This window comes from Lentzea sp. NPDC060358, from assembly GCF_042725365.1.
In the GTDB taxonomy this organism is placed as follows: Bacteria; Actinomycetota; Actinomycetes; order Mycobacteriales; family Pseudonocardiaceae; genus Lentzea.
The window spans coordinates 1-42,671 of sequence record NZ_JBHXCW010000044.1; the positions used below are offsets into that span (position 1 = coordinate 1).

Here is a 42,671-nt window from a genome sequence, read left to right on the forward strand (position 1 = left end):
GACTTGACCTGACCCCTCGGGCGCGGCCGGATGCATCAGCACTGCTCGTGACGGGACCACCCCACCGGGCGCGCTCGGTAAAAGCACAAGCCAAAGCCAAAGCCAAAGCCAAGACTGCTCGGCTTCGCCTTCGCTTGCTCTGCCTGGCTCGCGTCAGATCAAGGCCCTGATCGCTCGCTCGAAGCCGATCACGTGTTGTGCTGCCAGCTCTGACGCCTTCTTCTGGTCTCCCTCGACGATCGCCGTCAGCAGGGGCACGTGTTCGTCCACGTGGCCCGCCATTCCCTGCAGCCGTGGCAGGAACACGCACCAGATGCGCGTCGCCAGGTTGTCGTAGGAGATGAGCGTGTCCTGCAGGAACGGGTTGTGCACGCAGCTGTAGATCGCGCGGTGCACTCCCACGTCGTCGCGGAGCAGGTCGGTGTTGTCGCCCGGGCGGGTGGCCGTTTCCAGCTGGGAGCGCAGGTCGGTCAGGGCTTCGCGGTCTGCGGGGGTGGCGCGGTCGGCTGCTGCTGCCGCTGCCAGGGGTTCCAGGGTGCGGCGGACCTCCGAGATGTGGGAGAGGTCCGCGATGTTCACGTCCGTGGCGAACGTGCCCCGGCGCGGGTAGGCGACGACCAGGCGTTCTTGTTCCAGGCGTTTCAGGGCCTCGCGGATCGGGGTGCGGCCCACGCCCAGTTCCGTGCGCAGGCGGTCCTCGTTGATGGGCTCGCCCGGCCTGATCTCCAGCATCACCAGGCGGTCGCGCAGGACCGCGTAGGCCCGTTCGGTGAGGGAGGCGGGCTCGTCGTTGACCCGTTCGTTCATGTGTCCTACTGTACGGCACAGACTGATATACCAGTAGTCGACCAGGGAAGTCGCTGGAGGCGCCGCTCATGACCAGCCCGCCCGGAGCACATCTGCCCGAGCACCCGGATTTCCTCTGGGACGACCCCGAGCCGAAGGCGTCCTACGACGTCGTGGTGGTCGGGGGCGGGGGGCACGGGCTCGCCACCGCCTACTACCTCGCGAAGGTGCACGGGATCACGAACGTCGCGGTGCTCGAGAAGGGGTGGCTCGCGGGCGGGAACATGGCTCGCAACACCACGATCATCCGGTCCAACTACCTCTGGGACGAGAGTTCGGGGATCTACGAGCACTCGCTGAAGCTGTGGGAGGGGCTGGAGGAGGACCTCGGGTACCCGATCCTGTTCGACCAGCGCGGGGTGCTCAACCTCGCGCACAGCCTCCAGGACGTGCGCGACGGCGTGCGGCGGGTGAACGCCAACCGGCTCAACGGGATCGACGCCGAGTGGGTCGACGCCGACGGGGTCCGGGAGATCTGCCCGATCGTCAACACCTCGCCGGACGTGCGGTACCCGGTGCTGGGGGCGACCTACCAGCCCCGGGCCGGCATCGCCAAGCACGACTACGTGGCGTGGGGGTATGCGCGGGCCGCGCACGCGATGGGGGTCGACCTCATCCAGAACTGCGAGGTCACCGGGCTGGAGACGGCCGGCGGGCGGATCGCGGCCGTGCGGACTTCGCGGGGGCGGATCGCCGCCGGGAAGGTCGCGCTGTGCGCGGCCGGGCACAGTTCCGTGCTGGCGGAGATGGTCGGGCTGCGGCTGCCGCTCGCCTCGCACCCGTTGCAAGCCCTGGTGTCCGAGCTGCTGGAGCCCGTGCACCCGACCGTGGTGATGTCGAACGCGGTGCACGTGTACGTCTCCCAGGCGCACAAGGGAGAGCTCGTCATGGGCGCCGGGGTCGACAGCTACAACGGGTACGGGCAGCGCGGGTCGTTCCACGTCATCGAGCAGCAGATGGCGGCGGCACTGGAGCTGTTCCCCGTGTTCGCGCGGGCGCACCTGCTGCGGACCTGGGCGGGCATCGTCGACGTCAGCCCGGACGCGTCGCCGATCGTCGGGCTGACGCCCGTGGGCGGGCTGTACCTCAACTGCGGGTGGGGGACCGGCGGGTTCAAGGCCACGCCCGGTGTCGGCGACTGCTTCGCGCACACCGTCGCGCACGACAAGCCGCACCCGTTCGCGGAGCCGTTCACCCTCGAGCGCTTCACCACCGGCGCCCTCGTCGACGAGCACGGCGCCGCCGCCGTGGCCCACTAGGAGCTGACGATGCAACTCATCCCGTGCCCGTGGTGCGGCCCGCGCGAGGAGACCGAGTTCCACTACGGCGGGCAGGCCCACGTCGCCTACCCCGCGGACCCGTCGGCGCTCACCGACGAGGAGTGGGCGCGGTACGTGTTCTTCCGGGAGAACCCCAGCGGGCCGTTCGCCGAGCGCTGGAGCCACAGCGCCGGGTGCCGGCGGTGGTTCAACGCCGTCCGCGACACCCGCACCCACGACCTGCTCGCCGTCTACCGCGCCGGTGAGCCGATGCCCGAGGTGACCGCATGACGTTCCGCACGCCCACCGGTGGCGCGATCGACCGGAACACCCTGCTGCGTTTCACCTTCAACGGCACCGAGTACACCGGGCACCCCGGTGACACGCTCGCGTCGGCGCTGCTGGCCGCCGGGGTGCACGAGATCGGCAGCAGCGTGAAGCTCAGGCGGCCGCGCGGGATCGTCGCGGCGGGGTCGGAGGACCCCACCTCGCTGGTGCAGGTCGAGGCGCCCTTCTCCGAGCCGATGCTGCTCGCCACGACCGTCGAGCTCCACGACGGACTGGTCGCGCGCGGACTCGCGGGCCAGGGGAGGCTGGCCGCCGAGCCGGACCCCGCCCGCTACGACGCCAAGCACGAGCACTGCGACCTCCTGGTCGTCGGCGCCGGCCCCGCCGGTCTCATGGCCGCGGTGACGGCCGCGCGCAGCGGTGCCCGCGTCGTGCTCGTCGACGAGCAGAACCAGGCCGGGGGCGCGCTGCTCGGCGTGGACGAGTACCTGGACGAACGGCCGGCCGCCGAGTGGGTCGCGGACGTCGTCGCCGAGCTGAGGTCGACCCCCGGTGTGCTGGTGCTGGAGCGGACCACGGCGTTCGGCATGTACCAGGACGGCTTCGTGCTGGCGTTGCAGAAGCGCACCGACCACCTCGGGTTCGCCGCACCCGCTTCCGCCGCGAGGCACCGGGTCTGGCGGATCCGCACCCGGCAGACGGTGCTGGCGACCGGCGCCCACGAACGACCGGTGGTGTTCCCGGACAACGACCGGCCCGGCATCCTGCTCGCCTCGGCCGCCCGCACCTTCCTGCACCGGTACGGGGTGCTGCCCGGCTCGCGCGCGGTCGTGTTCACCACCAACGACAGCGCGTACTGCGCGGCGCTCGATCTCGCCGAGTCCGGTGTGGACATCGCACTGGTCGTGGACGCGCGTCCGGAGGTGCCCGCGCGGCTCGCCACCGAGTGCGCGGCGCGGGGGATCGAGGTCCGCGCCGGAGCGGTCGTCACCGGGACCGAGGGCACCGTGCGCATCTCGGCGGTGCGCGTCGGCGAGGAGACGATCGCCTGCGACGCGCTGCTGGTGTCCGGTGGCTGGAACCCGGTCGTCAGCCTCTTCAGCCAGGCCCGCGGAACCCTGCGCTACGACGCCGGGCTCGGCGCTTTCGTGCCGGGCGAGCAGCTCCCGGCCGTCCGGGTCGCGGGGGCGGCCACCGGCGAGCTCGACCTCGGCGGGTGCGCCCGGCAGGGACGGGAGGCCGCCGCCGCGGCGGGGTTCTCCTCCGGCGGCCAGGTCCCGCTGCCCGTCTCGGACTCGCGCTGCACGGCCCGGTCCGGCCTGGTGCTGTGGCGCGTGCCCGGGTCCGACGACACCAGCTTCGTGGACCTGCAACGGGACGCGACGGTCGCGGACGTGCTGCGGGCGACGGGTGCGGGCCTGCGGTCGCTGGAGCACGTCAAGCGCTACACGACCATCGGCACCGCCCACGACCAGGGCAAGACCTCCGGCATGATCGCGGCGGGCATCGTCGCGGAGGCGCTGGGCGTCGAGTTGGGCGAGCAGAAGCCCACCACGTTCCGCCCGCCCTACACGCCGGTGTCGTTCGCCGCGCTGGCCGGACGCAACCGGGGCGAGCTGCACGACCCGGTCCGCGTCACGGCGATCCACCCGTGGCACGTCGCGCACGGCGCGGTGTTCGAGGACGTCGGCCAGTGGAAGCGGCCCTGGTACTACCCGGAGCCGGGCGAGGACCTGCGGGCCGCCGTGCTGCGGGAGTGCCGGGCCGCGCGCGAGGGCGTCGGGGTGATGGACGGCTCGACGCTCGGCAAGATCGACGTGCAGGGCCGCGACGCCGCGAAGTTCCTGGACCTGCTTTACACGAACACGATGAGCACGCTGAAGGTCGGCCGGATCCGCTACGGCGTGATGTGCGGCGTGGACGGGATGGTGATCGACGACGGCACGGTGATCCGCGTCGGTGAGGAGCGCTACCTCGTCACCACGACCACCGGCAACGCCGCGAAGGTCCTCGACTGGATGGAGGAGTGGCTGCAGACGGAGTGGCCGCACCTCGACGTGCACTGCACGTCGGTCACCGAGCACTGGGCCACGATCCCGCTGGTGGGCCCGCGGTCGCGCGACGTGCTCGCGGCGGTGGCACCGGGACTGGACGTCCGCAACGAGGCGTTCGAGTTCATGACGTGGCGCGACGCCGAGGTCGCCGGGGTGCCCGCGCGGGTCTGCCGGATCAGCTTCTCCGGCGAGCTGGCCTACGAGATCAACGTGACCGCCTGGCACGGCATCGCCGTCTGGGAGGCGCTGATGGCGGCGGGGCAGGAGCACGGGATCACGCCGTACGGCACCGAGACCATGCACGTCCTCCGCGCCGAGAAGGGCTACCCGATCATCGGGCAGGAGACCGACGCGACCGTCACGCCGCAGGACCTCGGGATGTCGTGGGCCGTGTCGAAGAAGAAGCCCGACTTCATCGGCAAGCGCTCGTTCGCCCGCATCGAGAACAACCGCGCCGACCGCAAGCAGCTGGTCGGACTGCTGCCCGAGGACCCGTCGGTGCTCCTGCCGGAGGGCTCGCAGATCGTCGAGACCGACCGGCTGCCCGAACCCCCGGTGCGGATGCTCGGCCACGTCACGTCGAGCTACCCCAGCGCCGCGCTCGGCCGCACCTTCGCGCTGGCCCTCGTGCGGTCGGGGCGCGCGCGCATCGGCGAGACCCTCTACGTGCCGGTCGACGACGCGCTCGTGCCGGTCACCGTCACCGAGTCCGTGCTGTACGACCAGGAAGGTGCCCGCCGTGACGGCTGACCCGACCAGTCCGCTGGCCGCCTGGGCCGACCGGCTCGCGGCTCTCGCACCCGCGTTGTCCGTGGCGGAACGGCCCTTCCGCGCCCAGCTCACGGTCCGGGTGCCCGACCCCGAGGCCGTCGAGGCGGTGGGATCGGCGCTCGGTGCCCGGTTCCCCCTCGTCCCGTGCACGTTCACCACCGGTGCGGGGCCCTGGGGTGAGATCGAGGTGCTCTGGCTCGGACCGGACGAGTTCCTGGTGGTGGCTCCGCCCGGCACGCAGGTGGCGATCGAGGAGGTGGTGCGTGGCGCGCTCGGCTCCGCCCGGGGGTCCGTTGTGGACACTTCGGCTCAACGCACGTCGGTGGCCCTGGAGGGGCCGCGCGTCCGGGACGTGCTGGCCCACGGATGTTCCGTGGACCTGCACCCGTCTTCGGCTCCCCCCGGCACTTGCGTGCAGACACTCCTCGCGAGGACCGGTGTCGTCCTGCAGGTGAGCGGCGAGGACCGCGTGACCCTGCTCGTGCGGTCGTCGTTCGCCGGCTACCTCGCCGCCTGGCTCGCCGACGCGTGCACCGAGTACGCCGGAGGCTGACCCCGGCTATCGTCCTGGTCGACTCGATCAGGAGGGGGCCGGGTGCCCGGGTTCGCCGAAGGGGTGGAACGCCACCAGGTCGCCGTGTACCTCGGCGCCCTGGCGGCCGGTGCCGTCGCCGGCCGGGCGGCACCGGCGGGGGCATGGCTGGAACACGCCATCACCCCGGTGCTCGCGGTCCTGCTCTACGTGACGTTCCTCCAGGTCCCGGTGGCCGAACTGGGCCGCGCCCTGCGCGCGGGCAGGTTCCTCGCGGCCGCGCTGGTGCTGAACTTCGCGGTGGTGCCGCTCGTGGTGGCGGCGATGCTCGCGTTCCTGCCCGCCGACCAGGCCGTGCGGCTGGGCGTCCTGCTGGTGCTGCTCACCCCGTGCGTCGACTACGTGATCGTGTTCAGCGGCCTGGCGGGCGGCGACACCCGCCGCCTGCTCGCCGCGACACCGGTGCTGCTCCTCGCGCAGATGCTCCTGCTGCCCGCCTACCTGCTGCTGTTCGCGGACGTGGACCTGGCGGACCCGAGACCGTTCGCCGAGGCGTTCGTGGTGCTCATCGCGATCCCGCTCGCCCTGGCGTGGCTCACGCAGCGCTCCCGCCGGGTCGCCGCCACCGCCGGGACGACGATGGTGCCGCTGATGGCCGTGACGCTGTTCGCGGTGGTGGCGTCCCAGCTCCCGAAGGTCGACGACCTGGCCCGCGTCGCCGGCGCGGTGCCGTTCTACGTCGCCTTCCTGCTGGTCATGCCGTTCCTCGGGCTGGGCGTCGCGAAGGCGTTCCGGCTGGACGTGCCCGGCAGCCGCGCGCTCGTGTTCACCGGCGCCACCCGCAACTCGCTCGTCGTGCTGCCGCTCGCGCTGGCCCTGCCCGGTGACGCCGCCGCGGTCGTCGTGGCGCAGACGCTGGTCGAGGTGGTGGGGATGGTGGCGTACGTGCGGGTCGTGCCGCGGCTGGTGGCTAGCGGCGGCTGAGGACGAGGTACCGCTCGTCGTCGATCGGGCGCCCCCACAGGGCCTCGTCGTCGAGGCTGGTGACCACGGCCTCGTCGCGCACGCGCAGCACCAGGTCGCGTGTCTCGTCCGCCGTGAGGCCCGAACCGGTCGACCAGCGGCCCTCGACGAGCACCAGCACACCGTCCGGCCGCAGCAGCCGCACCCACCGCCCGACCGCCGCCGCGGGATCGGGCAGCGCCCACAGCACGTGCCGCGCCAGCACGACGTCGAACGATGCCTCCGCGTACGGAGGGCTGGCGGCGTCGCCCGTCGTGAGGGCGACGCGCACCCCGGCGGCACTCGCCTTGGCCGCGGCGGCCTCGACCATCCGCGGCGCGAAGTCCAGCCCGCTGACCTCGTGCCCGGCCGCGGCGAGCAGGACGGCGAGGCTGCCGGTCCCGCACCCGAGGTCGGCGACCGCCGAACCGGGCTTCGGCGGCAGAGGCAGGAGCACCGCGGCCCACGCGTCGCGCACCCGGCCGTCCCGCAGCCCGTGGTCCGGCTCGTCGTCGAACCCCTCCGCCCGCGCGTCCCAGAACCCCGCGGTCACGCCGTCCTCTTCAACCACCACAACCCCAGCACGGGCAGCACGAGCGGGATGAACCCGTACCCGATCCCGAAACTCGACCACACCGTCGCGTCCGGGAACGCCTCCGGCACCACGAGGCTGACCAGCCCGACCGACACCACCCCGGCGAGCTCCACCGCGCACGCGGCGAACGCCACCCGGCGCGCCTCCCGCGCGAGCGTGACCGTCGCGATCACGTACACGACCGCCGCGAACGCCGACAGCAGGTACGCCACCGGTGCCCGGTCGAAGCGCGTCACCAGCTGCACGGCCGAGCGCGAGGTCGCCGCGAGCGCGAAGATGCCGTAGACGGTGATCAGCATCCGGCCGGGGCCCTGCCGGATCGACGCCTCAGGCATGAGCGGCCCAGATCTGGCCGAGGCGCAGGACCATCACCGGGATGCTCGCGCACCCGAGGGCCAGCACGCCGCCGCTCCACCGGGAGCGCTCGCCCGCGGCCCACACGACCGCGACCGGGACGATCACCGCCGCCCCGATCAGGTACCCGGCGAACGACAGCCGGTCGATCTCCCGGGACGTGATCTGCCCCAGCCCGACGACGGCCTGGACGAACAGGCCGGTCTCGAGGACCGCGAGCAGGAGCAGCAGGCCGCGCTTGGCCGTCGTGAACGGCAGCAGCGGCTGGTTCAGCACGACCAGCACCACCGACCAGACGGCACCGGCCAGCGCGAGGGCGGTCAGCACCGCGGGCAAGACGTCGATCATCAGGCTCGTTTCCCGGGAAGCGGTCTACTCCCCGATGGTGTCACACGCCCGGTCCCGGCCACCTCCGCGGACCCGCCGCCCAATCTTGAGGTCGAGCAGAGGAAACGTGGAGGGAGCGCTGAGGAAGGCCCCGCATTCTTGTTCCATCGCCACCGCAACGGAGTGGCCGCCGAGACCGGGAGCAACGCAGATGACCAAGCACAACGCCGACCGCCGCCGCCGTTCCGCCTGGCGTCCGCTCGCCTTCGCCGCCGTCGGGACCGCGACGCTCGTGGCGATGGGCACCGGCGTGTGGGCGACGTTGTCCGCCACGGCGACCAACACGACGCCCGAGCAGGTGAGCTCCGGCACGCTGAAGCTGACGATGGCCAACAACGGCATCGGCTTCTCGCAGAACATCGCCAACATGGCCCCCGGCGACGTCGTCAACCGCTACGTCGACCTGACCAACGGCGGCTCGCTCGACGGCCAGGCCCTGACCCTCCAGGTCGCGGCGACCGGGTCGTCCGTGCTCATCACCGACGGCGCCACCTCCAAGGCCCTGCGGGTCTCGGTCTCCCAGTGCACCGGCGGCACCTGGAACCCCACCTCCGGCGTCTGCACCGGCGGCACCGCGAGCAGCGTCCTCTCCGCCACCCCGCTGTCCGGGCTGGGCAACGCGGTCTCGCTCGTGCCGGGCAGCCTCTCGGCCGGCGGCGTGACCCGCCTGCAGGTGTCGGTGCAGCTGCCCGACCAGAACGAGACCACGGTGAACGGCGCGCTGCCCGCCGGCACCGTCCAGGGCCAGACGGCGTCGCTCACCTACACCTTCGGCGAGACCCAGCGCACCGCGACCACCACCAACTCCTGACCGGCAGGGACGTAGAACCGCGATGACGACCTCGACTCGGCTCCCCGTTCGACCGGGTGTGGTGCTCGGTGTCGTCCTCGCGGCCTGCGCCCTGACCGGGACCGCGCACGCCGTCGCCGACGCCGACGCCGTCGCGGACACCCAGGTGGTGTCGGCGAAGTGGGCCGCCACCCTCGTCCGTTCGGACGGGACGGTCCTGACCGGAAGCGCCTGGGGCGCCACGTACTCCAACCTCAACACGAGCTACCTCTACGGCAGCGTCCGCAACACCGGCACGCTGCCGCTGACCGCCCAGACCTACGCGCTGTCGACCTCCGGGCTCGTGCTCGGGACCCCGGCCGCCACCGCGTGCGTGAACGGCACCTGGCAGCAGGCCACGAACACCTGCACCGGGACCCAGACGACGTTGTCCGGCGCGACGGCGCTGCCGATCGCGGTCGGGGCCGCCGTCTCCGTGCGGCTCACCCTGCCGCCCACGCTCCTCAGCGGCACGGTCTCGCTCTCCGTGTCCGTCTCCCGCTCTCAAGCCCGCACCCCGTGAACGGAAACCCCATGACGCTGACCACGAACGAGAAGCCCGCCGCGGCCCAGCGGTCCGCGCGCCAGGTCGTGTCCGGTGTGCTGCTCGCCGTGCTCGCCCTCACCGCGATCGCGGGTGCGGTGGTGGTCGTGCTGGCCAGGATCGGGTTCTCGCCGGTGCTCTCGCCGAGCATGGAGCCGGAGTTCGCGCCGGGCGACCTGCTCGTCACCCGCGCCGTGCCGGTGTCCGAGCTCCGGGTCGGCGACGTCGTGGTGCTGCCCCGCCCCGACGTGGCGGGGCAGCGGTACGCCCACCGCGTCATCGACCTGCAAACACGATCAGGTGAACCTGTGGTGCGGACGAAGGGCGACGCGAACGAGTCGGCGGACCCCCAGGCGTTGCGCATCACCTCACCCACCGTGCCGGTGGCCGTCGCGAACGTGCCGGTCGTGGGCCGGATCGCGCTGCTCGGCCGCGACACCGGCGTGCGGATCGCGCTCATCGTGGTGATCGGCGGCCTGGTGCTGGTCGGCGCCAAGCGGCTGTTCTACCGGGACGCCCGGTGACGGCCGCGCTGCCGGTCCGGGTGGACCGATCCACAATGGACCCGATGCCCAACGCCAAGATCCTCGTCGTCGAGGACACCCCGGAGATCAGCTACGTCGTCGAGCTGGCGCTCACCGACGCCCGGTTCGACGTCCGCGTCGCCGCCACCGGGGAGGAGGGCCTGGGCGCCGCCCGGCAGTGGGTGCCGGACGTCGTCGTGCTCGACCTCAACCTCCCCGACCTCGACGGCTTCGAGGTCTGCCGGCGGCTGCGCGAGTTCACCACGGCCTACGTCGTCATGCTGACCGGCCGCGCCGACGAGGTCGACAAGCTGGTCGGCCTCACCAGCGGCGCCGACGACTACATGACCAAGCCCTTCTCCCCGCGCGAGCTGATCGCGCGGGTGCAGGTGATGCTCCGGCGCCCGCGCGGCGGCCCGGCGGCGCCCGAGGTGCCGCACCAGCGCCGCACGCTCGGACCCGTCGAGGTCGACCTCGACACCCGCGAGGTGACGGTGCGCGGCGAACCCGTGCCGGTCACCCGCATCGAGTTCGAGCTCCTCGCCGCCATCAGCGAGAACCCGCGGCAGATCCGCACCCGAGACCAGCTGCGCACGCGGGCGTGGGGAGAGTCGTGGCTCGCCGACGACCACGCCGTCGACGTCCACCTGTCGAACCTGCGCCGCAAGCTCGCCACCGCGGGCGCCCCCGGCCTGATCAGCACCGTCCGCGGCGTCGGGTACCGGCTGAACTGGAAGAACCTGTGACCCGCCGGGTGCTCGTCGTCGACGACGAGCCGGACATCCGCGAGCTGGTGGCGTTGTCGCTGCTCGTCACGGGCTGGGACGTCGTCTGCGTGGAGTCCGGGGCGCAGGCGCTGCGGCTGTGCGCGGACGGGGTCGTCGACGCCGTGCTGCTGGACGTCGACATGCCCGGCATGGACGGCCGGGAGACCGCGCGGGCGTTGCGGGCCGACCCCGTCACCGCGACCGTCGAGGTCGTGTTCCTCACCGCCACGGTGGACATCACGGACCTGCTCCCGCTGGGGTCCGTGCTGGCGAAGCCGTTCGACCCCGCGCGCCTGGCCGACCAGGTCGAGGAGCTGCTGGTCAACCCCGGGGCGCCGCCCGCGGCAGTTCGAGCGTGAAGGTCGTGCCCGCGGGCGAGGTGTCCGTGACGGCGACCGTGCCGCCGTGCGCGGTCACGATCCCGCGGGTGATGGCCAGCCCGAGCCCGGCACCCCGCACACCACCCGACTCCAGGCGCACGAACGGTTGGAAGATGCGGTCGACCTGGTCCTGGGCGATGCCGGGACCCTCGTCCCGCACGTGCACGCGCGCCGTCAGCGGGCAGGCCTCGCGCACCACCTCGATCGTGGTGTCCTGACCGGACGCCTTCACCGCGTTCGCGAGCAGGTTCGTGAGCACCTGCACCAGCCGGTCCGAGTCACCGCGCACCTGCACGTCCGGCCCGCGCTCGGTGAGCCGGATCCCGGCCCGGCGCGCCGTCTCCGCGACCGAGCAGATCGCGTGCTCCACCACCGCGCCGAGGCCGACCTCCGCGAACCGCAGCGGCAGCGTGCCGCGGCGGCTGAGCGTGAGGTCCATCAGGTCGTTCGTCAGCCGCACCAGGCGGTCGGTGTTGCGCGCGGCGATCTCGACGAGCCGCTCCGCCTGCGCCGGCAAGGACCCGAACCGGCCCGACGCCAGCAGTTCCAGCGACCCGTGGACCGACGTCAGCGGCGTCCTGAGCTCGTGGCTCGCGATCGCGACCAGATCGCCGTTGGCACCCGCCTGGCACTCCAGTTCGACCCACGCCGCCAGGTCGCTCAGCAGCACCCGCTCCTCCGGGGTCAGCCGGCGCGGCCGTTCGTCGAGCACGCACAGGGTGCCGATGAGGTGCCCGGACGCCGCGGCGATCGGCTTTCCCGCGTAGAAGCGCACGTGCGGCGGCCCCAGCACCATCGGGTTGGCGGCGAACCGCGGGTCTTCGAGCGCGTCCGGCACCTCCATGACGTCCGGCTTCTCGATGGCGTGCGAGCAGAACGACACACTGCGCGGCGTCTGCTCCGCGTCGAGCCCGTCGCACGACTTGAACCACTGCCGGTCGAGGTCGACGATCGACACCAGGGCCATCGGCGCGCGCAGCAGCCGGCGCGCGTTGCGGGTGATCCGGTCGAACCGCTCCTCGGGGGGAGTGTCCAGCACACCGGTTCCGCGCACCGCTGCGACCCTGCTGATCTCGGCGTCCCACGCGTCGCTGATCACGGTCCGAGTATCAGCACTCCGGGGGCGGGCACGCATCTTCTTGACACCATCGGGGGACACGGGGACCCGGCGCGCGGCCTTCGACTACCTGAGCAGAACGTGCAATCGAGCGCGATTTGTTGTTGCCACGAAATGGCTGTTGCAGCGTCGACGCAAACCTGTTCCTGCTTTTATGCTGCCGCCGTGATTTCGGTGCTGCGCAATTCCTCCTACCGGCGTTTGTTCGGCGCCCAGGTCGTCGCGCTGACCGGAACGGGCCTGGCCACCGTCGCGCTCGGCCTGCTCGCCCACGACCTCGCGGGCCCCGGCGCCGGAGCGGTCCTCGGCACCGCGCTGGCCGTCAAGATGGTCGCCTACGTGGGCGTGGCGCCCATCGCGGCGGCGTTGCTCGGCGCGTTGTCCCGGCGGGCGGTGCTGGTGTCGCTCGACCTCGTGCGGGTCGCGGTGGCGGCGGTGCTGCCGTGGGTGAGTGCGGTGTGGCAGGTCTACGTGCTGGTCTTCGTCCTGCAGGCGGCCTCGGCGGCGTTCACCCCGTTGTTCCAGGCGACCATCCCCGACGTCCTGCCGGACGAACGCGACCACACCCGCGCCGTCACGCTGTCCCGCACGGCCTACGACCTGGAGGGCCTGCTCAGCCCGGCACTCGCGGCCGCCGCGCTGACCCTGGTGGGCTTCCACGACCTGTTCCTGGGCACGGCGCTCGGCTTCGCCGCCTCCGCCCTGCTCGTCGTCTCGGCCACCGTGCCGAAATCGGTGCCGCGCCGGCGCTACGACGCCCACGGCATCCGCATCTACCTGGCCACCCCGAGACTGCGCGGCCTGCTCGCCGTGCACCTCACCGCGGCCGCGGCGGGCTCGATGGTCTTCGTGAACACCGTCGCCGCCGTGCGGGACGGACTCGGCCGCGACGCCGCCGACGTGGCCGTCGCCCTGGCCGTGAACGGCGCCGGTTCGCTGCTGGCAGCCCTCGCGCTGCCACGCCTGCTGGACCGCCACCCGGATCGCGCGATCGTGTCGCGCGCGGCGGGAGTGCTGGTCGTGGTGCTGTTCGCTGGCGCCCTCGCCTGGAACTGGCAGCTGATGCTGCTGCTGTGGGCGCTGATCGGCGCCGGCTGCGCGCTGGCCCTGACCCCCGGCGCCCGCCTGCTGCGCCGCTCGGCGGACCCGGCGGACCGCCCGGCCCTGTTCGCCGCGGACTTCGCGCTGTCGCACGCCTGCTGGCTCGTCTGCTACCCGCTGGCCGGCTGGGTGGCGACGGCCGCAGGCCTGACCACGGCGTTCCTCGTGCTCGGCACGATCGCGGCCTTCAGCGCGACCACCGCGATGCGGCTGTGGCCCGCGCACGACCCCGAGGTCGTCGAGCACGACCACCGCGACCTCGACCCGCACCACGAGCACCTGCACGACGCGGTGCCGGCCGGGGGCGGGTGGACGCACGCGCACGAGTTCCGGATCGACGACCACCACACCCGCTGGCCGCGGCGCTGAACCGGCCGGCACACCTCGGTGAGATTTCCCGGAGGAGCATCGATCTTCGGTGAGACTGATGGACCACGTGGTTCACAGGATCAGCAGTAGCAGGGTGGACAAATAGAAGAGTGCGAACACCGGCGGCACCCACTGCTCGAGCCTGCTGAGTGGCCAGTACAAGGATTTGTCCCGGCCCTGTCCCAAGGCTGTCCACTCGGCACGCCAGTACGGCGACGCGGGCAACTGTTCTTCCAACGCGCCTACGACTCGGAACTTGGCGGAGCTCAGCTGACGGTACGAGCGCAGGGTCCAGTACCACACCACGCATTGCACGCACGCGAGGAGGAGTGTCATGAGCGGCAGCGGCTGTTGCACCGCATCTCCGCGACCGGCGAGGGCGACGTACGAAGCGATCACCGCTGTGTTCAAGGTGAGGAAGAACGTGTTCGCAAGTGCGCGGCGAGCACTGATTCGGTCTGCCATCTCGACGTACAGCTTGTACTGCTCCATGATCGCTGCTCGGTATTTCTCGCCCGCGTCCACGTACGCGATCGGATCGATCCCACCGTTCCACAAGTGCGACGACACATCCTCGTGCGACGCTTGATCGCGCACGAAATAGGCTCGAACCCTCGGGTGGACGCGCATCGGCTGTCATCCTTCATGTTCGGGTCTGAACGTCGGCTTCGGGGATCGACACGGCCTTGCTCGGGTCGGTACCGGTCGCGTAGCGGAGGATGCGGAGACCTTCGAGCCGGATCGCCTGCGGGTAGATGGCCCGGTAGATGTTGCAGTTGGGGGAGCGGAGGTCGAAGCGGCCGGTCGCGCGGAACGTGGCGACGGAGCAACCCCCCGCGCACCAGTTTCGCCAGGAACACTCCCGGCAGCCGTTCTTCTCCTCCGCCAAGAGGTTCCGGATTCCGGCCGGCGCTCGGCGAATGCTCTGGACCGGATCGTCGACGCCGATGCGTCCTACGGTGCTGGACAGATCCATGTGACACTGGGCGAGGTTGCCGTACTGGTCGACGACCACGTAGTCGTCACCGACCCCGCAGGAGCGGCGACGAGGGCTGAGGAGTTGGCCCCGGTCCAGCACCGAACCCAGCAGGCTCCAGCGGGGCAGCCGTTCTTCCACCACGGTGAATGCCCGCGTGAGACCGTCGATCATGGCCTGTTCCTCGAACTGGAGGTCCTGGAAGCTCGTGGAGCAGTCGTTGTCACGGAAGAAGTTGAGGCTGAAGGTCAGCGACCGCTCCACCGCGAAGCGCACGACGTCGGGGACACCGTCCAGATTCCTGCTGGTGATGGTGATGGAGATGTGCGGGGCGAGCCCTTCGGCCACCAGACGTTCGATCGTGCGGATCACGCGTGCTGACGAGGGCTTGCCGCCGAGGGTGGGGCGCTGGGCGTCGTGTGCGGCGCCCAGGCCGTCCAGGGAGATCATCACCCGGATGCCGAGTCGCTTCAGGTCCGCGGCCAGGCGGGGGGCGATGGCCACACCATTGCTGAGCAGTACCGCGGACAGCCCGATTCCCGCCTCGGCACAACGATTTCGGGCGTGCTCGTGCAGTCCGAGAAGGACATCGCTGTTCAGGCTGGCCTCGCCGCCCGCGTACTTCAGCCGCAGTGAACGGAAGCCGTTGCGCAATGCTGACGTCACGAGGGCATCGACGGACTTCCGGGCGGTGTCGTCGTCCATCGAGCTGTCCGACTTGTGGACGTAGCAGTACGGACAGCGCAAGTTGCACTTGTTGGTCACGTGCAGCCAGGCGGTGAGTTCCGTGCTGTCGCCGAACTCCGGCGCCGGCGGCCTGCCGGCCGGGTGGACGATGTCGAACGCCACCAGGGTGCGAAGGGCTTCTTCCACGACGGCGGGTTCCGTTCCGGCAGAAACCAGGTCTTCGATCGGCGTGGCTTCGGTCAAACGGGCCAGCAGTTCTCGTCCTGTCGTGTTCACCACGACCACACCACCGTTGCCCTCTGGGTTGAACAAGGCGGAGTGCTCGTCGTCGACGGGGATCTCCAGCGTACTCGTCGCCCTGATCACGCTTTCGTCCGCCAGGACGGGCAACGTGCGCCGAATGCGTTCACCGCTGGCCGGGCAGGCGCAGTCCTCGCAGGCGTGCACCAGTGGCTCCATCTCATCGGGAATGTCCGAACTGGACAGCACAACGAGACGGCGCTCGGTCGACTTCATGAAGGGGAGCCTCCTACGGCCCGGTCGCCTGTCTTGGTGAAGGTCAGCCAAGCCGTTCCAACCAGGTGGTCAGCGAGCCCGCGGACTCGCTGGACCGGAAGGATGACCAAGTGGCGTGAAGCTTTACGTACCAGCGACGCCGCACTTCCGGTGGCAACTCCCGGAAGAGTTCACCGAAGCGGGTGAACTCCTCCGCGAGGGCGGCGGAGCCGTGTGAGCCGACGCGGTTCTTGGCCAGGTCTCGCAACGCGACGGCGTACTCGTTCGGCGTCTCGTCCAGCGCTGCGAAATCTCCGCTGTTCAAGGAGTCGTGCACGGACAGGTGAGCCGTGATCAGCATCCACCTGGGTTTCAGGTCGGCGAACTCGTAGTGCTGGATCGCGTCCAGGACTTCCGGCCGCCGGTTCTCGATCTCCAACCGGTGCAGAGGGTCGTTCGTCCGGGTCCAGGTGAGGTAGGAGAGTTCGAGCAGTTCGATCAGGCTTGCCGACAGGAACCACCCGTCGGTGACCTTTCTGGCGTGGAAGACGGCGGAGCGCAGGAAGTCCAGCGCTCGTTCGGGTTCATCACTCGCGAAGATCCGGCCTGCGCGGTTCAACGCCGACGGGTACCAGCGAACAGCGTGTTCCTCGCAGAGCCGGATCGACTCCAGGATCAGGTCCTTGGCACGCTCCAGCGGTTGGTCGTCGAGTTCGACGTCGCTCCGTGCCGCCTGCAACAGGCAGATCGCCTGTTCCTGGTAGATCTGACCCAGCCAGGCTGAGTTGCGCAGTGTGGCGAACAGGACCTCCGCACGCTGGTAGTGCTCCCACGCCGCCGTGTAGTCCTGCTCGTACCGGCACACTTCGCCCGCCGTGCTCAACGAGATGGCCATTCCCAGAGGGCGGTTGAGGCTTCTGCGTGCCTCCAACGCGTTCTGCACGAGATCGCGAGCCTCGTCGTAGTCACCCCGCAGAGCCTTCAAGTAGGCCCAGTTGGTGTGGATCGAGGCGAGTTCGGCCCGGTCGTCGTCCTCCCCACCCGAGTGCACGATGTCCGTGATGGCCTCGCAGGCGTTCAGGTAGTGCTCGTCGGCTTCCTGCCAACGCCCGATGTTCCGCGCGTAGAACCCCAGCTCCTTGCGGGTTTCGGCGATGAAGCGCTCTCTCAGCGGCGACTCGAGTGCGCCAGCCTGGCTGAGCGCCAGCCTGAAGTGCTGGTCGGCGTCCGTGACCGAACCGGGTATCCGCATGCAGGCGTTGCCGCGTTCCTGTGACAGCCGGCAGGCCATCGTGAGGTCGGAACTGTCCGGCAACGAGTTGAGCAGGCGGAACGCTGGATCGGGCTGGGCGTTCTGGACGAGGTACCTGGCGGCGTTGAGTCCGAGTTCGAGTAGCTTTCCGGGGCGTTCCGCCAGCCAGGTGCGGCAGCGGTTCACCACAACACCCACAGCGTCGAACGCCGGCCTGGTCGTCACGTGCGAGGGCAGGAAGTGGTCGAGCTCGTGGTAGGCGAGTTCCATGAAGTGGAGGTCGTTGCGGGTCGTCGCGGCCTCGAAGTGCGCCGCGAACTCCTCGGCACCCCTCTCGACGTCGCTGAGCAGGAGGTAGTGCAGGCGGGCGGCTCGCAACTGGTCGAGCCGCCGCTTGTGAACGTCGAGCCTGGCCAGCTGGTGCAGGGCTGTGGGGTTCTCCTCCGGGTCGTCCTCGACGAGCAGGCGGTCCATCGCCGCGATGACGTCGGGGTAGTCGGCTGCCGCTTCCTCGAACGCTTCCGCAGCCCTGCGCCACAGGTGGGTGCGCCACCCCTCGTCCTGGTCGTGCAGCGGAATCAGCCGTTTTGTCAGCTCTTCCGCCAGTGCGTCGTGCAGTGCCACGTCGTGCCCGTTGGCCCTGGGACGGATCCAGGGAAGAGCACGGAGCGAGTCCCAGGCCAGTTCCCACTCACCGCCGCACTCCGGTGGCAGGTGCTGGTCGGCCATGAGGGCCTGCCAGATCTCGAGGTTGACGTTGTGCCTCACGACGGACAGGCGCTTGACGGCTTCCGGCCAAAACTCCGTGCTGCTGAAAGGGGTCACCATCCTGCGGCGGAACCGGTCGCGCAACGCGTCGTCGTGGGGCGGCGACTGTTCCAGCTCCGGCGGGAAGTCGAAGTGCCGCAGGTAGTCGACCGACAGTGCCAGCCAGAGCGGCTGTCCCTCGCAGAGCGACACGAGCGTGCCGACCTCGGTTTCGGTCAGATCGGCGCCGATGTCGCTGCCGACGACGAACCGGATGGCCTCGGGTTCGGTGAAGCCCGTCATCGTGACTGTCACGGCATCTGGTCCCGACCGGGTTTCCTCGAACATCTCGCGGATCGCGTCGAGCTGGCTCTCCGCCGGCCTGCCGGACAGGATGAACAACGTGGAGGGCAGATCGCGCATCCAGTCGTACAGGTGGCTGATGAAGAAGGAGTCGCGGACGACCTCGACCGTGTCGAACGGGATGACGACCGTGAGTTCGTTGTCGGTGATGTACCTCTTGTAACAGCGGGTGAACACCTTGCGGACGCGCGCATGATGGCCCGCGACGACATCGCGGGTGACGCTGACTGCTCTGCTGGCAACGACTTTCGTCAAGTAGTCGGTGAACTCGCGGAAGTAGCGCCGATCTGGATCCAGCGCTTCGGCGACCTGTCTCTGCAGGTTCTCCATCACCCAGTACTCGGAGTCGTCCACGTCGATCGGGCGAATCCACCGGACCTCGTCGGAGGTGTTGCGCTCTGCGAGTGCTCGCAGCATCCGGGTCTTGCCGACACCTCCCGCTCCGTAGAGCAGCACAGCCCTGCTGTTCCGGTCGAGCCGCACGTTGTCGACCTGGTCGAGGATCGGATCCTCGGCGCTTCGCTGGACGTAGTGAGATCCGGGAACCTGCATCAGCCACCTCCGCCGATTGCCGTTCTGACCTGGTTCAGCACCTCGTCGAGCAGACCGTCGTACTGGTTGGTCAGCCCGACGATCTCGTCGTCGTCGAACAGCAGGAGCCGAACTCCGTGCTCGATCTCAGCCGGGGTGTACAGCGCCGGCCTGATGAGTCGCCGCGCCAGATCGCCCGCGGCCGCGGGCAACTGTCCGGGCAGGTCCGAGGGGTTGGTGCAGCACAACCTCATCGCCTCGTGCCAGAGAGCCTCGACCAGCACTTTCGGCTGCTCCGTGCCGGCACCGGAGGAGCTCCACCCCTCGTAGAAGCAGAGGGCGGTGACGTGCGTGTCGCGCCTCTCCTCGACGTCGCGGTAGAAGTGTTCGTAGAGCAGTTGCCGGATGGGCGGGTAGTGCGAAAGCCAGACCTCGTTGTCGTGGCTGAGCAGAGCGGTGCCGGCAATCGCGGTCCACAGGTCCTCCTGGTTCCATCCCGCCTCCTCGAGCGCGGTCCTGAACTCGGGGCTCAGCTTCAGGTGGTGTTTGAGATGCGAGATGGTGACCATCCGGTACGGGGCCAGCACCTGCAACGCGGTGATCAGCGCCTCATGTCGTTCGACCAGTCGCTCTCCGGCCTGCGGGATCAAGGAGTGGATCGAAAGCAGCTCTCTTCTGATGTACGGCGCGACCACGGCGTCGAAGGTCGCTCCGTTGCCACAAGAACCGGGGTTCACGAAGCTCTTCGCCGCCGCCCACCCGAGTGACGAAACCAGCAGCGCGGGCAGTCCCTTGCTCAATCTGTGCAAGCCCGTTGACCAGTCGTCGAGCACCTGCTCCCTGAACGGGAGGCCCGTCTCGCCGATGACCTGGCGGACGATCATCAGTTCGAAGCCGGTGAGCGGCAGCTGGCGGAACCTGTCACCCGTGCCCGTTCCCGCGCCGGTCCAGCCGTCTCCGCGCCGGCTTCCGACGATGACGCTCAGCCGGCTGCAGAGCGGGCTGTCCAGGAGGAACTTGCGAAGGCGGCCGAGTGCGCTCCGGAACTTGCCGGTGGTGTTCCGGTCCATCAGCTCCGCGCTGTCGAGCAGCACCAGGTGGTGGATCGCCCGCCGGGCCACGGCCCCGGCGATCTCTTCCAGCCGGGTGTCCTCGTCCAGAAGCGGATCGGGCAACTCGACGTCCAGCAGTCGCGAGAGCACGCGGACCGCGTCGTATCGGGTGTCGAGGTCCTCGCGGCGCAGATCGACCAGTTTGGTCCATCCCTCGACCGTCCGCGTGAATCGTTCCTTCACCTCCTCGAGGAACCACGACTTGCCCATCTTCGGAGGGGACAGCACCACCCAGTGGTCCAAGCCGCCGAAGGTGGTGAGAGCGTCGAGTACCCGGTCGAGCTCCTGGTCGCGGTTGCGGAACGTCGCAGAGCCAGGCATTGCGCGATGGGGTTTCTTGGCGAGAGGCAGAGCCATGACCGCGTTCGTCAGTTTCTCCTCCGTGGCTTGCGGGGTGAGATCGATCCAGCTCCGGAGGCGGAGCCACCCCGTCTTGGGGGACGAGACCACTTCCAGCACGTAGATGAAATCCACGCCGAGCGTGAGCTCGCGGTGGACGGCGAGGTGGTGCTCCGCCTGACAGAACTCGGAAGCGAACGCCGCGGGGGAGACGAGTGCGAGGAAGAAGTCGGATTGGTCGATTTCCTGCGGGATGACCTGCATGAATCGATCGCCCTGCCGCTCGGTGTCTTCGAACCGGTAAACCTCGACATCTCGTTTCCTGAGCGCATCACTGACCCGTTTCGCGATTGCCGAGTCCTCCTTGGCGTAACTGAGGAACATCCGCACCACCTGACCTCACCTCCTCTCGGCTCGACTGCGACGGAACTCGATTGGCGCGCACCCTACCGGTCGCGGGCACCATCGTGATCGCGCCGGTCGAGGGACTTGTTACCCGTCCGATCGATCTCGATCTGCGATGACAACTTTATGTCCTTGAACTGCGCCGACAGGCTGTGCGAGTCGACCCGGAACTATTCCATTCCACGTGGTCGCGATTTCATTCTGGCTTGCAGGACGAGCTCCACCAGGCGACAGCAAACTCCAGCTGCCGATGGCACCGGTGTCGGTCGGCTGTCTGAGGAAAGTTCCATCGATGGTGTGGTTGTTGTTCAGTGCGATCTGTCGAAGCAACGTGTCGTGAGCTGTCTGTGAGCTGAGGACACTGATCCAGCTGTCGAGCTCGGATTTCCGGCCCGTGAGATTTGTTGCACCCAGCAGAAAGAGGCTTGCCAGTAGTTCCAAGATGTTCGAGCCGATCTCGGTGGCCGTGCTGCACGACGGCAACACCTTCGACATCGCGTTCGCTTGAAACCTTCGGCACGCTGGTTCTCGTCAACCCCGGCCCCATCCGCCGTGCCGCGTCACCGCGGCCACGTCCAGCAAAAGTGAACGTCCGAAGTGGCTTCCATCCGAATGACCGGATGCCGCCCGTCCCCGCCGGAGCTACGGTCGCGTCACCCTGCGATCTCTGCGATCCCCTGCGAAGGAGACCGATCGTGCGAAGAAGAAGATCCCTGCTCGCCACGGCGCTGGTGGCGACGGTCGTGGCCGCGATGGCCGTCCCCGCCTCGGCCGCCGCGCCGCTCGCCGGGTGCTCCGGCACCAACGACGGCGACGTGACGATCGGCGACAACACGACCGTCGAGTCGCCGATCACGATCTCCGACTGCTCGTCGGCGCCCTCGGCCACGGCCACCGTGCCGGTGAAGATCGTGCACACCTACATCGGTGACCTCCAGGTCAGCCTGGTCGCCCCGGACGGCTCCGCCTACGTCCTGCACAACCGCTCCGGCGGTTCGGCGGACGACATCGACCAGACCTACACCGTCGACCTGTCCGGCGAGACGTCCAACGGCACGTGGAAGCTGCGGGTCAACGACAACGCGGCCAACGACGTCGGCCGGATCGACTCCTGGACGCTCAACCTCGGCGGGTCCGCTCCCGCCGACGACTTCTCCGTCGCCGTGTCGCCCGCGTCCGGTTCCGTCGCGGCGGGTTCGGCCGCGTCCGCGACCGTGCAGACGCAGACCACGGCCGGCCAGGCGCAGACCGTGCAGCTGACCGCGACCGGACTGCCCTCCGGTGCCACGGCGTCGTTCAGCCCGGCGTCCGTCACGAGCGGGTCGAGCTCGACGTTGTCGGTCAGCACCACCACGTCCATCTCGTCGGGCACCTACCCGATCACCGTGCGGGCGGCGGGCACCACGACGAAGACCGCGACCTACACGCTGACCGTCACCGGCGGCACCGGGCCGCAGATCCCGGACGTCGACATCGCCGCGGTCAAGCAGCACCTCGCCCAGTTCGGCACGATCGCCTCGCAGAACGGCGGCAACCGGCGCTCCACCACGGCCGGCTACCGCGCGTCGGTGGCCTACGTGAAGGACAAGCTCGCCGCGGCGGGGTTCACGGTCAGCGAGCAGGCCTGCACCTCGGGCTGCACGAGCGGCGCCGGTCCCAACGTGATCGCCGAGTGGCCCGGTGGCGACGCGAACAACGTCTACATGTTCGGCGCCCACCTCGACGGCGTGTCCGCGGGCCCCGGCATCAACGACAACGGCTCGGGCTCGGCGGCGCTGCTCGAGACCGCGCTCGTGCTCGCGCGCTCCAGCCCCTCGATGCTCAACAAGGTCCGCTTCGGCTGGTGGACCGACGAGGAGCAGGGCCTCAACGGCTCGCGCTTCTACGTCTCGCAGCTGTCGTCCGCCGACCGCGCGAAGATCAAGACCTACCACAACTTCGACATGGTCGGGTCGGTCAACGGCGGCTACTTCATCAACAACGTCTCGAGCTCCCAGTCGGTGCACATGAAGGCCTACTGGGACTCGCTCGGCCTGCAGCCGGAGGAGAACACCGAGGGCCGCAACCGGTCCGACGACGCGTCCTTCACCAACGCGGGCATCCCGGCCTCCGGCTACGCGATGGGCGCGAGCGCCCGCAAGACCGCGGCACAGGCGGCGAAGTGGGGCGGCACGTCGGGCGGCGCGTTCGACCCCTGCTACCACTCGTCGTGCGACACCACGGCCAACATCAGCGACACCCACCTCAACCGCGCGGTCGACGGCATCGCCTACACCCTGTGGAAGTCGGCGGTCGGTACCGGCACGCCCGGCGCGGACTTCTCCGTGTCCGCGTCGCCGGCGTCCGGTTCGGTGGCGGCGGGCTCGTCCGTCTCGACGGCCGTGAGCACTCAGACCGTGAGCGGCGCCGCGCAGACCGTGCAGCTGTCCGCGTCCGGTCTTCCTTCCGGCGCAACGGCTTCGTTCAGCCCGGCGGCCGTGACCACGGGGGCAGGGTCGACGCTGGCGATCAGCACCACGGCGTCGGTCGCGGCGGGCACCTACCCGGTCACGATCACCGCGACCGGGTCGGCGACGCGCACGGCGAGCTACTCGCTGACCGTCACGGGAAGCGGCGGCGGCAGCTGCTCGGGCACCAACCCGAACGACGTCGCCGTCCCGGACGCGGGCGCCGCGGTCGACAGCGACGTCGTGATCTCCGGGTGCTCCGCGACGCCGTCGGCGGCGTCCGTGGTCACCGTGCGGATCGTGCACCCGTACATCGGCGACCTGACGGTGGCGCTCATCGCACCGGACGGTTCGTCGTACACCCTGCACAACCGCAGTGGTGGTAGTGCGGACAACATCGACCGCACCTACACGGCGAACGTGTCCAGCGAGACCGCCAACGGCACGTGGAAGCTCCGGGTCCGCGACCTGGCGGCGTCCGACGTGGGCACGATCGACACGTGGGGTATCAACCTGACGCCGTGACCACGGGAGCAAGTGGCCTCTTGGATTATGGCTGCTTTGGGTCTTCTGGGAGGCCACTTGCTCCGGCGACGATCGGTGCCGTGACCCAGAACAGCACCGTCGCGGAACTGTCCGGCGAGGACACCGCGCTCGCCTTCGACGCCCTGCGCGCGCTCCGGCCGCACCTCACCTCGGTCGAGGAGTTCGTCGAGCTCGTGCGGGCCCAGCGGCGGGAGGGATACCGGATCGTCGCGTCGTTCGACCGGGCAGGCCGCGTTGCCGCGGTGGCAGGGTTCCGGCACACCACGAACCTCCACGCCGGGCCGCACCTCTACGTCGACGACCTGAGCACCCTCCCGCCGGCCCGCGGACAGGGCCACGCGAGCGCCCTGCTGCGCTGGGTCGACGAGGAGGCCCGCCGCCTCGGCTGCGCGGGCGTCCACCTCGATTCGGGAACGCAGCGGCACGACGCCCACCGGCTCTACCACCGCTGCGGGTACGCCATCCCCGCCTTCCACTTCTCGAAGGCGGTCTGACTCACGCCAGCCCGATCTCCACGACGAGCTCACCGGTGGGAGTCGCCGAACCACCCTCCGGTTCCACCGTCAGCGCGACCCGCTGAGCACCCGGGATCCCGCTCGCCACGAGCGGCGACGTGGGCGAGGGCAGCACCCCGGCGGAGTGCGGGCCCTCGTCGTTGATCATCCACAGCTGGTAGACCCGGTCGCCGGCGGGCGTCGGCAGGTTCTTGCCGAGGAACAGCATCTCGTTGCGGCTGGGGGACATGACGGCCGTGCCGGCCGCGCCGTTGGCCCCGGCGGCGTTGAAGATCTTCGCGTCCGGGGTGGACAGCAGGTCGGAGAACCGCCCGTACTGGCTCGACAGCTGCGCGAGCTGGTCCTGCTGACCCGACTGCACGACCTGCACCCCGACGACCGCGACGGCGACCAGGCACGCGGCGGCGAGCAGCGCCCCCGCCCGTCCGTACCGGCGGGGGCGAGGCACCCGCGCGGTCCGGGGCGAGAGCTGTCTCGTCTCGGCCGCGGCGGCGAGCACCCGCGCCTTCAGGTGGGCGGGCGGCGGGAACTCGACGGCCTCACCGAGCCGCGCCGCCGTGGCCGCGAGCTCCGCGACCTCCTCGGCACAGCTCTCACACCGGGCGAGGTGCGTCTCGAACGCCGCCCGTTCGGTCTCCGACAACGCGTTCACGGCGTAGGCGCCGGTGAGCGTGTGCAGATCTGCGGATGTGCTCCTCATCCGGTCACCCCCATGCAATCCCGAAGTCTGATCAGTCCGTCCCGCATCCGCGTCTTGACCGTGCCGAGCGGAATGCCCAGCAGGCTCGCGACCTCGGGGTAGGAGTAGCCCTGGTAGTAGGCGAGCACCACGGACTCGCGCTGCAAGCCGGTGAGGAAGCCGAGACACCGGCGCACCTGCCGCTGCTCGAGCCGGCCGGAGACCTGTTCGCTCACCTCGTCGAACGGGCGGTTCGGGTCGAGCCGCGCCACGTGCTCCTCGCGGTGGCTCGCGGCCTGCGCGGACCGGACGCGGTCGACGGCACGCCGGTGCGTCAGCGTCAGGATCCAGGTCATGGCCTTGCCCCTGCCGGGGTCGAACCTGGTCGCCGTCCGCCACACCTCGAGCATCACCTCCTGGAACACCTCCTCCGACTGCGCCTGGTCGCGCACAACACGTCTGATCAGCCCGAAGACCGAACCGGACACGACGTCGTAGAGCCGTTCGAACGCGGACTCGTCGCCCCGCGCCACGAGAGCCAGCAGATCGTCGGGCGTCGGCTCGGCCAGGCCTGCGTCGGGCGGAATGCTCTGCAACGCCCGCTCGCGCTTCGCCATGTGGCTCCCTCTCCTCGGCTCGGACATGAGGTGTTCGGAGCGGCGGGCGCTTTGGATCGGTGGTGAATGAGGATTCGTGCCGGTGGGTGGTGGTCCTGGTCCGGATGGAGCTGCGGTGGGGGTGATGCGTTTGGTCTGTCCGGGGTGGGGCGGGCGTGGGGGAACGGCGAGGGGTGGAACGGGCGAGAGGTGGAACGGGCGAGGGTGGAACAGGCGGCGGTTGATGTGGGTGGGGTGGACGTGGTCGTTGTGGTGCGGCGCGCGCACGGGACCCGCCCTTGGGGAGATGCACGGCTTGCGTGGTGTGGCGGCGCGCGCACGGCACCCCGTTTCTCGGGCGTGGGCGACGCGCACACGGCGCCTCACTTCCGGCACGCGTGCGCCTCGCGCGCTATGCGGCCGACGCGCGCACGCCGCGACACGGCACGTGCCGCGCCACGCTGGCCGCGCACAGCACGTGCCGTGTGCGGCCGACGCGCGCACGGCACCCCGCCCCGACACGGCACCCCACCCCCACACGGCACCCCACCCCCCACACGGCACGCCACTCTCGACACGCACACCCCACCCCCGACACGCGTGCACCTCGCCCGCCACACAGCCGACGCGCGCATGCCACCCCCACGCCACCCACGCCGCCACCCCCAAGCCGCAAGCCCGAACCGGGCACACCCCTGCCCGTTTCCCCGCAAGCGCCAGCTCAAGCCTTGCCCAATTCGGATGCGATCAAGGTCGTACGGTCCCTAACCTCGGCTCATGAGGCTGCTCCTGTGGTTCGCGCTGGCGTGCATGTGCGCGCTCAGCGGAGACATGGTGCTCGCGGCCGTGACGACGGCGCTGCTGCTCGGCTGCGCCACCGACCACGGCCGCTGCTGACGCCGTTGTGCGCGCCGGGTCCCACCAGCCCGGACGTGATCACCTAAACCGGTACGCCGTCCGGTACGTACCCCTTCCTGAGTGGAGCTCGTCCGCTCGCCGCCGCTCGAACCCCCGGTCGCGGACTTCACGAGAGGGCACACATGGGCAAACACCACGACGACAACCGCCGGCCGAAGGTCATCGCGGCCAGTGCCGGTCTGCTGGCGGTCGCGATCGCCGCGGCGACGTTCACCGCGAGCCAGGCGGCGTCCGACGTGAGCACCACGCCCGAACGCGCCACGGAGACGTTGCGGGAGAAGGCCACCACGTCCGGCACCGCCTGGGCCGTCGACCCCGGCACGAACGAGGTCGTCGTCACCGCGGACAGCACCGTCACGGGGGCGCGGTGGGACAGCCTGAAGTCCACTGTGGACAAGATGGGCAAGGGTGTGCGGCTCGAACGGGCCGAGGGCACGTTCCGGCTGTTCGCCGAGGGCGGTGACGCGATCTTCGCGGGGGGCAGCCGCTGCTCGCTGGGCTTCAACGTCGTCACCAACGACAACCGCCCCGCCATCCTCACCGCGGGCCACTGCACGGCCGCCGGACGGCAGTTCTCGCTCGCCGCGGGCGGCCGGGCGGCGGCGACCGTGGCGCGGTCCACGTTCCCCGGCAACGGCGACTTCGCGCTGCTGACCTACAACGACCGCAACGCCGACGCGCCCAGCCAGGTCGACACCGGCAACGGCAACCGGGTGCAGATCCGGCGCGCGGCCGAGGCCCAGGTGGGCCGGCAGGTGCAGCGCATGGGCAGCACGACGGGCCTGCGCTCCGGCCGCGTCACCGCGCTCAACGCCACGGTGAACTACCCCGAGGGCCGCGTCACCGGTCTCATCCAGACCACGGTGTGCGCCGAGGGCGGCGACAGCGGCGGTCCGCTGTTCGCGGGCAGCGACGCGATCGGGCTGACGTCCGGCGGCAGCGGTGACTGCCGGCGCGGTGGCGTCACGTTCTTCCAGCCCGTCACCAAGGCGCTCGCCGCGGTGGGCGCGCGCATCCCCTAACGCACCGACTGGGCGAAGGCGAAGACCTCGTCCGGGTCGTACTTCGCGGCAACCTCGCGCAACCGCCCGAGGTTGCCGCCGTAGTACGCCTCCGCCCACCGGGGCATCTGCGGGTCGATGTAGTTGACGTACCCGGTGTCGCCGACGAGCGCGCCGAGCCCGTCGCGGACCCGGCCCATCGCGCGGGCGGCCTCGGTGGCGCCGGCGGGCGGCGTCTTGAAGTAGACCTGCGCGGACGCGAGGGCCGCGCGGTGCGGGAACGCGGTGGCGTCCGGCGCGACGTCGGCGACCGCGCCGCCCAGGCCGTCGAAGATCAGGTAGGACTCGTCGGACTGACCGTTCATCAGCGCCACGGCCCGCGCCGGGTCGCTGATCGGCTCGCGCACGATCCGCGACGACGCGACGAACGACTCGTGCTGCACGCCCGTGCCCGCGAAGTACTGCACGGCACCGGAGTAGCTCTGCGGCTGGACGAACCGGTTCGCGGCAGCGGGCAGGCCGGACAGCAGCGAGGACAGCGCACCGGCCGAACCGGCGAAGCACCCGCCCACGCGGCACGTCGGCTGGGCGCCGCCGCGGACGTTCACGTTGGACCACAGCTCGTTCGGCGCCCGCGCGATCCAGGTCTGCCACGCGCCGAGCACGTCCGCCGTCGCACCGGCGGGGTACTCCAGCGAGAACACGGTGACCTCGGGCGCGGGCACGGTGGAGAACACGAACTCGGTGACGATCCCGAAGTTGCCGCCCCCTCCGCCGCGCAGCGCCCAGAACAGGTCGGGCTCCTGCTGCGCCGACGCCGTGACGAGCCGGCCGTCCGCCGTCACGACCTGGGCCGACACCAGGTGGTCGCACGTCAGCCCGTACTTGCGGGCGAGCACGCCGATGCCGCCGCCCAGCGTCAGGCCCGCGACGCCGACGGACGGGCACGTGCCGGTGGGCAGGCAACGGCCCGACGCGGCCAGCACGCGCGACACCTCGCCCAGCGCCGCACCCGCCCCGATGCGGACCTGGTCGCCGGGCAGCACCTCGACCGCCGCGAGGTCGCGCAGGTCGACCTGCAGGCCGTTCTCCGGTGTGGAGTACCCGGCGTAGCTGTGCCCGCCGCTGCGGGCGGCGACGGGCGCGCGCAGCCGGACGGCCTCGACGCACGCCTGCACGTCGGCGGGGGAGGCGACCCTCGCGACGGCGGCGGGCTTGCGGCCGTCCCACACCGGGTTGAAACCCTGGTAGGCGAAGTCGTCGCCACCGGGCAGCGCGAGCCGGCCGGCCAGGCGGGAGCGCAACGCGGCCCAGTCGGGCGGTCCACCCGGGACGGCCGGACTGGACGGTGCCAGACTGGACGGTGCCGGACTCGGACCCGGCCCCGGCGGGGGAGTCGCGCCGCAGGCCGCGAGCGCGGCACCGGTACCGGCCAGCCCGGCGACTTTCAGGAACCCGCGTCGATCCACCCGGCCGATACTGGCACGACTTGATCACCTCCGCGCGGGGCGGCTACGGGACCAGCACGATCCTCCCGCCGGTGGTGCCGGCGGCCTGCCGGGTCCACGCGTCGGTGACGTCGGCGAACGGCACGACCTCGTGGTCGACCGCGAGGGACCCCTCGACCGAGTACCGGGCGATCGTCGTGATCGCGTCGGCTCGTTGCCGCGGCGTCAGTTCGTTGTTGGTGTACCCGGACAACCGCAGCGAACGGCTGCGCAGCAACGACGACGTGACCGGGCACGTCTCGCCGGCCGACGACCCGAGGTTCACCCAGCGCCCGCCGGGACGCAACGCCTGGGCGGCGGCCGCGGCGGGAGCGCCGAACAGCGGGTCGAGCAGGAGGTCGGCACCGGTCGCCACCTCGGTGAAGTCGGCGTCCAGCCCGACCACCGCGTCCGCACCGGCTCGCCGGGCCCGTTCCCGGCCCGCGGCCGACCGCGCCGCGGCCACCACCCGCCCGGCGCCCGCCAGCCGCGCCAGCTGGATCGCCGCCTGCCCGACGGCACCGGCGCCCAGCACGACCACCGTGTCACCGGCCGCCAGCTCACCCCGCCACGTCAGAGCCATGTGCGCGGCGACGGCGGACAGCCCGAGCGCCGCCAGCGCGACCGGGTCGACGCCGTCCGGGAGGTGCACGAGGTCTTCCCGCCGCGCCAGCGCTCGCGCGGCCATGCTGCCGTCACCGGGCGCCATTCCCGCAGTGGTCGGGAACCACACCGCGCGGCCGCCGACCGTGCCCACGCCCTGCACGCCGGGCACGTACGGCGTCGCGGGGACGCCGAAGTACGAGGTGCCGTCCGCGCACAGCAGGTCCAGCGGCGTGAGGGGCGCGGCCAGGACGTCGACGACCACCTCGCCGGACGACGGGGAAGGCTCGTCCCGGTCAGCGAGCGACGGCGGCTGACCGGGACGGGCGATCAGTGCTGCGCGCACGGCTGGAGCACGAAGTCGTAGCGGGCCTCGATCCACGGCATCTCGACCGCGGTGCCGTCGGGCGCAGTGCCGGGGTCGCGGGGTTCGAACGCGACCACGAGCTCCTGCTTGGTGCCGAACACGACGTCGCTGTCGAGGTACTCCGCGCCCTCCTCGAACAGGTGCGTGATCAGCGGTTCGTGGTCCTGCGCGGTGACGAGGAAGTGCACGTGCGCCGGCCGGAAGTGGCTGATCGCGGTCTGCTCGATCAACGCGCCGACCGGCCCGTCCATCGGGATCGAGTAGCCCTTCGGCGCGATGGTGCGCACGCAGTAGGAGCCGTCCTCGCGCGGGTGGTACTTCGCCCGCAACCGGGCCTCGTCGACGTCGAGCTGGGACTCGTAGGCGCCCTCGGCGTCGGCCTGCCACACGTCGAGCACCGCGCCGGAGACGGGCGAGCCGTCGAGCGACCGGACGGTTCCCGTGATGTAGAGCGGGGTTCCGTCCACGTCGTCGGACATGTCGCCGCCGAAGCCGAGCTCGGGGGAGCCGTCGATGTGGAACGGGCCGAGCACCGTCGCGGGCGTCGCGCCGGGGTCGAACCGGTGGTTCATCTGCACGACGAGCATGCTCAGCCCGAGCACGTCCGAGGCGAGGATGAACTCCTCGCGCTTGGAGTCGCTGATCTTCCCGGTCGCGGTGAGCCACTGGATCGCCGTCATCCACTCGGCTTCCGTCAGCCGCACCTCACGCGCGAAGTCGTGCAGGTGCTGGACGAGCGAGGTCAGCAGCTGGGCCGTGCGCGGGTCCTTCGCGGTGGCCCAGCGCTGCTGCGCCAGCTCGGTGATGTTGTCCTCGGTGACGAGGTGCATTGCTCACTCCTCTGCGGGCGCGACCGACCGCGTGTTCGAGTCCACGGACAGGAAGATGTCGTTGGCGACCGGGTGGCGCAGCTCCTCGGCGAGCTGCCCGATCAGGCCGGCCGTGCGGGCCAGCAACGCGAAGCCCCGCAACAGCTCCAGCGGCAGACCGAGGTCCGCGAGCGCCGCGCCGCACGTGCCGGCGCCGTTGAGCGGCAGGGTCTTGCCGAGCACCCGCGGGTGCACCCGCCCGATCGCGGCGAACAGCGAGAGGTGCGGCCCGGTCAGGCCTTCCTCCTCGGCGATCTGGAACAGCCGGGGCGTGCGCGGGTCGCCGTTCTTGTGCACGTGGTGCCCGAGACCGGGGATGCGTGCCTTCCCCTGCGCCCGCACGGTTTCCAGCGCGAGCGCGTCCCAGCCCGCGTCGTCGGAGGGCAGATCGGCGGTGGTCACCACGGCGTTGAGGAACCGGCTCGCGTCCTCGGTGACGCCGAGGAACCGCGACCCGCCGCCGAGCAGCCCCGCCGCGAGCGCGCCCTGCACGGAGTCCGGCGCGGACAGGTAGGTGAGGCGGCTGACGATCGCGGTCGGCGTGAACCCGTGGTCGGCCAGCGCCGCGAGCACCGCCTCGAACAGCCGCGTCTCGCCGGGGGACGGCCGGCGCTGGGTGGCGAGCCAGAACGCCAGCTCGCCGAACCCGACGCTGCCCATCACGTCCCGGGCGAGGTCCTTGCCCAGCAACGTGATCGTGTCGGGCGTCGACGCGCCGAGCGCCGTGTCATAGACCGTCACGGTCCTCCTCCAACCAGGCGCGCAGCTGCGCGCCGTGCTCGTCCAGTCCCGGCGGCGGCAGCTCGTACACCGCCGGCGTCTCCGAGAAGCGGATCGGGTGCCGCGTGGTCGGCACGTCGCCGACCACCACGACGGGGTCGAGCCCGAACCGCTCGGCCATCGCGAACCCGCCGTCGATCGTGTTGATCGGCCCGCACGGCACCCCGGCCGCGACGAGCAGGTCGAACCACTCGACGGCGCCACGGGTCCTGAGCCGTTCCTCCAGCACCGGCCGCAGCTCCTCGCGGTTGCGGGTGCGGTCGGCGTTGCGGGCGAACCGCGGGTCGTCCGGCACCTCCGGCAGCCCGAGCACCTCGCACAGCTTGCGGAACTGGCCGTCGTTGGCCGCCGCGACGATGAGGTCGTTGTCGGCCGTGGGCAGCGGCTCGTACGGGAACACGCTGGGGTGCGCGTTGCCCATCCGGAACGGCACGGTGTCCCCGGCGACGAACGCCGAGCTGTGGTTCACCAGGCCGGTCAGCGCCGACGACAGCAGGTTGACCTCGACGAGCTGGCCCTGCCCGGTCGCGTCCCGGTGGCGCAGCGCGGCGAGGATGCCGATCACCGCGTGGTTGCCCGCCATCACGTCGAACACCGAGATGCCCGCGCGGTACGGCGGCCCGTCCGGGTCGCCGGTCAGGCTCATCAGGCCGGAGATCGCCTGCACCATCAGGTCGTAGCCGGGCACGTGGCTGCCCTCGCCCGACCCGAACCCGGTGATCGACGCGTAGATCAGCTTCGGGTTGTCCGCGCTGACGGACGCGTGGTCGAGCCCGTACTTCGCGAGGCCGCCCGGCTTGAAGTTCTCGATCAGGATGTCCGCGCGCCGGGCCAGCTCACGGCCCAGCGCCGCGTCGTCGGGGTCGCGCAGGTCGAGCGCGATCGACCGCTTGCCCCGGTTGACGCCGAGGTAGTAGGTCGAGACGTCCTCCCGCACGGGCGGCATCCACGTGCGGGTCTCGTCCCCTTGGGGCCCCTCGACCTTCACGACGGTGGCACCCATGTCGGCGAGCAGCATCGTGGCGTACGGGCCCGCGAGCACGCGCGAGAAGTCGGCGACCAGCAGGCCCTCCAGCGGTCCCCCCATCAGACGGACGTCCTCGTGTCGCCGCGGTAGTCCGTGTAGGTGTAGGGGTTGTCGAGCACCTTCGACTCGGGGATGTCGGGGTTCATGCCCTTGTCCCACGCCTCCTCGCCCAGCCGGCCCTTCAGGTGCTCGACGGTCTGCTCGACCTGCGAACGGATGTGCCCCAGGTCGACGCCCACGAGCTTGTGGTCGCGCTTCACGATCCGCCCGTCCACGAGCACGGTGTCCACATCGGACCGTTGCGCCTGGAACGCGACGTGCCCGTACGGGTTGAGGATCGGGAACATCGCGGGGGAGTTCTCGTTGCGCAGCAGCACGATGTCGGCCTTCTTGCCGACTTCGAGGCTGCCGATGTCCGAGTCGCGGCCCAACGCGCGCGCTCCGCCCATCGTCGCCCAGTCGACGACGTGCTCGGCCCGCAGCGACGAGTGCGTGACGGTGTCATTGGTGGCGTGCGCGGCCATGTGCTCGCGCGAGCGGTCGGCGCCCAGCGTCGTGCGCATCGCGGAGAACAGGTCGGCGCTCCACCACACCGAGGTGTCCATCGACAGCGAGACCGGGATGCCGTGCTTGCGGATGACCCAGGTGGGAGGGTAGCCCTGGCCCGCGCTCTGCTCGCTCTCCGTCGACACGGAGATCGAGCCGCCGGTGGCGGCGATGCGGTGGTAGGCGTCGTCGGTGAGCGACGCGGCGTGGACGTAGACCGTCTCCGGTGTCATGAACCCGTGGTCGTACATCAGCTTGATGCCGTCGTCGTTCGTCGCGCCCCACACGCCCGCGTGGGTGGTGACGGGGACGCCGAGCTCGCGGGCGACCTCGAACGCGGGCTTCTCCGGGAACGACGGGTCGCCGGTGACGTCGAACGCGAGCTGGAAGCCCAGCATGTCGTCGCCGGTGATGCGCCGGGTCACGAAGTCGCGGAACTCCGGCTTCGCGGTCCACGACGCGGGGCTGTCCTGGATGTTGCCGTAGGCGAGGACGAACCGGCCGGGCACCGCCTGCAACGCGTCGACGGCGGCGTCGGCGTGGTCGGGGGTCTGCAGGCCGTGCGACCAGTCGACGGTGGTGGTGACCCCGGCCTCGAGCGCCTCGGCCGCGCTGAGCAGGTTGCCCGCGTGGACGTCCTCGGGCCGGAAGACCTTGCCCCACTCCAGGTAGTACCAGACGAAGTACTGCGTGAGGGTCCAGTCGGCGCCGTAGCCGCGCATCGCGGTCTGCCACATGTGCCGGTGGGTGTCGATCATGCCCGGCATGACGATGCCGCCGGCCGCGTCGACCTCCTCCGTCCCCTCGGGCACCTCCAGCGCGGGCCCGATCGCGGCGATCCGGTCACCGACGACCAGGACGTCGTGGCCGGTCAGCACGCGGTGCTGCCCGTCCATCGTCAGGACCGTGCCGTTCCGCAGAACAACGGGACGTCTTTCACCGACCATGGCGGGCCTCCGTGACCGACAGGCGGACAAGTGTCCGTTGAATCCTCAACCTTCCGGGGTCGTCCGTCAAGCAACTCCCGGCCGGAACTCGGCGTGCGGCACCGAGTCCAGGCGCGCGAAGTCCGCGCTGATGTCGCCCGCAGCCTGCAGCAGCAGCGGCAGGTGGTGCTCGAGCATGCGCTCGACGGACGTCTCCGCCGCGTGGCAGTTGACGTTGAGCGCCGCCACGACCACGCCGTCGCCGTCGCGCAGCGGCGCCGCGATCGACCGGATGCCCGGCGCCAGCTGCTCGTCGGTCAGCGCCCACCCGCGCGCCCGCACCTCCCGCAGCACCGCGTCGCGCTCGGCCGGCTCCGGCCGCCACCGCGCGGTGAGCCCCGACCGCGTCGGCTGCGCGAGCACGGCCTCCAGCTCGGCCGGCGGCAGCGCCGCGAGCTGCACCTTCCCGAGCGACGTGGGCAGGGCCGGGAACCGCGTGCCGATCTGCACGGACAGCGTGACGATCTTCGGCACGGCCACCCGCGCCACGTAGACGATGTCGGACCCGTCGAGCTGGGCGATCGAGCACGACTCGCCGGTGCCCGCGCCGAGGCGCTCCATGTGCGGCCGGGCCACGTCCCACAGCCCCATCGACCGCACGTACGCCACACCGAGCTCGAGCACCTTCGGCGTGAGCGCGAACCCGGCCTCGCCCTGCCGCACGTACCCGAGCTCGACGAGCGTGAGCAGGATCCGCCGCACCGTCGGGCGCGCCAGCCCGGTGACCGACGCGACCTCGCTGAGCGGCATCACCGGGCGCAGCGGCTGGAACGACCGGATCACGTCGAGGCCGCGGGCGAGCGCCTCGATGAAGTCGGGGCCGGTGTCAGGTCTGGCAGGCATGGGCCCAAGATAACGGACACCTGTCCGCTCAGCGTCCCGATGACGCCAGCGCCACGCAGACGACCACCAGCGCGGCGATTACGAGCAGCGTCACCGAGACATCGAGCAGGAAGCCGAGCAGCCGCGCGGTGGCCACGGGCTCAGCCCGAGCGGACGTCCGCGGCCCTGGTGGCCCGCAGGCTGGTCAGCGTCACGATGCCCAGCGTGGCCACGATGACGGCGAGGGAGACGGGCGTCGGGATCTCCGGCACGGCGGGCCAGATGCCGTGCGCCCAGTGCAGCACCAGCTTCACGCCGATGAACGCCAGGATGATCGAGAGACCGTGGTTGAGGTGCACGAGCTTCGCGAGCGCGGTGTGCAGCACGAAGTACAGCGCGCGCAGGCCGAGCAGGGCGAACGCGTTCGTGGTGAACACCAGGTACGGGTCCTCGGTGATGCCGTACACGGCGGGCACCGAGTCGATCGCGAAGACCACGTCGGTGGCGAAGATCGCGACCACCACGATGGCGAGCGGGGTGAGGGCGCGCCGGCCGTTCTCGCGGACCAGCATCTTCGTGCCGCGGTAGTCGTCGGTGACCGGCATCAGCCTGCGCATGAACCGCACCGAGCGCATCTTCGAGATGTCCTTCTCGGCGGTGGCCTCACCGGTCAGCGCCGAGTGCAGGATCTTCACCGCGGAGGCGAGCAGGACCAGGCCGAAGACGAGGAACGCCCAGGTGCCGGCGGACAGCATCGCGGCGCCCGCGGCGATGAACACGCCGCGCAGCACCAGTGCGCCGACAATGCCGTAGAGCAGCACCCGCTGCTGCACGGCGGCCGGCACGCTGAACGCCGCGAGCAGCAGCATGAAGACGAACAGGTTGTCGACCGAGAGCGACTTCTCGACCACGAAGCCGGTGATGAACTCGATCGACTGGCCGCCGCCGAACTCCCACCACAGCCAGAGGCCGAACACGAACGGCAGCGCCAGGTAGAACACGGACCAGCCGATCGCCTCGCGCAGCGACACCTCGTGCGGGCGGCGGGTGACCAGGAAGTCGACGACCAGCAACGCGACCAGCACGGCGATGCTGATGAACCACAGTGCGGGTGATGCCACGGAACCGGGCACAGAGCTCTCCTCGAACGCGATCGTTCGAGGTCTCCTTCACCCGCGGGCGGGTGGCCTCCCGGGGACGCTGCGGAGCGTCCGTACTGACCGGGCAGGCTCTTGGGAAGTACTCCCCTCGGTCCGGACAGTATCACCGTCGTTAAAGGAAAAGTAAACTCGGGGTAAGTGGTTACTTCTCAAGTTGGTCGAGATCACACAGTGGGGGCCATGACCGACAAGCTGTACGCCATCGGCGAGGTGGCCCGCCGGACCGGGCTGAGCGTGAGCGCGATCCGGTTCTACGCCGACGCCGGGGTCGTCGAGCCCGCGGGCCTCACCGCCGCGGGCCACCGCCTCTACGACGTGCGGGCGATCGCCAGGCTCGAGTTCGTCCGCACGCTGCGCGACCTCGACGCGAGCCTCGACGACGTGCGGCGGCTGCTCGGCGGCCGGGTGACGCTGACCGACCTGGCTACGGCGCACCTGTCGCGTTTGGACGACCAGGCCCGCAAGACCCGTGCCCGGCAGGCGGTCCTGCGCACGATCGTGAAGCAGCGCACTGAGGCCGAAAAGGTGATCCTCATGCACAAGCTCGTGTCCCTGTCCGACGACGACCGCGAGCGGCTCGTCGACGACTTCTGGAACGAGATCAGCGCGGGCGTCGACGCCACCCCCGAGTTCCTCGACCTGCTGCGCAGCGAGCGGCCCGTCCTGCCCGACGACCCGTCCGCCGAGCAGCTCGAGGCGTGGATCGAGCTCGCGAACCTGGTGCAGGACCCGGACTTCCGCCGCGCGGTCCGCGACCAGCTCCGCGAGACGTGCTCGACCGACGGCGCCGCGGTGATGATGTCGCCGGAGGTCCTCGGCGAGTTCGACCGGGGAGGGGCGGTGCTGCAGCAGGCGCAGGACGCCCGGCTGGCCGGCCTGCCGGCGGACTCGCCGCGGGCGCGGGAGATCACCGACTCCTACGTGGAGTTCCTCGGCGGCCTCGCCGGTCAGCCGGACACACCGGAATTCCGCCGCAAGCTCGCGGCCGACCTCGTGCTGATCGAGGAGCTGCACCTCGAGTCGCTCGAGGAGGCCGTCACCGCGCCCGACCCGCACACCCGCTACCAGTCGCTGGTGTCGACCATCAACGGCAAGGCGCAGGAGGCCGCGGCGTTCCTGCCGTTCGCCTGGCTCTCCGCGGCACTGACCGCCTCCGTGTGATCTTGTCCCCCGTGCGAGCTACACGCGGGTGTCCACCGCGCGGTGACGTTGCGGCGCCTCGAAATCCCTAGCGTTCCCGTCATCGGCGGCACGGTGCCGCGAACCCCGGACGGAGGAACGCTCGTGCGACTCGTGAAGCAGCTCGTGGTGGTGGCACTGGTCTCGCTGGCGGGCAGCGTGCTCACCCAGGCGATGGGCTGGAACCCGCCCCTGACGCTCGTCTTCGGCCTGGCCACCGCGGCGCTCGCGCTGCTGGCCTACCGCTGGGTGGTGCGCAAGACCGAGAAGCGCGACCCGGCCGAGGCCGACTTCCGCACCGCGCCCGCGGCACTGGGCCGCGGGGTGCTGATCGGGCTGGGCATGTTCGCCGCCGTCATCGCCAACATCGCTCTGCTCGGCGGCTACGAGATCAGGGGCTGGGGCTCGTTCGGCGGCGCCGTGGCGCTCCTCGGGTTCATGGCGGCGGCCGCGGTGACGGAGGAGGTGATGTTCCGCGGGATCCTGTTCCGCATCGCCGAGGAGCGGTTCGGCACCTGGATCTCGCTGGTGGCCACCGGGGTGCTGTTCGGCTTCGTGCACTTCTTCAACCCGAACGCGACGCTGTGGAGCTCGACGGCCATCGCGGTCGAGGCCGGGTTCATGCTCGCCGCCGCCTACGCGGCCACGCGCACCCTGTGGGTGCCGATCGGCGTGCACTTCGCGTGGAACTACGCCCAGGGCGGCATCTTCAGCACCAGCGTCTCCGGCAAGGACGCGCCGAAGGGCCTGTTCGACGGCGCCACGTCCGGCCACGCCGCCATCACCGGCGGCGAGTTCGGTCCCGAGGCGAGCGGGTACTCCGTGCTGGCCGGGGTGGTCGCGACGGTGGTGTTCCTGTGGCTGGCGAAGCGGCGCGGCACCATCGTCCCGCGCCGGACCGCTACCCTCGCAGCGTGATCCGCCTCCTGCGGCGGGCTCCCGAGCTGTGGCGCCGGCTGGACGTCACGGTGCAGGACGCCCCGATCGCGCTGGTCCTCGCTCTCGCCTCGTTCGTCCCCGCGTTGCACGACAAGGGCACGCGCCTCGGTGACATGCCCGGACGCCCGATGGATTCCCTCGCCGTCGTGGTGATCCTGCTCGAATGCCTGCCGTTGGTCGTGCGCCGCCGGTGGCCGTTGGTGTCCGTCGGCCTGGTGTCGCTCGCGTTCGCCGCGGACCAGCTCAGCGGCTACCACACCGTGGCGGGCACGGCGCTGCCCATCGCGCTCGTCAGCGCCGGTCTGCACGTGGCACGGCACCGGCTGGCCGCGATGATCACGCTGACCGCCGCCTACGCGGCGTTGTCGTTGGCGCTGGACCGCAGCGGGTCGGACGAGAACGCGGCGGGCTTCGTCACCTTCTACCTGGCGCTGGTGGCCGCGTGGGGGATCGGCGCGTGGCTGCGGCTCTCGCGCAGCGCCGAGGAGGAACGCCGCGAGCACGTCGCGGAGTCCACCCGCGTCGCCGAACGCACGTCGATCGCCCGCGAACTGCACGACGTGGTGACCCACCACGTGACGGCGATGGTCGTGCAGGCCGAGGCGGCGCGCTACCTCACCGCCGCTCCCGAACGGCTGGACCAGACGCTGCAGACGATCACCGACACCGGCCGCCGCTCGCTGACCGACCTGCGGCACCTGCTCGACCTGCTGAACCCCGACCACAACCCGGAGTCCGTCGGCGACCTGCGCGGTCTCGTCGAGCAGACCCGGCAGGCGGGCCAGCCCGTGGAGTTCGCGGAGGAGGGCGAGGCCGTGCGCGACGCGGGCAGTGCCGAGGTCGTCGCGTACCGGGTCGTGCAGGAGGCGTTGACCAACGCGCTGAAGTACGCGCACGGCAGCCCCACTAACGTGTACGTGCGTTACGGAGAAAGGGAAATCACCGTGGAGGTCGGCACGCGGGGCGCCAGGAGGTCGGCGGCGTCCGGTGGCAGCGGCCGCGGCCTGGCCGGGCTGCGCGACCGCGTCGACGTGCTCGGCGGTGAGTTCTCGGCGGGACACCGGGAAGGCGGCTTCGTGGTCCGCGCGCGCATCCCGGCGGGGAACCCCTCGTGACGGCACCGGTCCGCGTCCTGGTCTGCGACGACCAGGCCCTCATCCGCACCGGGTTCGCGACGATCATCGACGCGCAGCCCGACCTCGAGGTGGTGGGGGAGTGCGGTGACGGCCGCGCGGCGGTCGACCTGGCCCGCCGGCTGACCCCGGACGTCGTGGTGATGGACGTCCGGATGCCCGTGCTCGACGGCATCGAGGCGACCCGGCAGCTCGCGGGCGCCGGGGTCGCCGACCCGGTCAAGGTCCTGGTGGTCACGACCTTCAACCTCGACGAGTACGTCTACGAGGCGCTGCGCGCGGGCGCGAGCGGGTTCCTGCTCAAGGACGCGCCGCCGCCCCAGCTGCTGCAGGGCATCCGGACCGTCGCGAGCGGCGCGGCCCTGCTCGCCCCGGAGGTGACCCGCCAGCTCGTCGGCCGGTACGCCGCGCGCATCCGGCCGGCGAACGAGGCGCAGCACGAGCTCCCGCTGGCACCGCGCGAGCTCGAGGTGCTCCGGCTCATCGCGGAGGGCCTGTCCAACAGCGAGATCGCCGCCGCGCTCGTGATCAGCCAGGAGACCGTGAAGACCTACGTGTCGCGGATCCTGACGAAGCTCGACCTGCGCGACCGGGTCCAGGCCGTCGTCTACGCCTACCGCCGCGGATTAGTCACCTAGGACCAGGCGCGCCAGGAGCACGACGAGGACGAACGCCGGGACGACCAGCGCGACCTTGCCGAACACGGCGAGCATCCCGCGGTTGGTGCGGATCCCCAGCGCCCGCCGCTTCGTGCCGACGTCCTCCAGCGCCGCCTGGATCGCGCGGGCCACGTGGAACGCCGGTGTGCCGTGCCGGTTCTTCTCGCCGGGGAACGGTCCCACCCTCCGCACCCGCGGCCGCCAGCCCTTGTCGAACACGACGACGGCGGACGTCCACTGCTCGGTCCGCACGTCCGCGAGACCCGTCGGCGACGGCAGCAGGGCGTCGAGGCGGTCCGTGAGCCCGTCGTGCTGCCCGGGGACGAGGAGGACCAGCTTGCCCGGCGGCTGCGTGGCGCGGGCCTGCTCGACCTCCCACCACAGCCCCTCGCCCTCGCCGAGCCGCAGGACGATCAGCTGGGACATGCCCATGAGGGCCAGCACGCCGTCCTGCCAGTCGTCGCCCGGCAGGTAGAACCGCGCGGCGCCCAGGTGCGGCAGCCGTTCGCCGGGTTGCCCCACGGCCACCACGGGACCGAACGCCCCGAGCGCGCTGACGAGCTGCTCCTCCCGCGAGTGGATCGTGAGCAGCCCGGACGGCAGCGCGCCCAGGAGGTCGTCGACGACGGCCGCGCCCCGGTCGTCGTCGAAACCCCGGAGGTACAGCACGGGTGCGCGCCAGTCGGAGGCGAGCGTCTGGGCGGCGGTCCTCGTCGACCGCGGCCGCGAGTACCGGAGCACGAAGTACGCGACCACCAGGGCGACCAGCCCGCTCACGAGCATGATCCCCCGCACTCCCCACGGGACGTCCTGCGCGCGCGTCACGGCGACCACGCCGAGGAAGCCCGCCACCATCAGCAGGTAGCCGATCCCGCTGACGACGGCGAACACCGGCCGCCGCCACGCCGGGCGCTTCGGCACGAACCGGTTGACGAGCGCGACGGCCTCGGCGTTGGCGGCCTTCCGGCGGTGCCTCAGGACCACGGCCGCGGCGACGAGCACGGCCCCGCAGACCAGCCACGGCCACGCCCGTCCCCAGGTCCGCGCGGACTCCCGGTCGAGTGCGGCCTGGTCCTCGGCGATCGCGTCCGGGAGGTCGCGGACGAACTTGCGGGCGAGGGCGAAGTCGCCGTCCTCGGCCGAGCCGGCGGCCAGCGAGATCGACGCGCGCGAACTCCGCGCGTCGGAGGAGTGCCGGCCGAACCAGATCCGGACCTCGCGCGCCTGCGCGGCGTCGCCGCGGTCGAGTGCGGCGAGGAAGGCGGCGTGCTGCGCGGGGGCGTCGCGGAAGTCCAGGCTCGCGCGCAGGTCCAGGCCCGCCGTGATGGCCAGCACCAGCGCGACGTAGGCGACGACGGCGGCGGCCGCCGTGACGACCCTGGTCAGTGTCCGCACGGGCGGTAGCCGATCATGGCGCGGGCGGGGCCGGGGGCGGTTCCGGCGGAGATCGCCCGAAGCGAGCAGCGCCCAGCCGCCGCAGGCCCGCCCGAACGCGGACGCGCAACCTTTCGCGCGGTCCGGGCGTCTACACCTGTGCGCGGGCTCTCAGCTGCCGGTCGCGCTCGGCAGGAGCGCCGGGCAGCCGCCCGTCGAGTAGCCGGTGTTGTACTCGAAATGCCACTGCTCGTTTTCGTAACGGCGGCACCAGCCGAGGGTGCTGCCGTTTTTCTCGACCCATTGCGCGGATTCGATCGGCTGGATGTCGACGGCAATTCCGAGAACGTGCATGGAGCGGTCCGGCGGGTTCAGCACGTACCGCGCGGCGAGTTCTTCGGTGCCGAACTTCTCCACCGCCTCGTCGAACTCCTTCTGCTGTTGCCCGCGGCTGCGCTTGCCGTCGTTCAGGCAGAGCTGAACGCCCTGCTGAGAGGCCTTGGAGCGGAGTGCCTGCCACGCCTTGAGAACGTCCGGCGCGAGGCCCTCGGGCTTCTCGTCGAAGTAGCGCGCGTCGATCGGGCAGGGCGGTCCGTCCGACGGTCCCGGCACTTCCGCGAGGATCGCGAGCGCCTTTCCCGGATGGCGGTCGAACACGAGCGTCAATCTGCCCAGGTATCCCAGCGCACCTCCGGCGGAAACCACGAGTGCGACGATCACGAGCACGCCGAACACGACGCGTCTGGAGGTCTTGGACATGAATCGGATAATACGGCCCCGGCTCGCGGCCTCTGTCAGCAACCCGTAACAGTTCGTCGGCAGCCGTGTGCCGGCGAACGTGGCGCGCACCACATCCGTTCGGACCGCAGGGTGTCCAGAAATGTGATCGGTGAACGAATTCTGGCCCCTTTCGCCGCCGGGAAACGAGCTGGCAACATCGGCGTCGGCCGAGAACCGGCCCGTTTTCATGAGGTCTCAGGAGGACCGCTTTCATGTTCGGCCGCATTGGTGCGATCGTTGTTGTGCTCGTCTCGCTGTTCGCCCTCGCCGGCACCGCGCAGGCCGCTTCGGAACCACGCCGGGCGACCGCGCTGCTGGTGTCGGTCCAGTACTCCGACGTCGAGGGCGGTGCCGCCAAGGCGACCGTCCTGACCTGCGAACGAGGTGACCGGCATCCGCGCGGGGCCCTCGCCTGCGCGACGCTGGCCGCCACCGGGACCGACCTCGCCGCGATGAGGTCCGACGACAGGGCGTGCACGTTCCTCCACGCGCCCGTCGAGGTTTCGCTGTTCGGTTTCTGGCGGGGTGAGCTCGTGAACGAGGTGTTCACCTATCCGAACTCGTGCGTCATGCTGGCGCACACCGGTGCCTTGTTCGATTTCTAGGCACCGGCCATCAATGCGGGGCGGGGC

The 42,671-nt window shown here is 70.9% G+C and carries 41 protein-coding genes; 19 read left to right on the plus strand and 22 right to left on the minus strand.

The annotated features are described in order from the left end of the window. Nucleotides 1-153 precede the first annotated feature (153 nt). Nucleotides 154-807 carry a GntR family transcriptional regulator gene (locus ACFWGZ_RS12695; protein ID WP_382451621.1) on the minus strand — a complete coding sequence of 218 codons (654 nt, stop codon included), beginning with the start codon at nucleotides 805-807 and terminating at the stop codon, nucleotides 154-156. A 68-nt stretch (nucleotides 808-875) separates the two neighbouring features. Between ACFWGZ_RS12695 and ACFWGZ_RS12700 the strand changes: the two genes are divergently transcribed. The 5 genes from ACFWGZ_RS12700 to ACFWGZ_RS12720 are packed head-to-tail and all read left to right on the plus strand — an operon-like array spanning nucleotide 876 to nucleotide 6,734. Then, nucleotides 876-2,105, plus strand: a complete 1,230-nt coding sequence (locus tag ACFWGZ_RS12700) for a sarcosine oxidase subunit beta family protein (protein WP_382451622.1) — start codon at nucleotides 876-878, stop codon at nucleotides 2,103-2,105. Nucleotides 2,106-2,114: 9 nt separating this feature from the next. Further along, nucleotides 2,115-2,396, plus strand: coding sequence for a sarcosine oxidase subunit delta (locus tag ACFWGZ_RS12705; RefSeq protein ID WP_382451623.1), 282 nt, complete (start codon nucleotides 2,115-2,117; stop codon nucleotides 2,394-2,396). Beyond that, nucleotides 2,393-5,197 carry a 2Fe-2S iron-sulfur cluster-binding protein gene (locus ACFWGZ_RS12710; protein ID WP_382451624.1) on the plus strand — a complete coding sequence of 935 codons (2,805 nt, stop codon included), beginning with the start codon at nucleotides 2,393-2,395 and terminating at the stop codon, nucleotides 5,195-5,197. The genes ACFWGZ_RS12705 and ACFWGZ_RS12710 overlap by 4 nt, the downstream gene beginning before the upstream one ends. Next, nucleotides 5,187-5,771: a sarcosine oxidase subunit gamma gene (locus ACFWGZ_RS12715; RefSeq protein ID WP_382451625.1), complete on the plus strand. Its 585-nt coding sequence runs from the start codon at nucleotides 5,187-5,189 to the stop codon at nucleotides 5,769-5,771. The genes ACFWGZ_RS12710 and ACFWGZ_RS12715 overlap by 11 nt, the downstream gene beginning before the upstream one ends. Nucleotides 5,772-5,813: 42 nt before the next feature. Continuing rightward, on the plus strand, nucleotides 5,814-6,734 hold the full coding sequence (locus tag ACFWGZ_RS12720) for an arsenic resistance protein (RefSeq protein WP_382451626.1): 921 nt from the start codon (nucleotides 5,814-5,816) through the stop codon (nucleotides 6,732-6,734). Here the strand turns inward: ACFWGZ_RS12720 and ACFWGZ_RS12725 are convergent. The 3 genes from ACFWGZ_RS12725 to ACFWGZ_RS12735 are packed head-to-tail and all read right to left on the minus strand — an operon-like array spanning nucleotide 6,721 to nucleotide 8,049. Further along, the gene (locus ACFWGZ_RS12725) at nucleotides 6,721-7,305 is read right to left on the minus strand and encodes a class I SAM-dependent methyltransferase (RefSeq protein WP_382451627.1); all 585 of its coding nucleotides are present in this window, start codon (nucleotides 7,303-7,305) and stop codon (nucleotides 6,721-6,723) included. The genes ACFWGZ_RS12720 and ACFWGZ_RS12725 overlap by 14 nt on opposite strands. After that, complete coding sequence (locus ACFWGZ_RS12730) at nucleotides 7,302-7,682, minus strand: hypothetical protein (protein ID WP_382451628.1); 381 nt, start codon at nucleotides 7,680-7,682, stop codon at nucleotides 7,302-7,304. Before ACFWGZ_RS12730 ends, ACFWGZ_RS12725 begins: the two co-directional genes overlap by 4 nt. Further along, on the minus strand, nucleotides 7,675-8,049 hold the full coding sequence (locus ACFWGZ_RS12735; protein WP_382451629.1) for a hypothetical protein: 375 nt from the start codon (nucleotides 8,047-8,049) through the stop codon (nucleotides 7,675-7,677). The genes ACFWGZ_RS12730 and ACFWGZ_RS12735 overlap by 8 nt, the downstream gene beginning before the upstream one ends. A 190-nt stretch (nucleotides 8,050-8,239) precedes the next feature. Here ACFWGZ_RS12735 and ACFWGZ_RS12740 point away from each other — a divergent pair, with 190 nt between their 5' ends. Genes ACFWGZ_RS12740 through ACFWGZ_RS12760 form a run of 5 tightly spaced genes read left to right on the plus strand, consistent with a single transcriptional unit; the run spans nucleotide 8,240 to nucleotide 11,111 of the window. After that, nucleotides 8,240-8,899 carry a TasA family protein gene (locus tag ACFWGZ_RS12740; protein WP_382451630.1) on the plus strand — a complete coding sequence of 220 codons (660 nt, stop codon included), beginning with the start codon at nucleotides 8,240-8,242 and terminating at the stop codon, nucleotides 8,897-8,899. 22 nt (nucleotides 8,900-8,921) lie between these two features. After that, entirely contained in the window at nucleotides 8,922-9,440 is a 519-nt protein-coding gene (locus ACFWGZ_RS12745; protein WP_382451631.1) for a hypothetical protein, read from the plus strand. Between the two features lie 11 nt (nucleotides 9,441-9,451). Further along, nucleotides 9,452-9,985: a signal peptidase I gene (locus ACFWGZ_RS12750; protein ID WP_382451632.1), complete on the plus strand. Its 534-nt coding sequence runs from the start codon at nucleotides 9,452-9,454 to the stop codon at nucleotides 9,983-9,985. Nucleotides 9,986-10,029: 44 nt separating this feature from the next. Further along, entirely contained in the window at nucleotides 10,030-10,731 is a 702-nt protein-coding gene (locus tag ACFWGZ_RS12755) for a response regulator transcription factor (RefSeq protein WP_382451633.1), read from the plus strand. Further along, nucleotides 10,728-11,111 carry a response regulator gene (locus ACFWGZ_RS12760; RefSeq protein ID WP_382451634.1) on the plus strand — a complete coding sequence of 128 codons (384 nt, stop codon included), beginning with the start codon at nucleotides 10,728-10,730 and terminating at the stop codon, nucleotides 11,109-11,111. Before ACFWGZ_RS12755 ends, ACFWGZ_RS12760 begins: the two co-directional genes overlap by 4 nt. Here the strand turns inward: ACFWGZ_RS12760 and ACFWGZ_RS12765 are convergent. Then, nucleotides 11,074-12,231, minus strand: a complete 1,158-nt coding sequence (locus tag ACFWGZ_RS12765) for an ATP-binding protein (RefSeq protein ID WP_382451635.1) — start codon at nucleotides 12,229-12,231, stop codon at nucleotides 11,074-11,076. The two genes, ACFWGZ_RS12760 and ACFWGZ_RS12765, sit on opposite strands and share 38 nt — an antisense overlap. A gap of 183 nt (nucleotides 12,232-12,414) precedes the next feature. Between ACFWGZ_RS12765 and ACFWGZ_RS12770 the strand changes: the two genes are divergently transcribed. Then, entirely contained in the window at nucleotides 12,415-13,719 is a 1,305-nt protein-coding gene (locus ACFWGZ_RS12770) for an MFS transporter (protein WP_382451636.1), read from the plus strand. A 72-nt stretch (nucleotides 13,720-13,791) separates the two neighbouring features. Here ACFWGZ_RS12770 and ACFWGZ_RS12775 read toward each other — a convergent pair whose 3' ends face one another. The 5 genes from ACFWGZ_RS12775 to ACFWGZ_RS12795 form a co-directional block, all read right to left on the minus strand. Further along, nucleotides 13,792-14,349 (minus strand): hypothetical protein, encoded by a 558-nt coding sequence (locus ACFWGZ_RS12775; protein WP_382451637.1) that lies wholly within the window; start codon nucleotides 14,347-14,349, stop codon nucleotides 13,792-13,794. 13 nt (nucleotides 14,350-14,362) lie between these two features. Next, nucleotides 14,363-15,898 carry a radical SAM protein gene (locus ACFWGZ_RS12780; RefSeq protein ID WP_382451638.1) on the minus strand — a complete coding sequence of 512 codons (1,536 nt, stop codon included), beginning with the start codon at nucleotides 15,896-15,898 and terminating at the stop codon, nucleotides 14,363-14,365. Nucleotides 15,899-15,941: 43 nt separating this feature from the next. Continuing rightward, the gene (locus ACFWGZ_RS12785) at nucleotides 15,942-18,791 is read right to left on the minus strand and encodes a tetratricopeptide repeat protein (protein WP_382451639.1); all 2,850 of its coding nucleotides are present in this window, start codon (nucleotides 18,789-18,791) and stop codon (nucleotides 15,942-15,944) included. Beyond that, entirely contained in the window at nucleotides 18,791-20,605 is a 1,815-nt protein-coding gene (locus ACFWGZ_RS12790; RefSeq protein WP_382451661.1) for a toll/interleukin-1 receptor domain-containing protein, read from the minus strand. Before ACFWGZ_RS12790 ends, ACFWGZ_RS12785 begins: the two co-directional genes overlap by 1 nt. Before the next feature lie 108 nt (nucleotides 20,606-20,713). Next, entirely contained in the window at nucleotides 20,714-21,121 is a 408-nt protein-coding gene (locus ACFWGZ_RS12795; RefSeq protein WP_382451640.1) for a hypothetical protein, read from the minus strand. Nucleotides 21,122-21,321: 200 nt separating this feature from the next. Between ACFWGZ_RS12795 and ACFWGZ_RS12800 the strand changes: the two genes are divergently transcribed. Together ACFWGZ_RS12800 and ACFWGZ_RS12805 are read left to right on the plus strand one after the other, a co-directional pair. Continuing rightward, complete coding sequence (locus ACFWGZ_RS12800) at nucleotides 21,322-23,598, plus strand: proprotein convertase P-domain-containing protein (RefSeq protein WP_382451641.1); 2,277 nt, start codon at nucleotides 21,322-21,324, stop codon at nucleotides 23,596-23,598. Nucleotides 23,599-23,678: 80 nt separating this feature from the next. Then, a complete protein-coding gene (locus ACFWGZ_RS12805; RefSeq protein ID WP_382451642.1) occupies nucleotides 23,679-24,113 on the plus strand; it encodes a GNAT family N-acetyltransferase in 435 nt (144 codons plus the stop codon). A gap of 1 nt (nucleotide 24,114) precedes the next feature. Here the strand turns inward: ACFWGZ_RS12805 and ACFWGZ_RS12810 are convergent, their stop codons facing one another. Both ACFWGZ_RS12810 and ACFWGZ_RS12815 read right to left on the minus strand, forming a co-directional pair. Further along, a complete protein-coding gene (locus tag ACFWGZ_RS12810; protein WP_382451643.1) occupies nucleotides 24,115-24,834 on the minus strand; it encodes an anti-sigma factor domain-containing protein in 720 nt (239 codons plus the stop codon). Next, nucleotides 24,831-25,430 carry a sigma-70 family RNA polymerase sigma factor gene (locus ACFWGZ_RS12815; RefSeq protein WP_382451644.1) on the minus strand — a complete coding sequence of 200 codons (600 nt, stop codon included), beginning with the start codon at nucleotides 25,428-25,430 and terminating at the stop codon, nucleotides 24,831-24,833. Before ACFWGZ_RS12815 ends, ACFWGZ_RS12810 begins: the two co-directional genes overlap by 4 nt. A gap of 1,019 nt (nucleotides 25,431-26,449) precedes the next feature. Here ACFWGZ_RS12815 and ACFWGZ_RS12820 point away from each other — a divergent pair. After that, nucleotides 26,450-27,349 carry a S1 family peptidase gene (locus ACFWGZ_RS12820; protein ID WP_382451645.1) on the plus strand — a complete coding sequence of 300 codons (900 nt, stop codon included), beginning with the start codon at nucleotides 26,450-26,452 and terminating at the stop codon, nucleotides 27,347-27,349. Here the strand turns inward: ACFWGZ_RS12820 and ACFWGZ_RS12825 are convergent. The 8 genes from ACFWGZ_RS12825 to ACFWGZ_RS12860 form a co-directional block, all read right to left on the minus strand. Next, the gene (locus ACFWGZ_RS12825) at nucleotides 27,346-28,797 is read right to left on the minus strand and encodes an FAD-binding oxidoreductase (RefSeq protein ID WP_382451646.1); all 1,452 of its coding nucleotides are present in this window, start codon (nucleotides 28,795-28,797) and stop codon (nucleotides 27,346-27,348) included. The genes ACFWGZ_RS12820 and ACFWGZ_RS12825 overlap by 4 nt on opposite strands. 43 nt (nucleotides 28,798-28,840) lie before the next feature. Next, nucleotides 28,841-29,764: a zinc-binding dehydrogenase gene (locus tag ACFWGZ_RS12830; protein ID WP_382451647.1), complete on the minus strand. Its 924-nt coding sequence runs from the start codon at nucleotides 29,762-29,764 to the stop codon at nucleotides 28,841-28,843. Further along, nucleotides 29,749-30,615, minus strand: coding sequence for a dioxygenase (locus ACFWGZ_RS12835; protein ID WP_382451648.1), 867 nt, complete (start codon nucleotides 30,613-30,615; stop codon nucleotides 29,749-29,751). Before ACFWGZ_RS12835 ends, ACFWGZ_RS12830 begins: the two co-directional genes overlap by 16 nt. A 3-nt stretch (nucleotides 30,616-30,618) precedes the next feature. Beyond that, nucleotides 30,619-31,395 (minus strand): citryl-CoA lyase, encoded by a 777-nt coding sequence (locus ACFWGZ_RS12840; RefSeq protein ID WP_382451649.1) that lies wholly within the window; start codon nucleotides 31,393-31,395, stop codon nucleotides 30,619-30,621. Then, nucleotides 31,382-32,521 (minus strand): CaiB/BaiF CoA transferase family protein, encoded by a 1,140-nt coding sequence (locus ACFWGZ_RS12845; RefSeq protein ID WP_382451650.1) that lies wholly within the window; start codon nucleotides 32,519-32,521, stop codon nucleotides 31,382-31,384. The genes ACFWGZ_RS12840 and ACFWGZ_RS12845 overlap by 14 nt, the downstream gene beginning before the upstream one ends. Beyond that, nucleotides 32,521-33,954, minus strand: coding sequence for an amidohydrolase family protein (locus tag ACFWGZ_RS12850; RefSeq protein WP_382451651.1), 1,434 nt, complete (start codon nucleotides 33,952-33,954; stop codon nucleotides 32,521-32,523). Before ACFWGZ_RS12850 ends, ACFWGZ_RS12845 begins: the two co-directional genes overlap by 1 nt. 66 nt (nucleotides 33,955-34,020) lie before the next feature. After that, entirely contained in the window at nucleotides 34,021-34,836 is an 816-nt protein-coding gene (locus ACFWGZ_RS12855) for an IclR family transcriptional regulator C-terminal domain-containing protein (protein WP_382451652.1), read from the minus strand. Nucleotides 34,837-34,976: 140 nt separating this feature from the next. Beyond that, nucleotides 34,977-35,948, minus strand: coding sequence for a TerC/Alx family metal homeostasis membrane protein (locus tag ACFWGZ_RS12860; RefSeq protein ID WP_382451653.1), 972 nt, complete (start codon nucleotides 35,946-35,948; stop codon nucleotides 34,977-34,979). A 207-nt stretch (nucleotides 35,949-36,155) separates the two neighbouring features. Here ACFWGZ_RS12860 and ACFWGZ_RS12865 point away from each other — a divergent pair, with 207 nt between their 5' ends. The 4 genes from ACFWGZ_RS12865 to ACFWGZ_RS12880 all read left to right on the plus strand — a co-directional run bounded on the left by ACFWGZ_RS12865 (nucleotide 36,156) and on the right by ACFWGZ_RS12880 (nucleotide 39,864). Further along, nucleotides 36,156-37,136 carry a MerR family transcriptional regulator gene (locus ACFWGZ_RS12865; protein WP_382451654.1) on the plus strand — a complete coding sequence of 327 codons (981 nt, stop codon included), beginning with the start codon at nucleotides 36,156-36,158 and terminating at the stop codon, nucleotides 37,134-37,136. 123 nt (nucleotides 37,137-37,259) lie between these two features. Next, entirely contained in the window at nucleotides 37,260-38,072 is an 813-nt protein-coding gene (locus tag ACFWGZ_RS12870; RefSeq protein ID WP_382451655.1) for a CPBP family intramembrane glutamic endopeptidase, read from the plus strand. Continuing rightward, a complete protein-coding gene (locus ACFWGZ_RS12875; RefSeq protein WP_382451656.1) occupies nucleotides 38,069-39,208 on the plus strand; it encodes a sensor histidine kinase in 1,140 nt (379 codons plus the stop codon). The genes ACFWGZ_RS12870 and ACFWGZ_RS12875 overlap by 4 nt, the downstream gene beginning before the upstream one ends. Continuing rightward, nucleotides 39,205-39,864, plus strand: a complete 660-nt coding sequence (locus ACFWGZ_RS12880; protein WP_382451657.1) for a response regulator — start codon at nucleotides 39,205-39,207, stop codon at nucleotides 39,862-39,864. The genes ACFWGZ_RS12875 and ACFWGZ_RS12880 overlap by 4 nt, the downstream gene beginning before the upstream one ends. On the opposite strand, the gene ACFWGZ_RS12885 is transcribed toward ACFWGZ_RS12880, so the two are convergent. Continuing rightward, nucleotides 39,853-41,280 carry a hypothetical protein gene (locus ACFWGZ_RS12885; protein ID WP_382451658.1) on the minus strand — a complete coding sequence of 476 codons (1,428 nt, stop codon included), beginning with the start codon at nucleotides 41,278-41,280 and terminating at the stop codon, nucleotides 39,853-39,855. The two genes, ACFWGZ_RS12880 and ACFWGZ_RS12885, sit on opposite strands and share 12 nt — an antisense overlap. Nucleotides 41,281-41,430: 150 nt before the next feature. After that, nucleotides 41,431-42,018: a D-alanyl-D-alanine carboxypeptidase family protein gene (locus ACFWGZ_RS12890; RefSeq protein WP_382451659.1), complete on the minus strand. Its 588-nt coding sequence runs from the start codon at nucleotides 42,016-42,018 to the stop codon at nucleotides 41,431-41,433. Nucleotides 42,019-42,251: 233 nt separating this feature from the next. Here ACFWGZ_RS12890 and ACFWGZ_RS12895 point away from each other — a divergent pair, with 233 nt between their 5' ends. After that, the gene (locus tag ACFWGZ_RS12895; RefSeq protein WP_382451660.1) at nucleotides 42,252-42,644 is read left to right on the plus strand and encodes an SSI family serine proteinase inhibitor; all 393 of its coding nucleotides are present in this window, start codon (nucleotides 42,252-42,254) and stop codon (nucleotides 42,642-42,644) included. Nucleotides 42,645-42,671: the final 27 nt, after the last annotated feature.

Excerpts from the sequence above, each read along its gene's own strand:
- ACFWGZ_RS12695 (WP_382451621.1), bottom strand. The coding sequence starts at position 807 with ATGAACGAACGGGTCAACGACGAGCCCGCCTCCCTCACCGAACGGGCC.
- ACFWGZ_RS12700 (WP_382451622.1), top strand. The coding sequence starts at position 876 with ATGACCAGCCCGCCCGGAGCACATCTGCCCGAGCACCCGGATTTCCTC.
- ACFWGZ_RS12705 (WP_382451623.1), top strand. The coding sequence starts at position 2,115 with ATGCAACTCATCCCGTGCCCGTGGTGCGGCCCGCGCGAGGAGACCGAG.
- ACFWGZ_RS12710 (WP_382451624.1), top strand. The coding sequence starts at position 2,393 with ATGACGTTCCGCACGCCCACCGGTGGCGCGATCGACCGGAACACCCTG.
- ACFWGZ_RS12730 (WP_382451628.1), bottom strand. The coding sequence starts at position 7,682 with ATGCCTGAGGCGTCGATCCGGCAGGGCCCCGGCCGGATGCTGATCACC.
- ACFWGZ_RS12735 (WP_382451629.1), bottom strand. The coding sequence starts at position 8,049 with ATGATCGACGTCTTGCCCGCGGTGCTGACCGCCCTCGCGCTGGCCGGT.
- ACFWGZ_RS12740 (WP_382451630.1), top strand. The coding sequence starts at position 8,240 with ATGACCAAGCACAACGCCGACCGCCGCCGCCGTTCCGCCTGGCGTCCG.
- ACFWGZ_RS12745 (WP_382451631.1), top strand. The coding sequence starts at position 8,922 with ATGACGACCTCGACTCGGCTCCCCGTTCGACCGGGTGTGGTGCTCGGT.
- ACFWGZ_RS12750 (WP_382451632.1), top strand. The coding sequence starts at position 9,452 with ATGACGCTGACCACGAACGAGAAGCCCGCCGCGGCCCAGCGGTCCGCG.
- ACFWGZ_RS12755 (WP_382451633.1), top strand. The coding sequence starts at position 10,030 with ATGCCCAACGCCAAGATCCTCGTCGTCGAGGACACCCCGGAGATCAGC.
- ACFWGZ_RS12775 (WP_382451637.1), bottom strand. The coding sequence starts at position 14,349 with ATGCGCGTCCACCCGAGGGTTCGAGCCTATTTCGTGCGCGATCAAGCG.
- ACFWGZ_RS12780 (WP_382451638.1), bottom strand. The coding sequence starts at position 15,898 with ATGAAGTCGACCGAGCGCCGTCTCGTTGTGCTGTCCAGTTCGGACATT.
- ACFWGZ_RS12785 (WP_382451639.1), bottom strand. The coding sequence starts at position 18,791 with ATGCAGGTTCCCGGATCTCACTACGTCCAGCGAAGCGCCGAGGATCCG.
- ACFWGZ_RS12790 (WP_382451661.1), bottom strand. The coding sequence starts at position 20,605 with ATGTTCCTCAGTTACGCCAAGGAGGACTCGGCAATCGCGAAACGGGTC.
- ACFWGZ_RS12795 (WP_382451640.1), bottom strand. The coding sequence starts at position 21,121 with ATGTCGAAGGTGTTGCCGTCGTGCAGCACGGCCACCGAGATCGGCTCG.
- ACFWGZ_RS12810 (WP_382451643.1), bottom strand. The coding sequence starts at position 24,834 with ATGAGGAGCACATCCGCAGATCTGCACACGCTCACCGGCGCCTACGCC.
- ACFWGZ_RS12815 (WP_382451644.1), bottom strand. The coding sequence starts at position 25,430 with ATGGCGAAGCGCGAGCGGGCGTTGCAGAGCATTCCGCCCGACGCAGGC.
- ACFWGZ_RS12820 (WP_382451645.1), top strand. The coding sequence starts at position 26,450 with ATGGGCAAACACCACGACGACAACCGCCGGCCGAAGGTCATCGCGGCC.
- ACFWGZ_RS12835 (WP_382451648.1), bottom strand. The coding sequence starts at position 30,615 with ATGCACCTCGTCACCGAGGACAACATCACCGAGCTGGCGCAGCAGCGC.
- ACFWGZ_RS12845 (WP_382451650.1), bottom strand. The coding sequence starts at position 32,521 with ATGGGGGGACCGCTGGAGGGCCTGCTGGTCGCCGACTTCTCGCGCGTG.
- ACFWGZ_RS12850 (WP_382451651.1), bottom strand. The coding sequence starts at position 33,954 with ATGGTCGGTGAAAGACGTCCCGTTGTTCTGCGGAACGGCACGGTCCTG.
- ACFWGZ_RS12855 (WP_382451652.1), bottom strand. The coding sequence starts at position 34,836 with ATGCCTGCCAGACCTGACACCGGCCCCGACTTCATCGAGGCGCTCGCC.
- ACFWGZ_RS12865 (WP_382451654.1), top strand. The coding sequence starts at position 36,156 with ATGACCGACAAGCTGTACGCCATCGGCGAGGTGGCCCGCCGGACCGGG.
- ACFWGZ_RS12890 (WP_382451659.1), bottom strand. The coding sequence starts at position 42,018 with ATGTCCAAGACCTCCAGACGCGTCGTGTTCGGCGTGCTCGTGATCGTC.
- ACFWGZ_RS12895 (WP_382451660.1), top strand. The coding sequence starts at position 42,252 with ATGTTCGGCCGCATTGGTGCGATCGTTGTTGTGCTCGTCTCGCTGTTC.